54 protein-coding genes and 2 pseudogenes (2 of these 56 only partly in view) are annotated in these 55,406 nt (G+C 73.8%); 22 read left to right on the forward strand and 34 right to left on the reverse strand.

Annotated features, from left to right (window positions below; all coding sequences use genetic code 11):
- Positions 1-678, reverse strand: the beginning of a protein-coding gene (locus tag BS73_RS07350) for an APC family permease (protein WP_051939654.1). 900 nt of this gene lie to the left of the window's left edge; only the first 678 of its 1,578 coding nucleotides appear in the window; the start codon lies at positions 676-678; its stop codon lies off the left edge, out of view.
- 276 nt (positions 679-954) lie between these two features.
- Between BS73_RS07350 and BS73_RS07355 the strand changes: the two genes are divergently transcribed.
- Positions 955-2,415 (forward strand): OFA family MFS transporter, encoded by a 1,461-nt coding sequence (locus tag BS73_RS07355; protein WP_037570528.1) that lies wholly within the window; start codon positions 955-957, stop codon positions 2,413-2,415.
- Between the two features lie 9 nt (positions 2,416-2,424).
- On the opposite strand, the gene crcB (BS73_RS07360) is transcribed toward BS73_RS07355, so the two are convergent.
- From crcB (BS73_RS07360) to BS73_RS07380, 5 genes are all read right to left on the reverse strand, one after another.
- The gene (gene crcB, locus BS73_RS07360) at positions 2,425-2,793 is read right to left on the reverse strand and encodes a fluoride efflux transporter CrcB (protein ID WP_037570530.1); all 369 of its coding nucleotides are present in this window, start codon (positions 2,791-2,793) and stop codon (positions 2,425-2,427) included.
- A gap of 4 nt (positions 2,794-2,797) precedes the next feature.
- The gene (locus BS73_RS07365; RefSeq protein WP_037570531.1) at positions 2,798-3,157 is read right to left on the reverse strand and encodes a DUF190 domain-containing protein; all 360 of its coding nucleotides are present in this window, start codon (positions 3,155-3,157) and stop codon (positions 2,798-2,800) included.
- Entirely contained in the window at positions 3,154-3,726 is a 573-nt protein-coding gene (gene crcB, locus BS73_RS07370) for a fluoride efflux transporter CrcB (RefSeq protein WP_063836934.1), read from the reverse strand. The genes BS73_RS07365 and crcB (BS73_RS07370) overlap by 4 nt, the downstream gene beginning before the upstream one ends.
- Before the next feature lie 130 nt (positions 3,727-3,856).
- Positions 3,857-5,347 (reverse strand): MFS transporter, encoded by a 1,491-nt coding sequence (locus BS73_RS07375; protein ID WP_037570533.1) that lies wholly within the window; start codon positions 5,345-5,347, stop codon positions 3,857-3,859.
- Between the two features lie 125 nt (positions 5,348-5,472).
- Positions 5,473-6,243 (reverse strand): G1 family glutamic endopeptidase, encoded by a 771-nt coding sequence (locus BS73_RS07380; protein WP_051939656.1) that lies wholly within the window; start codon positions 6,241-6,243, stop codon positions 5,473-5,475.
- Between the two features lie 147 nt (positions 6,244-6,390).
- Here BS73_RS07380 and BS73_RS07385 point away from each other — a divergent pair, with 147 nt between their 5' ends.
- Complete coding sequence (locus BS73_RS07385; protein WP_051939658.1) at positions 6,391-7,443, forward strand: helix-turn-helix domain-containing protein; 1,053 nt, start codon at positions 6,391-6,393, stop codon at positions 7,441-7,443.
- A gap of 229 nt (positions 7,444-7,672) precedes the next feature.
- On the opposite strand, the gene BS73_RS07390 is transcribed toward BS73_RS07385, so the two are convergent.
- From BS73_RS07390 to egtA, 6 genes and pseudogenes are all read right to left on the reverse strand, one after another.
- Entirely contained in the window at positions 7,673-9,445 is a 1,773-nt protein-coding gene (locus BS73_RS07390; protein ID WP_037570534.1) for an ABC transporter ATP-binding protein, read from the reverse strand.
- The gene (locus BS73_RS07395) at positions 9,442-11,340 is read right to left on the reverse strand and encodes an ABC transporter transmembrane domain-containing protein (protein ID WP_037570536.1); all 1,899 of its coding nucleotides are present in this window, start codon (positions 11,338-11,340) and stop codon (positions 9,442-9,444) included. Before BS73_RS07395 ends, BS73_RS07390 begins: the two co-directional genes overlap by 4 nt.
- Before the next feature lie 225 nt (positions 11,341-11,565).
- Positions 11,566-12,567 (reverse strand): L-histidine N(alpha)-methyltransferase, encoded by a 1,002-nt coding sequence (gene egtD, locus BS73_RS39280; RefSeq protein ID WP_037578613.1) that lies wholly within the window; start codon positions 12,565-12,567, stop codon positions 11,566-11,568.
- Between the two features lie 123 nt (positions 12,568-12,690).
- Positions 12,691-13,380: pseudogene (gene egtC, locus BS73_RS39285) on the reverse strand (ergothioneine biosynthesis protein EgtC); the annotation flags it as partial.
- The gene (gene egtB, locus BS73_RS07405) at positions 13,380-14,822 is read right to left on the reverse strand and encodes an ergothioneine biosynthesis protein EgtB (RefSeq protein ID WP_084703870.1); all 1,443 of its coding nucleotides are present in this window, start codon (positions 14,820-14,822) and stop codon (positions 13,380-13,382) included. The pseudogene egtC and the gene egtB, both read right to left, overlap by 1 nt.
- 15 nt (positions 14,823-14,837) lie before the next feature.
- Positions 14,838-16,133, reverse strand: coding sequence for an ergothioneine biosynthesis glutamate--cysteine ligase EgtA (egtA, locus tag BS73_RS07410; protein WP_037570537.1), 1,296 nt, complete (start codon positions 16,131-16,133; stop codon positions 14,838-14,840).
- Positions 16,134-16,739: 606 nt separating this feature from the next.
- Here egtA and boxC point away from each other — a divergent pair.
- From boxC to BS73_RS07425, 3 genes are read left to right on the forward strand one after another with little or no spacing between them, the layout of a single operon-like run.
- A complete protein-coding gene (gene boxC, locus BS73_RS07415) occupies positions 16,740-18,464 on the forward strand; it encodes a 2,3-epoxybenzoyl-CoA dihydrolase (RefSeq protein ID WP_084703871.1) in 1,725 nt (574 codons plus the stop codon).
- Between the two features lie 4 nt (positions 18,465-18,468).
- Positions 18,469-19,911 carry a benzoyl-CoA 2,3-epoxidase subunit BoxB gene (gene boxB / locus BS73_RS07420; protein WP_037570541.1) on the forward strand — a complete coding sequence of 481 codons (1,443 nt, stop codon included), beginning with the start codon at positions 18,469-18,471 and terminating at the stop codon, positions 19,909-19,911.
- A 17-nt stretch (positions 19,912-19,928) separates the two neighbouring features.
- Positions 19,929-20,804, forward strand: a complete 876-nt coding sequence (locus BS73_RS07425) for an amidohydrolase family protein (protein WP_235215336.1) — start codon at positions 19,929-19,931, stop codon at positions 20,802-20,804.
- 24 nt (positions 20,805-20,828) lie between these two features.
- Here BS73_RS07425 and BS73_RS40295 read toward each other — a convergent pair whose 3' ends face one another.
- The 9 genes from BS73_RS40295 to BS73_RS07470 all read right to left on the reverse strand — a co-directional run bounded on the left by BS73_RS40295 (position 20,829) and on the right by BS73_RS07470 (position 28,728).
- The gene (locus tag BS73_RS40295) at positions 20,829-21,191 is read right to left on the reverse strand and encodes a ClpX C4-type zinc finger protein (protein WP_037570543.1); all 363 of its coding nucleotides are present in this window, start codon (positions 21,189-21,191) and stop codon (positions 20,829-20,831) included.
- 109 nt (positions 21,192-21,300) lie between these two features.
- Positions 21,301-21,756 (reverse strand): VOC family protein, encoded by a 456-nt coding sequence (locus tag BS73_RS07435; protein WP_037570545.1) that lies wholly within the window; start codon positions 21,754-21,756, stop codon positions 21,301-21,303.
- A 47-nt stretch (positions 21,757-21,803) separates the two neighbouring features.
- Entirely contained in the window at positions 21,804-22,472 is a 669-nt protein-coding gene (locus tag BS73_RS07440) for a cupredoxin domain-containing protein (RefSeq protein ID WP_037570547.1), read from the reverse strand.
- Positions 22,469-23,068 (reverse strand): hypothetical protein, encoded by a 600-nt coding sequence (locus tag BS73_RS34465; RefSeq protein ID WP_051939661.1) that lies wholly within the window; start codon positions 23,066-23,068, stop codon positions 22,469-22,471. The genes BS73_RS07440 and BS73_RS34465 overlap by 4 nt, the downstream gene beginning before the upstream one ends.
- A gap of 97 nt (positions 23,069-23,165) precedes the next feature.
- Positions 23,166-24,197, reverse strand: coding sequence for a cupredoxin domain-containing protein (locus BS73_RS07450; RefSeq protein WP_037570548.1), 1,032 nt, complete (start codon positions 24,195-24,197; stop codon positions 23,166-23,168).
- Between the two features lie 101 nt (positions 24,198-24,298).
- Positions 24,299-25,648 (reverse strand): copper resistance CopC/CopD family protein, encoded by a 1,350-nt coding sequence (locus BS73_RS07455; protein ID WP_084703872.1) that lies wholly within the window; start codon positions 25,646-25,648, stop codon positions 24,299-24,301.
- Positions 25,645-26,439 carry a hypothetical protein gene (locus BS73_RS38115; RefSeq protein WP_161789652.1) on the reverse strand — a complete coding sequence of 265 codons (795 nt, stop codon included), beginning with the start codon at positions 26,437-26,439 and terminating at the stop codon, positions 25,645-25,647. The genes BS73_RS07455 and BS73_RS38115 overlap by 4 nt, the downstream gene beginning before the upstream one ends.
- Before the next feature lie 268 nt (positions 26,440-26,707).
- Positions 26,708-27,574: a PaaX family transcriptional regulator gene (locus BS73_RS07465; protein WP_051939662.1), complete on the reverse strand. Its 867-nt coding sequence runs from the start codon at positions 27,572-27,574 to the stop codon at positions 26,708-26,710.
- A gap of 86 nt (positions 27,575-27,660) precedes the next feature.
- Complete coding sequence (locus BS73_RS07470) at positions 27,661-28,728, reverse strand: TIGR03617 family F420-dependent LLM class oxidoreductase (protein WP_235215337.1); 1,068 nt, start codon at positions 28,726-28,728, stop codon at positions 27,661-27,663.
- Positions 28,729-28,813: 85 nt separating this feature from the next.
- On the opposite strand from BS73_RS07470, the gene BS73_RS38655 reads away from it, so the two are divergent.
- The gene (locus BS73_RS38655) at positions 28,814-29,254 is read left to right on the forward strand and encodes a hypothetical protein (RefSeq protein WP_063836935.1); all 441 of its coding nucleotides are present in this window, start codon (positions 28,814-28,816) and stop codon (positions 29,252-29,254) included.
- Here BS73_RS38655 and BS73_RS07480 read toward each other — a convergent pair.
- The gene (locus BS73_RS07480) at positions 29,179-29,697 is read right to left on the reverse strand and encodes a pyridoxamine 5'-phosphate oxidase family protein (protein ID WP_037570551.1); all 519 of its coding nucleotides are present in this window, start codon (positions 29,695-29,697) and stop codon (positions 29,179-29,181) included. The two genes, BS73_RS38655 and BS73_RS07480, sit on opposite strands and share 76 nt — an antisense overlap.
- Positions 29,698-30,165: 468 nt before the next feature.
- On the opposite strand from BS73_RS07480, the gene BS73_RS07485 reads away from it, so the two are divergent.
- Positions 30,166-30,666, forward strand: a complete 501-nt coding sequence (locus tag BS73_RS07485; protein ID WP_037570553.1) for a hypothetical protein — start codon at positions 30,166-30,168, stop codon at positions 30,664-30,666.
- A gap of 63 nt (positions 30,667-30,729) precedes the next feature.
- On the opposite strand, the gene BS73_RS07490 is transcribed toward BS73_RS07485, so the two are convergent.
- Entirely contained in the window at positions 30,730-31,092 is a 363-nt protein-coding gene (locus BS73_RS07490; protein ID WP_051939663.1) for a PhlB family protein, read from the reverse strand.
- A gap of 160 nt (positions 31,093-31,252) precedes the next feature.
- Positions 31,253-31,975, reverse strand: a complete 723-nt coding sequence (locus BS73_RS07495) for a TetR/AcrR family transcriptional regulator (RefSeq protein WP_161789653.1) — start codon at positions 31,973-31,975, stop codon at positions 31,253-31,255.
- Between the two features lie 183 nt (positions 31,976-32,158).
- Here BS73_RS07495 and BS73_RS07500 point away from each other — a divergent pair, with 183 nt between their 5' ends.
- The 8 genes from BS73_RS07500 (at position 32,159) to BS73_RS07535 (ending at position 39,812) form a co-directional block, all read left to right on the forward strand.
- Positions 32,159-32,785: a TIGR03086 family metal-binding protein gene (locus BS73_RS07500; RefSeq protein WP_235215338.1), complete on the forward strand. Its 627-nt coding sequence runs from the start codon at positions 32,159-32,161 to the stop codon at positions 32,783-32,785.
- Between the two features lie 116 nt (positions 32,786-32,901).
- A complete protein-coding gene (locus BS73_RS07505; RefSeq protein WP_084703875.1) occupies positions 32,902-34,044 on the forward strand; it encodes a LacI family DNA-binding transcriptional regulator in 1,143 nt (380 codons plus the stop codon).
- A gap of 90 nt (positions 34,045-34,134) precedes the next feature.
- On the forward strand, positions 34,135-35,457 hold the full coding sequence (locus BS73_RS07510; protein ID WP_037570556.1) for an ABC transporter substrate-binding protein: 1,323 nt from the start codon (positions 34,135-34,137) through the stop codon (positions 35,455-35,457).
- Positions 35,457-36,470 carry a carbohydrate ABC transporter permease gene (locus tag BS73_RS07515; protein ID WP_235215339.1) on the forward strand — a complete coding sequence of 338 codons (1,014 nt, stop codon included), beginning with the start codon at positions 35,457-35,459 and terminating at the stop codon, positions 36,468-36,470. The genes BS73_RS07510 and BS73_RS07515 overlap by 1 nt, the downstream gene beginning before the upstream one ends.
- Complete coding sequence (locus BS73_RS07520) at positions 36,463-37,305, forward strand: carbohydrate ABC transporter permease (RefSeq protein WP_037578636.1); 843 nt, start codon at positions 36,463-36,465, stop codon at positions 37,303-37,305. Before BS73_RS07515 ends, BS73_RS07520 begins: the two co-directional genes overlap by 8 nt.
- 79 nt (positions 37,306-37,384) lie before the next feature.
- Positions 37,385-38,149, forward strand: a complete 765-nt coding sequence (locus tag BS73_RS07525; RefSeq protein WP_037570557.1) for a sugar phosphate isomerase/epimerase family protein — start codon at positions 37,385-37,387, stop codon at positions 38,147-38,149.
- On the forward strand, positions 38,146-39,264 hold the full coding sequence (locus BS73_RS07530) for a Gfo/Idh/MocA family protein (RefSeq protein WP_037570558.1): 1,119 nt from the start codon (positions 38,146-38,148) through the stop codon (positions 39,262-39,264). The genes BS73_RS07525 and BS73_RS07530 overlap by 4 nt, the downstream gene beginning before the upstream one ends.
- Before the next feature lie 50 nt (positions 39,265-39,314).
- Positions 39,315-39,812, forward strand: a complete 498-nt coding sequence (locus BS73_RS07535) for an adenosine-specific kinase (protein ID WP_037570560.1) — start codon at positions 39,315-39,317, stop codon at positions 39,810-39,812.
- A gap of 13 nt (positions 39,813-39,825) precedes the next feature.
- Here BS73_RS07535 and BS73_RS07540 read toward each other — a convergent pair whose 3' ends face one another.
- The 4 genes from BS73_RS07540 to ligD (BS73_RS07555) form a co-directional block, all read right to left on the reverse strand.
- Positions 39,826-40,656, reverse strand: coding sequence for a family 1 encapsulin nanocompartment shell protein (locus BS73_RS07540; protein ID WP_037570562.1), 831 nt, complete (start codon positions 40,654-40,656; stop codon positions 39,826-39,828).
- Positions 40,657-40,741: 85 nt separating this feature from the next.
- Positions 40,742-41,737, reverse strand: a complete 996-nt coding sequence (locus BS73_RS07545; RefSeq protein ID WP_037570564.1) for a Dyp-type peroxidase — start codon at positions 41,735-41,737, stop codon at positions 40,742-40,744.
- 375 nt (positions 41,738-42,112) lie between these two features.
- On the reverse strand, positions 42,113-42,304 hold the full coding sequence (locus BS73_RS07550; protein ID WP_037570565.1) for a hypothetical protein: 192 nt from the start codon (positions 42,302-42,304) through the stop codon (positions 42,113-42,115).
- Between the two features lie 99 nt (positions 42,305-42,403).
- A complete protein-coding gene (gene ligD, locus BS73_RS07555; protein ID WP_037570566.1) occupies positions 42,404-43,429 on the reverse strand; it encodes a non-homologous end-joining DNA ligase in 1,026 nt (341 codons plus the stop codon).
- 32 nt (positions 43,430-43,461) lie between these two features.
- Here ligD (BS73_RS07555) and ligD (BS73_RS07560) point away from each other — a divergent pair, with 32 nt between their 5' ends.
- Together ligD (BS73_RS07560) and BS73_RS07565 are read left to right on the forward strand one after the other, a co-directional pair.
- Positions 43,462-44,385 (forward strand): non-homologous end-joining DNA ligase, encoded by a 924-nt coding sequence (ligD, locus tag BS73_RS07560; RefSeq protein ID WP_037570567.1) that lies wholly within the window; start codon positions 43,462-43,464, stop codon positions 44,383-44,385.
- A 59-nt stretch (positions 44,386-44,444) separates the two neighbouring features.
- A complete protein-coding gene (locus tag BS73_RS07565) occupies positions 44,445-44,936 on the forward strand; it encodes a GNAT family N-acetyltransferase (protein ID WP_037570568.1) in 492 nt (163 codons plus the stop codon).
- A 38-nt stretch (positions 44,937-44,974) separates the two neighbouring features.
- Here BS73_RS07565 and BS73_RS07570 read toward each other — a convergent pair whose 3' ends face one another.
- The 5 genes and pseudogenes from BS73_RS07570 to wrbA all read right to left on the reverse strand — a co-directional run bounded on the left by BS73_RS07570 (position 44,975) and on the right by wrbA (position 48,826).
- Positions 44,975-45,439 carry a type II toxin-antitoxin system PemK/MazF family toxin gene (locus BS73_RS07570; protein ID WP_037570569.1) on the reverse strand — a complete coding sequence of 155 codons (465 nt, stop codon included), beginning with the start codon at positions 45,437-45,439 and terminating at the stop codon, positions 44,975-44,977.
- A 32-nt stretch (positions 45,440-45,471) separates the two neighbouring features.
- Positions 45,472-46,398, reverse strand: coding sequence for a carbohydrate kinase family protein (locus tag BS73_RS07575; protein WP_037570570.1), 927 nt, complete (start codon positions 46,396-46,398; stop codon positions 45,472-45,474).
- A gap of 50 nt (positions 46,399-46,448) precedes the next feature.
- Complete coding sequence (locus tag BS73_RS39300) at positions 46,449-47,276, reverse strand: aldo/keto reductase (RefSeq protein WP_037578638.1); 828 nt, start codon at positions 47,274-47,276, stop codon at positions 46,449-46,451.
- A 588-nt stretch (positions 47,277-47,864) separates the two neighbouring features.
- Positions 47,865-48,008 (reverse strand): annotated as a pseudogene (locus tag BS73_RS40300) (TetR/AcrR family transcriptional regulator); the annotation flags it as partial.
- A 209-nt stretch (positions 48,009-48,217) separates the two neighbouring features.
- Positions 48,218-48,826, reverse strand: coding sequence for an NAD(P)H:quinone oxidoreductase (gene wrbA, locus BS73_RS07585; protein WP_037570571.1), 609 nt, complete (start codon positions 48,824-48,826; stop codon positions 48,218-48,220).
- Positions 48,827-49,149: 323 nt separating this feature from the next.
- Between wrbA and BS73_RS07590 the strand changes: the two genes are divergently transcribed.
- On the forward strand, positions 49,150-50,748 hold the full coding sequence (locus tag BS73_RS07590; RefSeq protein WP_037570572.1) for a S53 family peptidase: 1,599 nt from the start codon (positions 49,150-49,152) through the stop codon (positions 50,746-50,748).
- A 94-nt stretch (positions 50,749-50,842) separates the two neighbouring features.
- On the opposite strand, the gene BS73_RS07595 is transcribed toward BS73_RS07590, so the two are convergent.
- Positions 50,843-51,304, reverse strand: a complete 462-nt coding sequence (locus BS73_RS07595; RefSeq protein ID WP_235215340.1) for an NUDIX hydrolase — start codon at positions 51,302-51,304, stop codon at positions 50,843-50,845.
- Between the two features lie 197 nt (positions 51,305-51,501).
- Here BS73_RS07595 and BS73_RS07600 point away from each other — a divergent pair, with 197 nt between their 5' ends.
- The 4 genes from BS73_RS07600 to BS73_RS35945 form a co-directional block, all read left to right on the forward strand.
- On the forward strand, positions 51,502-53,031 hold the full coding sequence (locus tag BS73_RS07600) for a DHA2 family efflux MFS transporter permease subunit (protein WP_051939665.1): 1,530 nt from the start codon (positions 51,502-51,504) through the stop codon (positions 53,029-53,031).
- 45 nt (positions 53,032-53,076) lie between these two features.
- Positions 53,077-53,910: an aldo/keto reductase gene (locus BS73_RS07605; protein WP_037570574.1), complete on the forward strand. Its 834-nt coding sequence runs from the start codon at positions 53,077-53,079 to the stop codon at positions 53,908-53,910.
- A gap of 173 nt (positions 53,911-54,083) precedes the next feature.
- Entirely contained in the window at positions 54,084-55,232 is a 1,149-nt protein-coding gene (locus BS73_RS07610; protein WP_051939666.1) for an NAD(P) transhydrogenase subunit alpha, read from the forward strand.
- Positions 55,229-55,406, forward strand: the 5' portion of a protein-coding gene (locus BS73_RS35945) for an NAD(P) transhydrogenase subunit alpha (RefSeq protein WP_084703879.1). It continues 260 nt past the right edge of the window; the window shows 178 of its 438 coding nt (coding positions 1-178); it begins with the start codon at positions 55,229-55,231; the stop codon falls past the right edge of the window. Before BS73_RS07610 ends, BS73_RS35945 begins: the two co-directional genes overlap by 4 nt.

Raw genomic sequence — 55,406 nt, forward strand, 5'->3', positions numbered from 1 at the left:
CCAGTTGCCGTGGAAGTCCAGGCCGAGCGGGTTACCCGCGGCATGCTGCACGTTCTGGGTGGAGAAGAGGAAGCCGGGCCCGTGGTGGAAGCCGTGGACGGCGAGGACGATCGCGATCCCCACCGTGCCCAGCAGCTCCACGTACGCGCCGAACTGGGCGACCCGGCCCATCACCTGAGCACCCGTCACGTTCAGCAGCGTCTGGACGGCCAGCAGGACGACGGTGACCACCAGGATGACCACGTGCGAGGTCGGGTCGGCGTCGATGCCGAACCAGTTGTGGCCCAGGGCGACCACGTAGCCGACCACCCCGGTGTCCACCGAGGCCACCGTCACCAGCAGGGCGATGCCGTAGAACCAGCCGACGAACCAGCCGTAGCGCGGTCCTACGGAGAACTTGCCGTACTGGTAGAGCGCCCCGGCGACCGGGAAGTGGCTGGCCAGCTCGCCGAAGACGAGGGCGACCAGCAGCATGCCGCCCACCGGCAGCCAGGTGAGCCAGACGTAGGCCGGCCCGCCGGTGCCGACGCCGAGGACGAAGAGGGAGTAGATCCCGACCATCGGGGAGAGGTAGGTGAAGGCCACCGAGAAGTTCGCGAACAGTCCTAGTACGCGGTTGAGTTGGGGCTGATAGCCGAGGCTTCGGAGTCTTGCGTCGTCAGAGGAGTCTTCGGTCATGGCGGGGACTGTATGGGCTGCCCGCTCGGGGAGCCAGAGGCCGCGTACGGGGGCCTTCGGTCGGGCGTTGGGTAAGAAAGGCGCATCCTCGCTGGACAGGCCGTGACCCCGGTCACAGAATTTCGACTACCTCATACGGTATGCAATCGGGCGCTCGGTCCACAGAGCCGGAGCGCCGGTCCCCGTCCCCCGCAACCACCGGTCTGCCGCTCTGCTGCGGTCCACTGCGGCCGACTGCGGTCGTCGCCCGGCAGAGGCAGTGAGAGGAGAACTTCGATGTCATCCACGTCTCCCCCGGACATCTCGTCCGGTTACAGAGAGGTCGTCGGCCCCACCGGCCGGGTCTTCCGGGTCGGCGAGACCCCCAAGCAGCTGCTGGGGTACCCGCGGGCACTGGTCATCATGGCGGCCTGGCTGGTGATGTGCCTGTCCGGGCTCGTCGAATACACCTGGGGCGCGCTCAGCGGTTCGCTGGCCGCCGCCCACCACTGGGGGCCCGCCCCCGTCTTCTGGCTGTTCTCCTGCTTCGTGATCTGCGAGTCCTTCGTGCAGATCGGCACCGGCTTCCTGCGCAACAAGGGGATACTGCCGGTCAAGTACGCGGTGATCGCCGGCGGTGTCGTCTGCGGGATCGTGGCCTACGCCATCACCGCGTACTCCACCGGCATCTGGCAGGCCTACCTCGGTTATGCCGTCTGCGGTGGCATCGGCTCCGGGATGGTGTACTCCAGTGCCATCAACATCGTCGGCAAGTGGTATCCGGAGAAGAAGGGCTGGCGCACCGGGTTCGTCAACGGCGGCTGGGCCTATGGCTCGGTCCCCTTCATCCTCGCCATCGGCGGGTTCAGCACCGGAGCCGGGGCGGGCACCCTCTCCCCCGCCTCGGTGCGGGACTTCATCCTGGTGCAGGGCGTCATCATGACCGTCGGCATCGCCCTGGCCGGGCTGCTGATGAAGGACCCGCCGAAGAACTGGTGGCCCGCCGACGTGGACCCGGTGAACTGGGCCAAGGACAAGCGGACCGCCCGCGACCTGCGCAGCAACCCGCCGGCCTTCGACCACTACACACTGCGGGAGATGTGGTCCACACCGCAGGCCAAGTGGCTCGGCATCCAGTACTCGCTCTTCATCGGCTGCTCGCTCTTCGGGGTGGCGTACTACTTCGAGTTCGGCGAGTCCATGCACCTCGGGGCAGCCGCGGTGGTCGGCGGCGTGGCCGGCTTCTCGCTCGCGGACGGGCTCTTCCGGCCGGTCTACGGCTGGGTGTCGGAGTACATCGGCCGCCGCCGGACGATGACCGGCGCCTACGCCCTCAATGTGGTGTTCCAGCTGCTGGCACTGGTGGCCGGACTGAATCACCTCGCGGTGTTCTTCGCGATCTGCGCGGTCGTTTCGGGCGGTCTCTCCGGCGCCTGCTTCCCGATGACCGCGGCCGCGGTCGCGGACTACTACGGGGAGAACAACAACGCCGTCAACTACGGTTCGGTGTACGCCTGGAAAGCGCTGGGCGGCAGCTTCGCCGGCGGCCTGGCCGCCCTGGTGATGACCGGCACGCTGTACGGCAGCGCCCATTTCCACTGGGTGCAGGGCTTCCTCTTCGGAGCGGGGTTGGGCGCTATCGCGGTGTTCGTCGTCCACTTCAAGTGCAAGGCGCCGACACTCGAGCAGCGGCAGGCCGCGGTCGCCAGGGCCGCGGCCGCGACCGGCGGCGGACGGGAGCCGGAACTGGTCGGCTGACCGCGCCGCCTAGAGCGCGGCGACGATCGCGAAGGCGGCGGCCGCCGCGGCCAGGCCGGCCACCAGACTGCCGAGGGCGTTCAGTCCCGCCTCGGCCAGGGAGCCCTGCTCCAGCAGGCTGACGGTCTCGTAGCCGAAGGTGCTGAAGGTGGTGAGGCCACCGCACACGCCGGTGCCGAGGAGGAGGCTGAGATCGCCGGGGAGGCCGTGTTCGGCCGCTCCGGCGGTCAGCCCGCCGAGGATCACCGCGCCGACCAGGTTGACCGCCAGGGTGCCGAACGGGAAGACCGACTCGTGGCGGGACTGCACGAACCTGTCGAGGAGGTACCGCAGCGGAGCCCCTATCGCGCCGCCGACGAAGACCAGCAGGACCGGCATCGGTTCAGCCCTCCTCACCGGTGAGGTGGGCCACGACCTCGACGTCGTCGAGGGTGATCAGCCCGCGCGTCATGATCTCCCGGACCTGCGGGAGGAAGTCCCTGATCCGCTGCTCCTCGTCCACGATGATCACCGCGAGCGGCAGGTCCTCGGCGAGGTCGAGCAGCCGGGTGGTGTGGATCTGCGAGCTGCCGCCGAAGCCCTCGATCCCGCGCAGCACGGCCGCGCCGGCCAGCCCGGCGTCGTGCGCCCGGCGGACGATCTCGTGGTACATCGGGTGCCGGTGGTAGCGGTCGTGCTCGCTGAGGTAGACCGTCAGGCGCAGGGCGTGGCCGGTGGGGAGCGGCTCTCGGCGCGGGCTCATCGGCGGGTTCCTTCCGATGCGCGGGGGTGGTCGGTCGTCGGGCTGCTGCCGGTGGTACAACTGCTGCCGGTGGTACCACCGCGGCCGGCGTCTCCGCCGGGGGGCACGGTCGGCGCGGAGGGCGCTGGTTCCCGCCGGCGCGGGCCGCGGCGGACCGGGAGGCGACCGGCCAGCCGGCCCAGCACCATACCGGTCCAGATCGCGGCCAGCCCGGCCACCAGGCTGCTCAGCGCGTAGGCGTCGGCCATCGAGAAGTGGCCGGTGGCGAGGAGCCCGCGGGTCTCCACCACATAGGTGGAGAAGGTGGTGAAGCCGCCGAGGAAGCCGACGCCGAGGAAGGGGCGGCGGTAGCGGGAGGGAGCCCAGACCTCCAGGACGTACACCATCAGCAGCCCTATCAGCAGGCAGCCGCCGACGTTGGCGACGAAGGTGGCCCAGGGGAAGCCGCCGGCTTCGGTCGGCAGCGCCCGGGCGATCCCGTAGCGGGCGATCGAGCCCAGTCCGCCGCCGAGTGCGATCACCGCCAGGATGTCCAGCTGCCTGCGGGCAGCGGGGCGCGGTTCGCCCATCGCTCGTCCCTCCCTACCTGTCCGGGGCGTTACGTCTCAGGCAGGGACCGTTGGCACCGTAGGGCGCGGTTTCGGCGAGCCCCTCCGCCGTCGCTGCCGCCCAGGGTACCGAACGCCACGGGGGCGCCGGTCAGTGGGCACGCCGCGCCAGCAGGGTGAACGCGGTGACCGCGCAGGCGAGCAGGAGCCCGGCGCAGAGGAGCATGGCGCTCGGCAGCCCGGCGGAGAAGTCGGGGCCGTGCACCAGCACTCCGAGCAGCGCGATCCCGAGGGTGCTGCCGATCTGCCGGCAGGTGTTGTGGACGGCGGACGCCGTACCGGAGTGTTCGGTGGGGACGCTGGAGACGGCGGCGTTGCTCATCGGCGAGCTCATCAGGCCGGCGCCGGCGCCGAGCAGGGCCATCCGCCATTCCAGGTCGGGCAGCGCCGGGTGGCCGGGGAGGGCGGCCAGCGCGAGGCAGCCGAGGGCGGTGACCAGGAGCCCGGTGCCGAGGACGGTCCGGGTGCCGAGCCTGGCGGCGAGCCGGCCGGCGACGGGGGCGAGGCCCGCCATGCAGAGGGTCATCGGCAGGAAGAGGGCGCCGGTGGCGAGGGCGGAGAGGTGGAGGTCGCGCTGGAGGTCGAGGCTGTAGAAGAAGAGGACGCCGAAGAAGGTGAAGAAGTAGCAGAACCCGGCGGCGTTGGCGGCGATGAAGCCGCGGGACCGCCAGAGCTGAAGGGGCATCAGCGGACTCGCCGGCGTGGTCGGCGCGCCGGGCTTCGGTGCACCGGTGTTCGGCGCACCGCTGTCCGGCGCACCGGTGGCGGCGGCGGACGGACGGCGGCGCTGGGAGAGGCCGAAGGCGACCAGCCCGAGGGCGGCCACGGCGTAGCAGACCAGGATCCCGGGGGCGGTCCAGCCGATGTCGCCCGCCTCGATCAGGGCGTAGACCAGCGCGGCCGGCCAGAGGACGCCGAGCACCGCGCCCAGCAGGTCGACCCGGCCGGCGTCCGCGGGCCGGCCGTGGCTGGCCGCCGGGATGGCGCGCCGGCCGAGCAGCAGCGCGACCACGGCGACCACGCAGGTGAGGGCGAACCCGGTGCGCCAGTCGGCGACCGCGATGATCACCCCGCCGATGACCGGCCCGGCCGCCAGGCCGAGGCTGGCCACTCCGGCCCAGACGCCGACCGCCCGGGCCCGGGCCGCCGGCTCGGCGTACTCGTGGACCAGGATGGCCAGGGTCTGCGGCAGCATCGAGGCCACCCCGGCGGCCTGCACGAACCGCGCGACCAGCAGGACGGGGAGGTCGGGCGCGAGCGCGCAGAGCAGCGAGCCGAGGAGGAAGACGGCGACCCCGCCGAGGAAGGCCGGGCGCCGGCCGATCCGGTTGCCGAGCGCGCCGCCGGGCAGCAGCAGGCTCGCGTAACCCAGGGTGTAGATGTCGGCCACCCACTGCAGCCCGGAGTCGGAGGCGTGCAGCTGGGCGCCGATCTGCGGCATGGTCACGTTGACCAGCGTGGAGTTGAGCATGGAGAGCATCAGGCCGAGGCACATCGCCAGGAGTACGCCGCCGGGGGGCGAGGAGGACGCGGGAGGCTCGGTCCGGCGGCGTACGGCGGTGTGGGTGCGGCGGAGGATCACATTCGGATCATATGACTGCGGGGAGGGGCAGGTTGCCGGCCCTTCCTCCGTGGACCGCGAGCCGCGTTGCGGACCCTGGATCGCGGATCGCGGATCGCGGATCGCGGATCGCGGACCCAGGTCGGTCAGTAGCGGATGTTCTGGCGGGCGGTCTGCCCTGCCCCACCGGAGTGGGCGCCCACCGCGGCGCCGCCCGGGCTGATGGTGAAGTCGCCGCCGGAGAGCGGACCGGGCACGTAACCGCCGCTGTCCAGGGCGGACGGGCCGGCGTCCGAGAACGGCCGGCCGTCCACCGTGACGCCGCTGAAGGAGAGGCTGCCGAAGCTCGGGTAGGAGGAAGTGGGCGACTCGATGACGGCCTCGGCGCTGGCGTTCTGGCCGGCGTAGGACTGGTCGGTCTTCTCGGTCCAGCCCTGGGTGTTGTCGGTCAGCGTGAGGCTGTAGTTCCCGCCGCCGTCGCTCACCACCGAGGCGGTCATGCTGTCGCCCTCGGAGACCGGGTCGTTCCAGTACACCGGCGAGGCCGGGTACATCTCGTACCAGGCGGAGAGCACCGGACGGCCGCTGGAGCAGTCGGTCTGCACGCCGGTCTGCTCCACACTGCCGGAGCCGTAGCCGTCCAGGCCGACCCACGGCGCGAAGAGGTCGTTGCTGGAGTTGCAGGTCACCTGGGGTTCGGTCCAGGAGCCGGAGATGCTGCTGAAGCTGCCCTGGGCGACGTAGCCGCCCCAGTTGCTGTCGTCGGGGTGGATGCCCGAGGAGCCGTGGGCGGTGGTCGCCGGACCGAAGGTCGCGACGGAGGTCGCGAGGGCGCTCGCGCCGGCGGTTCCGGCGGCGCAGGGCACGAGCGCGGCGGCGAGGAGGAGCGCCGACGCGGCCGAGGGGCGTATCCGCATGATGTTCCCAACTCCTGTGCTGTGGGGGCGAACGGGGGGCGTGGGGCCCCCGTCGAGTGGGGTTCATCGTGGGGTCGGGGTGGCGGACGCTCAAGGGCGGCGGAGGTTCCGAAAGTCGAAATGGCGAGAACATGCCATAATTTCGCCATGGCAGCTGAGCTCACGGGCAGTCGCGCTCCCGTCCCCCATCGCCCGCAGGCCGCCCCAGGGCTGCTCGAAGGCCTCGGCCTCGGCGCCTCCGAGCAGTTGGCGTATCTCAGACTGCTCAGCGCCCCGGACAGAACCGCCGCCGAGCTCGCCGCCGAACTCGGCTGCCCGCCCCGGGCGGCCGAGGAGCTGCTGTGCAGCCTGGCCGCCCACGGCCTCGCCGAACAGCTCCCGGCTCCGGCGTCGGCGTCCGCCCCTGCGGCGGCTCCGGTGTCGGCCCCGGCGCAGGACGGCGCCCGGCGCTGGGCCGCCACCGCGCCCAACCTCGCCGTCGAGATGCTGCTGCTCCGCCGCGAGGAGGAGCTGCTGCGCACCCGCGGCCGGATCGCCGAGCTGATGCGGCTCTACCGCCGCGCCCAACAGCCCACCGCCACCGACCTGGTGGAGGTGGTCAGCGGCCGGGAGGCGATCGCGCTGCGCTGGCGCCAGCTCCAGCAGGGCGCCCGCCGACGGCTGCTGGTCTTCGACCGCTCCCCGCATGTGGCCCTGCCGGACGCCGAGTTGGAGCGCAGCGTACTGGCCCGCGGGGTGCGGGTGCGCTCGGTCTACGAGACCGGCGGCGGCGGAGGTCCGGCCCGGCTGGCCCGGATACGGGAGCAGCTGGCGGCCGGCGAGGAGGCCCGCCTGCTGCCCGAACTCCCCTGCAAGCTGGCGGTCGTCGACGACACCTGGGCGCTGCTCCCGGTCACCGCGGGGGCGGAGCTGGCCAGCGCCCTGCTGGTCCGGCCGTCCTCACTGCTGGACGCGCTGATCGAGCTCTTCGAGGCGTACTGGCACCGGGGCGTCCGGCTGCCCGACGGCAGGGACGCCGCCGACCGGCGCGGGGAGCTGCTGGCGCTGCTCTCCGCCGGGTTCACGGACGACAGCATCGCCCGCCAACTCGGCGTCTCCGCCCGAACGGTGCAGCGCTGGGTACGCGAGCTGATGGACGAGCTGGGAGCGCGGACCCGGTTCCAGGCGGGACTGCAGGCCACCAGGGCCGGGCTGCTGTGAGCCGACCGGCCGCGGCCGATCGGTCGCGAGCGACTGGGCGCGGCCGACCGGGCGCGGCGCGGGACCCGCGGATGCGCGGCCAGCAGGGGCGGTCGCATGAGCGGCGCGGCGAACCGCCCTGCGAACCGCGCCGCGAACCGCGCGCCCAGCCGCCCACCGCACCGCGCCGCGCCGCCTCGCGCCGTCTCGCCGCGCCTCGCACCGACCGCGCCCGGGAACCCGCGGCGCCCTACTCGTCCTTCCACGACCGCCACAGCTCCGCGTAGGCCCCGCCGGAGGCGATCAGCTCGGCGTGGCTGCCGTGTTCGGCGATCCGGCCGCCGTCGACCACCGCGATCCGGTCCGCGTCGTGCGCGGTGTGCAGCCTGTGGGCGATGGCGATCACCGTGCGGCCGTGCAGCACCCGGGCCAGCGAGCGCTCCAGGCGGCGGGCCGCCCGCGGGTCCAGCAGCGAGGTGGCCTCGTCCAGGACCAGGGTGTGCGGGTCCGCGAGCACCAGCCGGGCCAGCGCCAGCTGCTGGGCCTGCGGGGGCGTCAGGGTGTGGCCGCCGGAGCCGACCTCGGTGTCCAGGCCCTCCGGCAGGGCGTCGGCCCAGTCCGCGTCCACCGCCCGCAGCGCCGCGCGCAGTTCGGCGTCGTCCGCGTCCGCGCGGGCCAGCGCGAGGTTGTCGCGCAGGGTGCCGACGAAGACGTGGTGCTCCTGGTTGACCAGCGCCACATGCGCCCGCACCCGTTCGGCCGGCATCTCGGCGAGCGCCGCCCCGCCCAGCGCGACCCGCCCCGACCTGGGCGCGTACACCCCGGCGAGCAGCCGGCCGAGGGTGGACTTGCCCGCGCCCGAGGGGCCGACCAGGGCCAGCCGCTCCCCCGGCCGGACGTCCAGGTCGATGCCGTGGAGGACGTCCGCGCTGTGGTACGCGAACCGTACCTGGTCGGCGACCAGTTCGCGGCCCCGCGGGTCGAGCCGCTCGTCGGACTCCGCGTCCGGGATCTCGCGCACCCCGACCAGCCGGGCCAGCGAGGCCTGGCCGACCTGGAGTTCGTCGTACCAGCGGATGATCGAGTCCACTGGGTCGACCAGCATCTGCGCGTACAGCACGCCGGCGGTGAGCTGGCCGAGGGTGGTCCAGCCGTGCAGGGTGTAGAGGCCGCCCAGGCCGAGGGTGGCCACCACGGCGAGGGAGTAGGGCATGTCGACGGTCGGGAAGAAGACCGAGCGCAGCCAGAGGGTGTAGCGCTCCCAGGAGGTCCAGGTGCCGATCCGCTCGTCGGTTGCCCGCACCCGGCGCTCGCCGAGGCCCAGCGCCTCCACCGTCCGGCCGGCGTCCACGGTCTCCGCGATCGCGGTGTTGACGGCGGCGTAGGAGGCGGACTCGGCGCGGTAGGACTGCGGGGCGCGGGCGAAGTACCAGCGTGAGCCGACCAGCAGCACCGGGGCGCCGATCAGCGCGCTCACCGCGATCAGCGGCGAGGTGACCAGCATCGCGGCGAAGATCACCACCACCGACACCACGGCGACGGCGAGTTCGGGCACGGCGTCACGGACCGACTTGGCCAGCCGGTCCACGTCGGTGGTGGTCCGGGAGACCAGGTCGCCGGTCCCGGCCCGCTCCAGTACGCCCGGCGGCAGGCCGACCGAGCGGACCAGGAAGTCCTCCCGCAGGTCGGCCAGGATCTTCTCGCCGAGGATCGAGCCGCGCAGCCGGGACAGACCGGTGAACAGCGACTGTACGGCGATCGCGGCCAGGAAGAGCCCGCCGGCCTGCGCGATCCGGCCGGCGGTGGTGCTGGTGGACAGGCCCTCGACCAGTCCGCCGAGCACCCACGGCCCGACCAGTCCGGCGACGGCGCCGACCGCGTGGAGGCCGACGACGGCGGAGAACGCCCGGCGGTGGCGGCGGGCCAGCAGCCGCACGTAGCTCCGCACCCCGGCCGTGGAGCCGACCGGGAGGAGGGTGGCGGTGTCCCGTTCCAACTGGGCGGGATCGGCGGGCGGTTTCACAGCGGGTCTCCGGTGAGTGCGGCGGTGTCGGCGGATGTCTCGGGGGCGCGGGCGACGTCCTGCTCCTCCGCCTCGCGGGTGACCACGGCCCGGTACGCCGGTTCGGTGTGGAGGAGCCGCCGGTGGGTGCCGGTCGCGGCCACCCGGCCGTCGCGGACGAAGAGCACCCGGTCGGCCGCGTCCAGCAGCAGCGGGCTGGTGGCGAAGGCCACCGTGGTGCGGCCGGCGCGCAGCTCGGCGAGGCCGCGGGCGACCCGGCTCTCGGTGTGGGCGTCCACCGCGCTGGTCGGCTCGTCCAGCACCAGGACCGGCGGGTCCGCGATCAACGCCCGTGCCAGCGCCACTCGTTGGCGCTGGCCGCCGGAGAGCGAGCGGCCGCGCTGGGTGATCCGGGCCCGCATCGGGTCGCCCTCCGCCTCCGGGTCCCCGTCCAGCAGGGCGTCCAGGGCGTCCTGCGCCTGGGCGGCGGCGAAGGCCTCGGCGGCCGGCACCCGGCCGGAGGAGGGTACGTCCATCAGCTCGGCCAGGGTGCCGGAGAGCAGCACCGGGTCCTTGTCGTGGACCAGCACCAGCGCCCTGGCCCGGTCGCGCGGCAGCGAATCCAGCGGTACGCCGCCCAGGCGGACCCGGGAGGCCTCGCCGCCCGGCAGATGCCCGCCGAGGCGGTCGGCGAGCAGCCCGGCGAGATCCGGGTCGCCGCAGACCACGGCGGTGAACTCGGCGGCGCGGGCGGTGATCCCGCTCTCCGGGTCGTGGAGGTCGGAGCGGGCGGCGCGCTCGGGGTCGAGCTCGACGGCGCCGGCCCCGTTAGCGCGGGCCGCGCCGGCGGCGCCGTCGGCGGCGGCGCCGGTCCCGTCGGACCTGTCGGCGGCGCCGGCCCCGTCGGCCGGTCCGGTCCCCTCGCGGCTGAGCGACAGTACCCGGACCGCCCGGGCGGCCGACACCCTGGCCACCGTCCAGGCGTGGGCGGCCTCGCCGAGCACCCGCAGGGGCAGCGCCAGGAAGGCGGTGGAGCCGTAGACCGCGATCAGGGTGCCCGCGCTCATCCGGCCGTCCGCCGCCAGCGTCGCGCCGTACCAGGTCACGGCGACCACGAAGAGCCCCGGCAGCAGCACCTGCTGGGCCTGCATCAGCGCCCAGATCCGGGCCGCCCGGACGGCGGCCGCGCGGACCAGCTGGGAGGCCCTGCGGTAGCGGGTCAGGAAGAGCTCCTCGCCGCCGATCCCGCGCAGCACCCGCAGTCCGGCGACCGTGTCGGCGGCCAACTCGCTCGCCTTGCCGCCCAGTTCGCGCTGCCGGTCGAAGCGCCGCTCGAACGGCCCGATCAGCGGCCAGACCGCGGCCGCCAGCAGCGGAACCCCGAGCAGCACGGCCAGTCCGAGCACCGGCTGCACCAGCAGCACCCCGACTCCCACGCCGAACCAGACCACCACCGAGCCGGCCAGCCGGCCCAGGGTCTCCACGTACCAGCCGATCTTCTCCACGTCTCCGGAGCTGACCGCGACGATCTCACCGGTGGCGATCCGCCGGGAGAGGCCGCCGCCCAGCTCGGAGGCCTGCCGGGCGACCAGCTGGCGGACCTGGGAGGCGGCGTGGATCCAGTTCCACACCGACTGGCGGTGCAGCAGGATCAGGGTGCCCGAGTTGACCGCGCCCAGGGCGAGCGCCCCGCCCGCCGACCACCAGAGCTCGGCGGTCCGGTGGTGGACGACGGCCTGCACGCCGAGCCCGATGAAGACCGGCACGGCCGCCTGGGCGCCCAGGCCGAGCGCGGCCCACAGCGCCGCCAGCGCTCGGCCGCGCCGCTGGCAGTGGCCGAGCCACCGCAGGAACGCGAGCCCGGTCCGGAGGTCGGGACTGCCGGGGTCGGGCAGCGGAAGTCTGATCAAGGGCATGGACGCTCCCTGCGGGGGTGGATGCGGCTGGCGGGACGGGCGGCTGATGGGTGGACGCGCAGGAAGCGTCAGTTGCTCGGCATGTCTGGCAGCGTCCCGAAATTCCGGGGCGGGTTTCAACCGAATAACGGCGTGCGGCCGGAGCCGTCCCGGAATCCGGGACGGCTCCAACGGCTTCAACGGCTCCAGGACGGCTCCGGCCGCACGGCCGCGGCCCGGCCGGCCTCAGTCGCCGATCGGCTGGGCCAGCAGCAGCGCGAACCGTTCGCCCGGGTCGGTCCACCATTCGGTGAGGGCGAGACCGGACTCGGCGAGCTCAGCCGCCAGGCCCTGCCGGCGGAACTTTGCCGAGGTCTCGGTGCGCAGGGTCTCGCCCGGCGCGAACTCGGCGCTCAGATCGAGCGCCGGTATCTTCACCGAGAGCGCGCGCCGGGCGCGGAGATGCATCTCGATCCGCTCCTCCCCGGCGTTCCAGAGCGCGAGGTGGTCGAAGTCCTCGGGGTCGAGGTCGGCGCCCAGCTCGCGGTTGAGGACGTGCAGCACGTTCTTGTTGAACTCGGCGGTCACCCCGGCCGCGTCGTCGTAGGCCCGGACCAGCACCTCCGGGTCCTTGACCAGGTCGGCGCCGAGCAGCAGGAAGTCCCCCGGGCCGAGGACGGTGCCCCGCAGCGCCGCGAAGAGCCTGGCCCGCTGGCCCCGGTCGAGGTTGCCGATGGTGCTGCCGAGGAACGCGACCAGCCGAGGGCCGGGGCCCGCACCCGCCTCCGGCGGCAGCGCGTCCTCGGTGAAGTCGGCCAGCACCGCGGCCACTTCGAGCCCGGGGTAGTCGGCGGCCACCGACTCCCCGGCGGCCCGCAGCGCCTCCTCGCTGACGTCCAGCGGGGTGTAGCGGCGCAGGGTGCCGTTCGAGCGCAGGGCGTCCAGCAGCGTACGGGTCTTGCGGGAGGAGCCGGAGCCCAGCTCGACCAGCGTCCTGGCACCGGTCCTGACCGCGGTCTCCGGGGCGTGCCGAAGCAGGATCTCCAGCTCGGCCCGGGTCGGGTAGTACTCGGGCAGCCGGGTGATCTCCTCGAAGAGCTCGCTGCCGCGGGCGTCGTAGAACCACTTGGGCGGGAGGATCCGCGGCTCCCCCGGCGCACCGCCGAAGGCCGCGCGGGCGTCGGCGCGCAACCCGCGCGCCGCGTGGTCGGCGGGGAGCCGGCCGTGGAGGCTGAAGGACGGGGCCATCACCTGGCGGGTCTCCCCCCGGGCCGGCTCGGGTTGCCGGCCGGCCTGCGGGGCCGGCTCCCCGAGCGGGGTGACCTGGATCCGCCCCGGCTCGGCGACCAGCAGGCTGTCGGCCGGTACCTCCCGCCACTCCGCGCCCTCGGTGGCCGGATCGCCGTCCGGCTCCGAGGCGACCAGCACCGAGGTGCCGTCCTCCCGGTACCAGAGGGTGTCCCGCCAACGGGTGGCGACGATCGAACGCCCGTCGGTGAGCAGCAGGTTCAGCCGCGCCTCCGGCCGGGCCGCGGCGGTCTCCCGGACCACCGCGGCGGCCGCCTCCGGGGCCGGCTCGCCTGCCCGCAGCCGGCGCGAGAGCAGCGCCCAGAGCAGCGCGGAGTCACTGCGGGCGGCCAGACCGAGCAGCTCGGCGGAGGTCAGCCCGGAGACCGGCAGACCGGTCCAGTCCGGCACCGCGCCGTTGTGGCTGAAGAGCCACCGCCCGTCGGCGAACGGCGCCGCCGCGGACTCCTCCGGCGAGGTCCCGGCGGTGGCGTCCCGGACGGCCGCGATGACGGCGCCCGAGCGCACGGTGCGGGCCAGGTCGGGGAGGTTGCCGTCGTTCCAGATGGGGACCGCGCGGCGGTAGCGGGCCGGCAGGGAGGGGGTGCGGCGGGCGTCCGCCGGGTACCAGCCGATGCCGAAGCCGTCGGCGTTGACCGTTCCGTGCTGCTGCCGCCGGGGCGCCCAGGCCTGCTCGAAGAGGCCCCCGGAGGGCCGCAGCAGCAGCTGGTCGAGCGACAGCTCGGGGCCCACGTAGGCGAGGTGACGGCACATCAGTCGGTGGTCCCTTCGGCGTCGCGGGCGGTGCGGAAGCCGCTGAAGATCTGGCGGCGGATCGGGTAGTCCCAGTTGCGGAAGGTGCCCCGGCAGGCCACCGGGTCGACGGCGAACGAGCCGCCGCGCAGCACCTTGTACTCCGGTCCGAAGAAGACCTCGGAGTACTCCTGGTAGGGGAAGGACTCGTAGCCGGGGTGGCCGCGGAAGTCGCTGGAGGTCCACTCCCACACGTCGCCGATCAGCTGGCGCGCACCGCTCGGCGCCGCGCCCGCGGGGTAGCCGCCGACGGGGGCCGGGCCCAGGTGGCGCTGGCCGAGGTTGGCGTGCTCGGGGCCGGGGTCGGCGTCGCCCCAGGGGTAGCGCCGGGAGCGGCCGGCGGCCGGGTCCCAGCGGGCGGCCTTCTCCCACTCGGCCTCGGTCGGCAGCCGCCGGCCGGCCCAGCGGGCGTAGGCGTCCGCCTCGTACCAGCAGACGTGGAGCACGGGTTCGTCCGGCGGCACCGGCTCGGTGTGGCCGAAGCGGCGGCGCAGCCACCGGTAGCCGTCCCTGGTCCAGAAGAGCGGCGCGGTAAGGCCCTCGCTCCGGACGTGCTCCCATCCGGCGGGCGTCCACCAGCGGGGGTCCTCATAGCCGCCGTCCTCGATGAACTCCTGGTACCGGCCGTTGCTGACCGGGACGGTGTCCAGGTGGAAGGCGGGGACGTGCACCGCGCGGGCCGGGCGCTCGTTGTCCAGCGCCCACGGGTCGGTGTCGGTGCCCATGGTGAACTCGCCGCCCGGGACCAGCACTTCGGCGGGCAGCCGGTCCGCGCCCGGTGGCGCGGGCCGTGGCGCGGGGGCGTCCAGCACGGCCGGGCCCCGGCGCAGCTGGTGGGTGGCGAGCATGGTCTCGTCGTGCTGCTGCTCGTGCTGGGCGAGCATGCCGAAGACGAAGGCGTGGGCGGTCAGCCGCTCGGCGTCCGGCCCCAGCTGGGCGGTGTCGAGCACGTCCAGCGCCGCTTCGCGGACCTGGACGCCGTAGCGCCGGGCGTCCGCCGCGCCGAGCAGCGGCAGTGCGGGGCGGTCGGCGCGCGGATGCCGGAAGGCGTCGTACAGCGGGTCGAGCTCCGGCCGCAGTGCGGGGCGCCGGCCGGCCGCGCGGACCAGCCAGATCTCCTCCTGGTTGGCGATGTGGGCCAGGTCCCAGACCAGTGGGGACATCAACGGCGAGTGCTGGGCGTTGAGTTCGGCCTCGTCCACGCAGTCGGTCAGCAGCGCGGTACGGCGGCGGGCGCGCTCCAGCACCTCGCGGACGACGGCGCGGAGGACCTCGGGGCCGTCCTCGGTCCGGGCGCCGGCGGCGGGCGCGGGGGCCTGGGCCTCGGCGGCGGGCGCGCCGGCGCCGGAAGCGGACACGGTGGATGCGGTGGAGGCGGCGGTGGATGCGGTGCTTCTGCTCATCTGGTTCGTCTCTCCTCAGGTGGTGAGGGCGTCGAGCCGGTCGTCGGCGGGACATCGGCCGCGCTCGGCGTAGCGCTCGGTGAACTCGCCGACCGCCTTCCGCAGCCCGCCCTCGTCCAGGGCGGACTCGGCCGCGGCCAGGCAGGCGCGGACCGCGCGGCCGATCTCCGGGTCCGCCGGGCCGAGCCGGGCCGCGCGCAGCCACACCTCGCGGTCCGGCGTCCGCGCGCCGGGCGGGCAGAGCGGTTCGGTGGCCTCGCGGGCGGCGTCGGCGGCCGTCGGATCGTCCAGCAGCGTGGCGGCGACAGCGGTGGCGGCCAGCCAGTCGTCGCCCTGCTGGGCGTCGACCATCCGCAGTTCCAGCCAGCCGCGCGGGCGGACCGGCGGGAAGAGGGTGCTGCAGTGGTAGTCCAGATCCTCGAGGGTGGCCGGCCGGCCGACCCGTCCGCTCCCGTTGCCGGCCGACACGCCGCCGCGCAGCCAGTCGCGGAAGGACAGCCCCGGCGGGGCCGTCCATTCGAGGTCCGGCGCCCGTTCCTGCCCGCGCAGGCAGAGCAGATGGGCGTCGAGGACGTAGCGGGCCCATTCGGCTCCCGGGTCCGGGTCGGTGTCGTGGGGATCGCCGCCGTCCGCGAATCGTCCGTGGCGGGCGGCGGGCAGCGTGCGCCCGGGGTCAAGCCTGGCCCAGACCGCCTGGCGGGTGGACCGCCAGCCGGTCGGCCGGCCCTGCCAGAGGGGCGAGTTGGCGAACGCCGCGACCAGCACCGGGCCTATCCGGTGGGCCAGCAGCCAGCGGTCGCGGTAGCCGGTGGTGCCGGGACCCGCGTCGCCGGCGTCGAGATTGATCTGCACCGAGGCGGTGCCGCGCATCATCATCCGGCCCCAGGGGCCGGAGCGGTCGAAGTACGCCTCCATGGCGCGGTAGCGCGGGTGGTCGAGCACCCGCGGTCCGACGGGGCGTACCGGTTCCAGGCCCTGGCCGGAGAGCTCCAGCCCGGCGTCCGCCATCAGCCGCCTCAGGACGGCGAGATCGGCGGCGGCCCGGGCCACGGCGGCGACCGGTCCGGGGGCGGGCGGCGAGCTGAGCTCCAGCTGCCCGCCGGGTTCCCGGGTGAGCCGGCCACCGCCCGGTAAACCGCGGGGCTCCAGGCCGGCCAACGCCTCGTCCACCCTCTTCGCCGGCACCGCAGCCGCCGGGTCCGCCCGGTCGTGCACCAGCCATTCCAGTTCGACGCCCACCCGTTCGGGAGGGCCGGTCTTGAAGCAGACGCCCCTCACATGGGCCTCGGCATCTTCCTCACGGAGTGTCATGGTCCTTGCCTCCTCCCCGGGGCCGCGCCCCGAGTCGGCCGGTCGGCCGGGTCGAACAACCGGCCAACGAATTCCCCGCTTTTCCCGTTCCATGCCTTCGGCCGACCCCCTGGCGCGTACCCGCCACCTCCGGAACGACCGTTCTGGACACCTCCTCCACCGTCGGCTCGAACGCTCCGAGAGGCACGCTAACCGGCACCACTGACAATCCCGTGAACGACACCGGACGAGCGGCCCGGCGAGCGCCCCGCAGCGGCCCCGCGACGGCCCTGCGGCGGCCCCGCGGGCCGGCCCTGCCGCAGCCCGGCCGCGGCCCCGCCGAAGCCGCGCGAACGACACCGGACGAGCGGCCCAGCGAGCGCCCCGCGACGGCCCCGCGGCAGCCCAGCCGCAGCCGGCCGCGGCCCCGCCGAAGCCGCGTGAACGGCACCGGGCGAGCGGCCCTCGGCGGCCCCGCGACGGCCCGGCGACGGCCCCGCGGCAGCCCCGCGGCGGCCCCGCGGCGGCCCTGCCGCAGCCCGGCCGCGGCGCCGCCGGACTCGACGCTCCCCAGGCCACGCTCTACAGACTCTTGACGTCCGGCGCGCCCGGTGTAGAAGTTGAAGCATGGCCATGGCCGATCCCCCGCCCCCCGCCCCCGTCGACTTCGACCGCACCCCGGAGAGCTACCGGCACTGGCGGCTGGTGATCGAACCACCGCTCGCCCGGCTGGAGTTGGACGTCGACGAGGACGCCGCACTCTTCCCCGGGCAGCGCCTCAAGCTCAACTCCTACGACCTCGGCGTGGACGTCGAACTGCACGACGCCGTACAGCGGATCCGCTTCACCCACCCCGAGGTGCGGGCGGTCGTGATCACCAGCGCCAAGCCCGGGGTCTTCTGCGCCGGGGCGCACATCGGCACGCTGGCCGCCGCACCCCACGAGTGGAAGACCAACTTCTGCCGGTTCACCAACGAGACCCGTAACGCCATCGAGGAGGCCGCCGCCGACTCCGGTCTGCGCTTCCTCGCCGCCGTCAACGGCTCCTGCGCGGGCGGCGGCTACGAACTCGCCCTCGCCTGCGAGGAGATCCTGCTGGTGGACGACGGCTCCTCGGCCGTCGCCCTGCCCGAGGTACCGCTGCTCGGCGTGCTGCCCGGCACCGGCGGGCTGACCCGGCTGACCGACAAGCGCGGAGTCCGCCGCGACCTCGCCGACGTCCTCGCCACCCGTCCGGACGGCGTCCGGGGGCGGACCGCCGTCGACTGGCGGCTGGTGGACGCGGCCGTGCCGCGCCGGGACTTCGAGCGGGTGGTGGGCGAGCGCGCCAGGGCGCTGGCCGAGGCCGCGGACTCCGGCGCGCGCCCCACCGCCGGGATCGAACTCCCGCCCCTGGACCGCAAGACCGCGGACGACCGGATCGAGTACCGCTACGTCCGCGCCGGCCTCGACCGGGGGCGCCGGCTCGTCGAACTCACCCTGCTGGGGCCGCCGACGGCGGGCGCCGGAGCCACCGAAGCCGCCGAAGCCGCCCAAGGCGCCCAAGGCGCCGAAAGCACCGAGGCCGGCGACCCGTACTGGCTGCTGACCCTCGCCCGCGAGCTGGACGACGCGATCCTCCGCCTCCGCTTCAACGAGCCCGAGCTCGGCACCTGGGTGATCCGCACCGAGGGCGACCCGGACGCGGTCCTCGCCCACGAGTCCCGTCTCCTCGCGGCGGCCGCCGCGGGCGACCGCGTCGCCCGCGAGACCCTCCACCTCTACAAGCGCACCCTGAAGCGCCTGGATGTGACGGGGCGCAGCCTGATCGCCCTGATCGAGCCGGGCTCCTGCTGCGCCGGCCTCCTTCTGGAGCCGGCCCTGGCCTGCGACCGCCAGTACCTCCTGGACACCTCGGACGACCCCGGGGCCGGCCCGCCCGCCCGGATCACCCTCTCCGCGGCGGACTTCGGCCAGCTCCCGATGGGCAACGGCCTCACCCGCCTCCGGTCCCGCTTCCTCGGCGATCCGGCGCACGTGGAGGCCCTCCGCTCCGAGTACCTCGGCCGCCCGCTCGGCCCCGCCGAGGCCCGCGCCCTGGGCCTGGTCACCGACGCCCCCGACGACCTCGACTGGGCGGACGAGATCCGCCTCGTCCTCGAGGCCCGGGCGGCGCTCTCCCCGGACGCCCTCACCGCGATGGAGGCCAACCTCCGCTTCGCCGGCCCGGAGACCACCGAGACGAAGATCTTCGGCCGGCTGACCGCCTGGCAGAACTGGATCTTCACCCGCCCGAACGCCTCCGGCCCCGACGGCGCCCTCCGCAGCTACGGCAGCGGCCACCGCCCCGGCTACCGACGCAAGAGGACTTGACGACATGTCGACTCAGCCTGCCACCAGCCCGATCGACTACGACTCCCGGATCCCCAACAACGTCGGCCTCGCCGAGGACCGCCGCCTGCAACGCGCCCTGGAGAGCTGGCAGCCGCAGTTCCTCGACTGGTGGCTGACGATGGGCCCGGCGCTGGGCGGCGCCCTCGACAGCACCGCGTACCTCCGCACGGCCGTCGCCGTCGGCCGGGCCGGCTGGGCCCACTTCGACCACGTACGGCTGCCCGACTACCGCTGGGGCATCTTCCTCGCCGAGCGCGAGCCGGACCGCCGGATCGGCTTCGGCGAGCACCGCGGCGAACCCGTCTGGCAGCAGATCCCCGGCGAGTACCGGGCCGAGCTGCAACGGCTGGTGGTGATCCAGGGCGACACCGAGCCGGCCTCCGTGGAGCAGCAGCGGCTGCTCGGACTGACCGCGCCCAGCCTCTACGACCTGCGCAACCTCTTCCAGGTCAACGTCGAGGAGGGCCGCCATCTGTGGGCCATGGTCTATCTGCTGCACGCCTACTTCGGCCGGGAGGGCCGGGAGGAGGCGCAGGCCCTGCTGCACCGCAACTCCGGCTCCCCGGACGCCCCCCGGATCCTCGGCGCCTTCAACGAGGAGACCGCCGACTGGCTGGCCTTCTTCATGTTCACGTACTTCACCGACCGGGACGGCAAGTACCAGCTCGGCACGCTCAAGGAGAGCGCCTTCGACCCGCTCTCCCGCACGGCCGAGTTCATGCTGAAGGAGGAGGCCCACCACATGTTCGTCGGCGTCACCGGCGTCGACCGGGTGGTCCGCCGCAGCGCCGAACTGACCCGCGAGCACGACACCCTGGACATCGCCGACGCCGGCGGCATCCCGCTGCCGGTTGTGCAGAAGTACCTCAACTTCCACTACTCGGTCTCCCTCGACCTCTTCGGCGGCGAGACCTCCACCAACGCCGCCAACTACTACACCGCCGGGCTGAAGGGCCGCTGGCAGGAGAGCCGCCGCCGGGACGGCCACCGCCTCTCCGAGGACGCCGTTCAGGTCGACGTCCCCGCCGAGGACGGGAGTTGGCAGCAGCGCGAGGTCCCCGCCCTGACCGCGCTCAACCTGGACCTCCGCGACTCCTACATCGCGGACTGCCGGACCGGCGTCAAGCGCTGGAACCGCATCCTGGCCGCCGAGGGTGTGGACCACCGCCTCTACCTCCCGCACCCCGGCTTCAACCGCCGGGTCGGCGCCGCCGCCGGGCACCACATCACCCCGGACGGCGAGATCACCGACGCCGAGACCTGGGCCGCGGCCCGCGACCGCTGGCTGCCCACGCCCGCCGACCTGGCCTTCGTCAGGTCACTGATGCGCCCGGTGTACCAGCCCGGCAGAATCGCCCCCTGGCTGGCCCCGCCCGCCGGCGGCATCAACGGCAAGCCCCTGGACTACGAGTACGTCCGGCTCTAGGCGGAGGTGGTGACCGCGTGACCGACCGGATCGAACGCCCCGTACGGATCGAACGGACCCTCGTAGACTGCCACCTCCACGTCCCCCGCCTCGACACCCTGAAGCCCGCCTGGCTGGACTGGGCCGACCAGCTCAACCCCCGCTGGCGCTCGGTCTACGACGAGGCCGGCGTGCCGGTCCCGGCCAGGCTCTCCGCCCACCTCGACGCGGAGGGCGTCGACCGCGCGCTGCTCTTCTGCGAGTACAGCCCGCGCGCCACCGGCATCCAGCCGATCGAGGACCTGCTGCCGCTGGTCGAGCACGACCCGGTGCGCTACCGCCTGGTCGCCAACGTCAACCCGCACCTCCACCACCCGGTCGAGGCCGAGTTGGAGCGCCAACTCGCCCTGGGAGCCGTGGCGTTGAAGATCCACCCGGTGCATGCCGGCTTCTCCCCCGACGAACCGGAGATGTACGCCGCCTACCGGCTGTGCGCGGAGCGCGGGGTGCCGGTGATCATCCACTCCGGCACCTCCAGTTTCCCCGGCTCGCGCAACCGCTTCGGCGACCCGCAGCTGATGCTGGACGTGCTGGAGGACTTCCCCGACGTGGACTTCGTCTTCGCGCACGGCGGCCGCGGCTGGTGGTACGACACGGCGGCCTTCCTGGCCCTCAACAAGCCCAACGTCTGGCTGGACCTGGCCGGTCTGCCGCCGCGCCGCCTGCCGGAGTACTACGCCCGCTTCGACCTGCGGCGGCTCGCCGGACGCTGGCTCTTCGGCACCGACTGGCCGGGCGTCCCCAGCACCGCCCGCAACGCCGCCGCACTGGCCGAACTGGGCCTGTCCGAGGAAGCGCTGACCGCCGTCCTCTCCGCCAACGCCGCCAAGGTCTTCCCCGGCCTGGACATCTGACGGAGGGTCTGCCGGAGCCCCGGCTCACTCCTCTCCGGAGAACCGCTCCCAGGCGGACTGGCGGGTGATCCCCAGCGACTCGCCGATCCGCGTCCAGGTGACCCCGCGCCGGCGCAGCTCCCCCACCCAGGAGCGCAGATCGGCCTCGGCCCGCTCGATGTGCGCGGCGACGTTCGGGATGTGCTTGAGCATCTCCTCGTCGGAGAGCGACTCCCAGAGGGTGCGCGGCCGGGGCTCGGCGGCGGGCCTGCCCAGGCTCTCCGCGACGATCGACGCCGACAGGTCCACGCACTGGTCGCAGATGTTCACCCCGGGCCCGGCGACCATCTTGGCCACCAGCGTGTCGGACTTGCCGCAGAACGAGCAGTGGGCGAGCTCGGACGCCATAAAGGACTCCTAGGATCGTCAGGGTGGCCCTGACACCCTAGAGCGTCAGGGACTTCCTGACAACCAACGACAACCCATGACAACCCATGACGACGGATGACGACCGATCTCAGACCACGCAGAACTCGTTCCCCTCCGGATCCTGAAGCAGCACCGCGTAGTGGCCCATCCCCGGCTCCTCCGTCGTCCGCAGCACCCTCGCCCCCGCCGCCACCAGCCGCGCCGTCTTCTCCCGCACCCGCTCGGTCCGCAGCGGCAGCGGGACCCCCCGCCCGCCGCCCACCTTCAGGTCCAGGTGCAGCCGGTTCTTCCCCGGCTTCGGCTCCGGGACCTGCTGGAACCAGATCCGCGGACCCCGCCCCTCCGGATCCACCACCGACTCCGGCAGCTCCCCCGCCCCCGGCGGCAGCTCCTCCTCCGGAACACCCATCTCCGACCAGTACTCCCGCCAACTGGCATGCCCGTCCGGCGGCGGCTCCGGTATGTACCCCAGCGCCTCCGCCCAGAACTCCACCAGCCGGCGCGGATCCGCGCAGTCCACCACCAACTGCAGTGCCATCTCCATGCGGGCAGCATCTCAGAGGGGTCTGACAACGGGCCCGGCCGCAGCCCTCACTCGCGGGCGGCGGCGGAACGGGAGGCGACGAGGAGCAGGCAGAGCACCGCCACGGCCACCACCACCCCGGTGAGCAGCAGCAGGGGGTTGAGCCGACCGGTGGTGCCGGTCGCCGCCGTCGGCGCGGCCTCCTGGGCCGGGGCCTGCGCGGGGGCGACGGCGGCGGTGGGCGACACGGCGGGCGCGGGGGCGGCGGCCGCCGCGGAGGAGGATCCGGCGGCCCTCGGGTGTCCGGCGTGGGTGGCCGGGGCGGCGGCCCTGGCACTGACCCGCGCCGGCGCGGCCGGGGCCGTGGTGGCCGGGGCGAGGACGGTCAGCACGGCGGTCATGTCCGGGTGCACCGAGCAGTAGTACTGGTATGTGCCCGGGGTGGTGAAGGTGTAGGTCCAGGACTGGCCCTTCTGGAACTGCGGCGAGTGGACGGAGGCCGGGGCGCTGGTGGTGGTGACGTCGTGCGGGGCGGGGTCCTGGTTGGTCCAGGTGACGGTGTCCCCGGCGTGGATCGTCAGCGAGCGCGGCGCGAAGGCGTAGCCCGTCATCTCCACGGCGTAGGACCGGCCGCCGGAGGCCGCGTGGGCGGGCTGGGCGGAGGCGGTCGGCAGCAGCACCGGGAGGAGCAGGCCGAGCAGGAGGGCGAACGGCAGTCCTCGTCCGAGCCGGCTCATATCAGGTCCGCCGCGAGGATCAGCCGCAGCCGGTCGGCCGGCACGGTACGGGGCAGCGTGAAGCCGCAGGCCTCGCGCAGGGAGCGGTAGTCGAGCTCCCCGGTGGCGTACACGATCACCCGCTCGGCGCTCTGCTCGGTGACCCGGATCCGCAGGCCGCCCGGCTGCTCGGCCCCGCGGACCAGCCAGGCCCCGTCGGCGTCGAGCAGCCGCCCCCGCCCCCGCCCCTGCTTGCGCTCGTGCTCGTGCTCGCGGACCGTCATCCGATGCGAGCTGAAGCCCAGGTACGGGTGCCGGCCGGCGGACAGGCCGCCGCGGCCGAGCAGCGGTCGGCGGGCGAACGGCCGGTCGGTGGTGAGGTCGGCCGCGTCGGCCTCGACGTGCAGCGTCCAGTCCTCGGGCTGCTCCGCCGTGTGGAGGATCGCTCGGGCGCTGCGGAAGCGGGCCCGGAGCGTGGTGAACGGCCCCATCCGGGCGTCGAGTTCGAGGATGCAGCGGTCCCCGGCAGCGGTGAACGCGCCGTGCTGCTGCGGGAGTGCGCCGGTGGTGGCCGCAGGGGCGGGCCCTGTCCCGGCCGGGACGGTCTGAGCGGTCATGGCGGAGATGCCTCGCTTGTCGAAAGGAAGCGGGTGGGCGGTACGGAGCAGGGGGCGGGCCGATCGCGGCCGGCCCGCCCCCGGCCGGCCTCAGGAGCTAGCAGTTGCCGGTCACGTAGTCCTCGGTGGGCTTGAGCAGCATCTCGGCCCAGACGGTGTGGGTCTTCACCCACTGGTCCACATTGAGCAGGTCGGTCACCTGCTGGCCCACGGACTCGTCCAGGTGCGCCGAGTTGAGGTGCTGGATGGCGACCTCAAGCGTCTGTGTCAGCACCGACTGCGCGCCGGCGACGGTCGGGGTGAGCACGGTCTCCAGCCAGACGGTGTGGGTCTTGACCCACTGGTCGAGGTTGAGCAGATCGGTGACCTGCTGCCCGGGCGACTCCTCTAGGTGCGCGGAGTCGATGTGCTGGAGGATCGGCAGCAGCGTGGAGTTGAGGTCCACGCAGGAGGCGGAGCTCCCGCCGCCCGAGGTCGGCGAGGCCGAGGCGGTCGGCATCCCGCTCATCCCGCCGCCCGGGGCCGTGGGTGAGGCCGAGGCGGTGGGGGCGGCGGTCGGGGCACTGCTCGGAGTCGGCGCCGTGGTCGGCGTCGGGCTCGGCTGGGCGGCGGCGGGGAGGACGGTGACCTTCGCCTTCATGTCCGGGTGGACGGCGCAGTAGTAGCTGTAGGTGCCGGCGGTGGTGAAGGTGTACGACCAGGACTGGCCCTTCTGCAGCTGCGGGGAGCTCAGCTGCTTGGGCCCGGAGGTGGTGGTGACCGTGTGCGGGGCGGTGTCCTCGTTGGTCCAGGTGACGGTGTCGCCGACGTGGACGCTCAGCGAGGCCGGGGAGAAGGCATAACCCTTGATGGCCACCTGGACATGCTTGCTGCTGGAGTTCGCAGCGGCTCCGGCGGCCGCGGGCGCCATCGCCGCGGAGTCGGCGGCCAGTGCGGCCGCCCCTCCCGCCGGCTGCGCCGCAGAGCGCGCCGCGGGGGCGGTGGCCGGCGCCGCGGAGACGGAGGTGGACTGGGCCAGCAGCCCCAGAGCGGCCACCGCCGCCACTGCCGAGGCCACCCCGGTGGCCAGGAGCACCCGGTCGGTGCCCCGCTTGTGAGTGGCGGCTCGGCCCTGTTCGGTGTCACGCATACGAGTGGTTCCCCTGTCTGGGATACGGGCTGGGCGGACGTGATCTGTGGAGCAGTGGAGCGGTCGTGCGGTGGAGCGGTCGTGCGGTGGTGATTCGCCGGTCAGCGCCCCGGATCGGAGCCGACCAGCACACTCGCCGCGGTCAGCACGAGCAGCACGATGCCCGTCTCGGCCGCGACCGAGTAGACGAAGGGCCGTACCGCGGCCGCGTGCCCGCGCAGCAGTACGGCGATGTCGAGCCGGTGCCGGGTCCACACACTGCTCCGCTGGGCGGCCGGCAGCACCACCGCGAGCAGCGCGATCTTCACCAGCAGCAGCCGGCCGTACCCGGTGTCCACCAGCGCGGACACCGAGCCGAGCAGCTGCCAGGAGAGGATCGCCCCGGCGACGGCGATGCCGGCCACCGAGGCCATCGCGAGCCGCGAGTAGCGCGGCACCACGAAGGCCAGCTCCTCGGACCGCCGCCCGGGCAGCACCCCGACCAGCAGTACCGCGAGCCCGCCGAGCCACAGCGAGACCCCGGCGAGGTGGACGAAGTCCGCGATCGCCCCCCAACTGCGGTGCGGCACCTCGGCGCTGTGCCCGGCCATCCCGGTCGTGCGGAGGAGGCCGAAGCCGATCGCGGTACCGGCCAGCCGCCAGCCGGGTGAGCGGGCCGCCTGTTCCCCGCGCTGCAGGAGCGCCGCCAGCGGCACGCCGGCCAGCAGCCAGAGCAGTGCGCGGGCCGCCAGCACGGTGCCGACATGGGTGTCCAGCGCGGCGGAGTAGGAGGAGGGCGCGAACAGCGCCGCCCCGAGCGGCTTCTGGGCCGCGTACGCCCCCTGGAGCCCGACCACCGCGACGGAGGTGAGCAGCCCCGCCACCCAGGCGGTGCCGACCAGTCCCCGTGTCCGGCGGTCGCCGCCACCCTGTGGCCAGAGTGCCGCCAGAAAGGCTCCACCGCCGACGAAGAGCGTCAGGCCGAGGTAGCCGATCAGGCGGGCCGCTGTGAGAGCGTCCCGCACGGCGATGTCGGCGGCCGGAACGGCGGCAGGAGCCGGGGCGGCGGGGGAGGCCGGGACCTGGGCCGGCTTCGCCGCACTGCAGAAGGCCACAGTGCCCGATTCCACATGCCCGTCGTCGGCCGAGACGGACCGCCAGGACAGCCGCCAAACCCCCTGCGCGGCAGGCAGATCTGTCTTCGGCAGCCCTGCGACCACCTCCGTCGCGTCCGCGTCGGCGGCACGCAGGGACAGCCGCGTAGCACCGATCGAGATCCTGGTCTGCGAGACGTCGACCCCCTCACTGAAGACCAGGGTGATCTGCCTCGGCAGCTCCTTGAGCTTCGCGCCGGCAGCCGGCGTGGAGCGCAGCAGCTCGGCATGGGCCGAGGCGGCCGGGGCGGAGGGCAGTAGCCAGCAGAGCCAGAGCAGCAGGGCGCCGGACAACGCGGCGAGGATCCGCCTGCTCATTTCGCCTCCCCCGGACCGGAGTTCGCGGACATCACGGCGGCCGACGGCGAGCCGCAGGCGACCACCTGCACCGTGCCGTCGACCAGTCGCCCGGCGGAGCCCACCACCGAGCCGAGCAGCCCGGAGACGGCGGTCACCGAGGAAGGCGGGGAAGCCGTCACTGTGGGCGTCGGAGCCGGGATCGGAGCCGGCGTCGGAGCCGCCGTCGCCGTGGGCGCGGACAGCGCCGACAGCAGGCCGGTGACGGGCTGTGCCGCCGTCCCCACCACGGGGCCGACCACCCGCAGTCCGTTGTCGCAGGCCCCCGGGGAGCCCGTGGGGGACGGGGCCGGTGACGCCGGCTCGGTCGGCGACCCGGACCCTGACCCGGAACCCGACCCGGATCCCGCACCCGGCCCCGAGCCCGGTTGGCCCGCGATCGGCGCCGGAGCCCCGCTCAGCACCCCCGAGCCGCCGCCCCCGCCGACCCCTCCCACCGTTCCGCCGCCGACCGTTCCGAGCCCGCCGACACCTCCGCCGACCACCCCGCCGGCTCCGCCGATCGCGCCCGTCCCCGCCCCCGAAGAGTCCGACGGCGAGGTCTGCAGCGGAACCGTCGGCGCCGCCGTGGGCGCCGCTGTGGGCGCCACCGTGGGCATCGGCGGCTGGGCCGCCGAAGCGCCGCTCGCCGCCGCCCCGCCCCCGATCCCGGAGGCGTAGCCGAGCACCACCACCACGGTCCCGGCGATCGCCGCAGCGACCACCGCGTCCCGATGGTCCCGGGGCCAAGCGCTCCTGGCGAATACGGGCATGAAGGGCCTCCTGGCGACTGGCGTCTCTCTTCACCTTGGGCCCATGAGTTCAGCGCCTCACCGATTCCCTTGGATATCACTTGAGTTAACCGAACATTGATTAGCCCGCGTGGGAGCCGGACCAGAGCGTGAGACGCCGAACTCCGCAAGAATTCGTGAAGGCGCGGCGGAATTCCTCCAGATCTCCTCTACGCCAGCGCCTCGCCGCACAATTCCGCCCCACCGGAAAACGGCCTTGTTCGAGAATATGCGCGCTTCCTCGGCGGCCTCAGCGCTCGGAGGTCAGTGCGGCCCAGTGGGACTGGGCAGCCTCGGCCCAGGTCTCGTGGAGGCGGTGGAAGAGGCCGGCGGCGCGGGCGCCGACCCAGGGGACGGGCAGCAGCTCCGGCGGAAGGCCCGGGTCGAGGAAGGGGAAACGGCGCCAGGCGTGCACCAGTTCGGTCTGGGCGCGGAGCGCCGCCTGCCCCGAGCGGGGCGCGGCGGCGCTGCCGAAGCCCCCGATGAACTCCTCGTACCGGCGTTCCAGCAGGTCCAGGTCCCAGGCCCGGCGGGCCAGCTCGGCGGGCGGAGGGCCGAGCGCCCCGCCGCCGCCGGTGAAGGACAGCGCGCCTTGCGCCAGGCCGAGTTGACGGAGTATCAGGTCGGCTTCGGGCTCCCGGTCCGGGTCGGGGCAGATCCAGACCCCGGGCTGCGGAGTGCCGTAGCCGGCCCAGTTGAGCCGGGTGCGCAGCCGGCGGCGCAGTTCGCGGCGGGCCTCCGGTACGGAGACCAGCAGCACGGACCACCGCCCGTCCCAGGCGCCGGCCGGGCCGCCGCGTACCCCGCCGAAGGAGTAGATCCGCTCCGCGCCGTCGGCGAGGAGGCGCACCGCCTCGGGGGTGAGCCGCCAGCGGACCCGGCGGCCGACCCGCTCGGAGTCCAGCAGCCCGGCCGCCGCGGTACGGGCCAGCGCCTGGCGGGCGGACTTCTCCTCCACGCCCAGCTCACCGAGGGCGCCGACCAGCGCCCGCGTCCAGACCGGGAGTTCGGCGCGGGGCAGGACGAACTCGCCGAGCAGGGTGAGGAGGATCCCGCGCGCCCCGGAGGGCCCGGCGGCCGCGGGCCGCTCCCCCGCCGCGGACTGCTCTCCCGCCACGGACTGCTCTCCCGCCGAAAACGGGTCCTCCGCCGAGGGCGGGTCCCCGGCCCCCGATGGCCGCGCCGGCCCCGGCGACCTGCCCATCAGCCGCGGATCGCGGCGGTGGCGGCCATGGCCGACGCCGGGTCCCCGGCGCCCTCGGGGGCGTGCAGCGAGAGCCTGTCCACCACTCCCCCGTAGCGCGCCCGCGCCTGCGCCGCGACCTCCTCCGGCGATCCGGAGACCGCGAACGCGTCCAGCACCCGGTCGTCGATCAACTCGCCCATCTCGGCCCAGCGTCCGCGCAGCGAGAGCGGGTGCAGCCGCTCGGAGAGCTCGCCCCAGCCGTGGAGGTCCAGGACCGGGCGGTAGGCGGGAGTGGAGGCGTAGAAGGCGATCCGCTCGCGCACCGCCCTGCGTGCGGCGGCCAGTTCGGACTCGGTCCGGCCCACCGCGGCCAGCAGGTTGCCCACCGTCTGGAACGGCCGCTGCCCGGTCCACGGCTCGCCGGCCGCCTCCGCCTCGGCCCGGGCCGCCCGCACCCCGGGGAGCACCTTCTCGGTCAGATACCGGACGGTGGTGAAGGGGTGGCCTATGAAGCCGTCCGCCACCGCGCCCGCGGCGGCGGTCATCCGCGGCCCCACCCCCGCCAGCAGAATCGGCGGCGGACCGCCGGGCACCGGCTCCGGGGCGAAGACCGGCGTCATCACGGTGTGGGTGTAGAACTCCCCGCGGAAGCGCAGCCGTTCGCCGGTCTGCCAGCTGCTCCAGATGGCCCGCAGGGCGGCGACGTACTCCCGCATCCGGGCCACCGGACGGTCCCAGGGCATGTCGAAGCGCCGGGTGACATGCGTCTTCACCTGGGTGCCGAGCCCGACCACCGCCCGCCCGCCGGAGGCCTGGTGGACCCCCCAGGCGGCGTAGGCCAGGCTCATCGGGGTCCGCGCGAAGGCGATCGCCACGCCGGTGGCCAGCTCGATCCGCTCGGTCGCGTCCGCGGCCCGGGCGAGTTGGACGAAGGGGTCCTGGGCGGTCTCGGAGACCACCAGCCGGTCCAGACCCAGCCGCTCCGCGCGGCGGGCGTCGGCCAGGACGTCCTGCGGCCGGCCGGAGGAGTTGCCGTCCAGGAGAAGCCCGTCGTGCCCCGCGCTCCCTGCGCTCCCTGTGCTCACGGGGATCACCCTAGGGCTTGCCACGGCGGCCGGGCACCGCACAGGCTGGCAGCAGCAGCCGGCCGATGGCGGAGGGGGAGCCCCCATGGGCATCGAGGAACGCGTCTTCGGCGAACCGTACGAGAGGGCGGACGGCTCTACGGTGATCACGGTCGCCGGGCTGAGCCGGACGGGCGGGGCCGAGGCCACGCCGCTCGGCGTGTTCGTGGTCCGGAACGGGAAGGCCGAGTGGTCCCCGGTCGTGGACGGCACCAAGATCGCCGTCCTGGGCGTGCTGACCGGCCTGGTGGCCGCCACTCTGGCCTGCGTGGCGCTGATCCGGCGGCCGCCGTGGCCGGACGTCCGGATCCGGCACGACAGCTCGCGGGCCGCTCTCCCGCCGGGGCGGGCCAGGCCGGCCCGGCCCCCGCGCCCGGCCTCGGGCCTGGCGACCGCGCCCCGTCCGGGCCGTCAGAACCGCCAGCGGGTGGCCCCGAAGGGTTCCTCGGTGGCGACCCCGTACACGGTGTGGAAGTCGAACCGGTAGACATACCAGGGCGGCGGCCCGGCGCTGGGGGCGTTGAACGGCGCGGTGAAGGCCTCGCCCTCGACCCGGGCGGGCCAGCCGCCGGCCTGGTACCCGGCGGCGACCCGCTCCAGCGTCCGACGGTCCGTCACCCGGCAGGCGGTGCCCTCCAGTACGAGGTCGATGCCGGGCAGCCGGGCGGAGATCGTGCACTTCGGGTTCGCGGCCAGATCGCGCGCCTTGCGGGCGGCCGGACCGCTGGTGAAGTAGATCTCGCCGGCCAGCCACTGGGCGCCGATCCCGGCCGCGTGCGGGGTGCCGTCCGGCCGGCTGGTCCCGAGGAACTGGGTATAGGCCGGGCTCGGCACCAGGGCCAGGGCCTCCTCCGCCCGGCTCCACTCCAGTACGGCGCTGCCATAGCGGTCGTCGAGGTTCCGCACCTCGACCGGTTTCTTCTCGGTCATACCCCAGTAGACCCCCGGCGCCCGCCCGACTCATCGCGGCTCGCGAACCCGGCGCCCAGGCCCGTCACCGGGCACGCCGACGGGAAGTCCACCGGGTAGCCGCCGTGCGACCGGCTCCGAGCGACAAGGCCGACGCCGGCGGCCGCCAGGGCCTTTCGCGCCAGTCGGCAAGTCCGGGCGTGGCCGCCCCGCCGCAAGGAGCCGCGCGGCGCGGGCGGGATCGGCCAGCACCGCCCCGGGGGCCGGCCCCCGGGGCGGGGTCGTCGAGGGTGACGACCACCCGCGCGCCCCAGGTCCGCGATGTCCACCAGCACCTGATCCCAGTGCCGGTACCGCCCGTCGTGCGCCTCGCCCTCTCCTCACAGCCGCCGGGCTCCCCCGAACGGGCTAGTCCCGGGCGCGTGCCCGGTGCGGGACCGGTAGCAAAAGGAGCGGACCCGGTCCCGACCAGCTACGGGAGAACACGCCATGAGCACCTCGGCCGGCGCCGGTGCGCGCCCGACGGAACAGAACAAGCTGACGGCCGCCCGGCACCGGGGCGGGACCGCCCGGCCGCAGGTCTCGGTGGGCGCGATGTGGTGGGCCGGCTTCGCCGCCGCGGGGTTCGCCACCCTGCTGGCGCTGGGGCTGATCATGCTGGTCCGCGGCTTCATCGGACTGCCGATCTACCAGGACTCGGCGGGCCAGGGGGACTCCGGGGTCGGCCCGATCTCGCTGGGCTTCATCATCGCCATGCTGATCACCACGCTGCTGATGACCGTGCTGGTGAAGGCGGTCGACGAGCCGATGAAGATCTACACCGCCGTGGTCGCGCTCGCCGAGCTCGCGTTCATCGTGGTGCTGTTCACCGTCGGCGGCCGGACGCCCTCGCAGATCTTCGGCGAGCTGTTCACCTCGCTGGTCTTCGCCGCGATGTTCCTCTGGTTCGCCCACTGGATCGTCCGCTGCGGAGTCGGCTGGGCCCGCTGAGGGCCCCTCGCGAACCCTCCGCCCTCGGGCACCTCCGACCGCGGTTCGGTCACGGTCCGCGCTTCAGTCGCGGACCGCGAAGTACGTCGTACCGGGCTCGCTGACCAGGACCCGCACCCGGGAGCCCACCGCGATCTCGCCGGGCAGCACGTCGACCACCGTGCCACGGGCCACGAAGCCCTCGTCCATCGCCACCGTGCAGCGCTGGGTGTGGGTGTCCCGGCCGCCGATCGCGCCGAGCAGCCGGCGCACCGTGCCGACGCCCGCACTGATCTGCCGCACCAGGCCGGAGGCGCCGCAGACCGGGCAGAGCAGCCGGCCCGCCTCCGCCGCGGAACCGCACCAGCGGCAGCTGAGGTAGTGCAGCGGAGCCGCCGAAGGCACCGTCGCCGCTGTCCCGAGCGGCTCGATCACCGTCGCTGTCATCGCAGTTGACCTCCCCTCAGGCCCGCCTGGGCCCTGGCCCGTCATTGGACCGGAACGAATGTATGACACTCAGTTCCTCATGTAAAGGCACTGAGTACCACCGACTACCACCGAGTGCCACCAGGGACCGCCGCGTACCGCCGCGTACCGCCGATCCGGATCACCCCTCGCCCGGCTCCTCCTCCAGCGCCGCCTCGATCCCCCGCACCACCCGCCACATCGGCACCCCGCGGCGGGCCACGAGCACCACCAGGTCGTCCTCCGCGGCCCCCTGGGCCTGGCCCGGGTCGGCGCCGGGCTCGGCCCAGGCCGCGACCACCAGCTCCAGCGCGTGGTCGGTGGCCGCCTCGATGTCCGTCTCCCCGCCGGAGCGCAGCCAGGAGCGCAGGGCGTGGTTGTGCGCGGCGACCACCGCGGCGGCCACCACCTCCCCGCGCAGCGAGCCGTCCGGGCGGCCGGCCCAGCGGCTGCGCAGGTAGCGGGCGAAGGTGTGCTCGTACCGCCAGACCACCGAGAGCTCGTAGCTGCGCAGGCCCGGAACGGTGCGGGTGAGCTGGTAGCGCTGCACCGAGAACTCCCGGTCCCGGGCGTACATCCGCATCACCAGCCGGGCGGCGGCGCAGACCCGGCGGACCGGGTCCACCCCTCCGGCCTCGTCCTCGGCCGGCTCGGCGAGGAAGGCCGTGATCTCCTCCAGGCAGCGCTCGTGGTCCGGGAAGACCACCCCCTCCTTGCTCGGGAAGTACCGGAAGAAGGAGCGCCTGCCCACACCGGCCAGGGCGACGATGTCGTCGATGGTGGTCTGCTCGTAGCCGCGGTCCAGGAAGAGCTGGAAGGCGGCGGCGATCAGGGCGTCGCGCATCGCGGGTTTGGTCTCGGCCATGGCGGGAAATCTAGCACCCGGTGCCATATGTTCGGGGTACTCGGTACCCCGTTGTCCGCGCGCCCCTCGCGCCCCCCGCCGAGCAGGGGCGGAAGAGACTTTCGCGGAGGGCGATGAGTGCGCGGAGCCGGCGCGGTCTCACCTTCAGGAGAGCTGCCATCCGTTCCATGCTGAGGAGCGACCGTGCCCACCAACATTCCGGACCTCGGACCGGCCGCCCGCCGGCTCGCCGACCTTCTGGGCGAGTTGACGGACGATCACTTCGACCGGCCGACGCCCTGCGAGAAGTACACCGTCGGCGACCTGGTCGACCACGTCGGCGGCCTGGCGCTGGCCTTCACCGCCGCGGCCACCGAGCGCGACCGCGGGGCCGGCCCCGGCGTCGGCCCCGGTCGTGACCGCCCGCCGACGCCCTCCGCCTCCGCCCTGCCGCCCGACTGGCGGAAGGAGTTCCCGCGCCGGCTGGCCGCGCTGGCCGAGGCCTGGACCGACCCCGCCGCCTGGGACGGCTTCACCCGGGTCGGCGGGGTCGACCTGCCCGGCGGCGTGGCCGGCCGGGTCGCGCTGAACGAGCTGGTCATCCACACCTGGGACCTGACCGTCGCCACCGGCGTGCCGTACTCCCCCCGGTACGCCGCCACCCTGGGCGAGCTGGACGTCTGCGCCGACGTGCTGGCGCACGCGCTGCCCGCCGAGCAGCGCCCGCCCTCCGGCGGCCCCTTCGGCCCGCCGGTCCCCGTCCGGGCCGACGCGCCGCTCCTCTCCCGGGTGCTCGCGCTCAGCGGCCGGGACCCGGAATGGGCGCCCTGAGCCCGCCGGGAGCGCCCTGAGCCCGCCCGCCGGGGGCGCCCCGAGCCCGCCGGGGCGCTCATGAGCAGCGAGGGCGCCGTTGACTGTGAACCGGTTCAGTGCTTCGCTGACCGTCCGTGACCGAGAATCGACCCACCATCGCGGACATCGCGGCAGCAGCGGGGGTGTCCAAGGGCGCGGTGTCCTACGCGCTGAACGGCAAGCCCGGGGTCTCGGCGGCGACCAGGGAACGGATTCTGGCCATCGCGCGGAGCCTGGGCTGGCATCCCAACCGGGCCGCCCGGGCGCTCTCCGCCGGACGGGCCGGTGCCGTCGGGCTGCTGGTCGACCGGCCCGCCTGGGTGCTCGGCGTGGAGCCGTTCTTCATGCAGCTGATCTCCGGTCTGGAGGCCGAACTCGCCCGCAGCGGGACCGCCCTCCTGATGCAGGCGATCGACGGGGGCGAGGGCGACCGGGAGGCCGAGGAGGCCGCCTACCGGGCCTGGTGGGGCGAGCGCCGGGTGGACGGGGCGATCATCGTCGATCTGGGTCCTGACGACTACCGGCTCAACCTGGCCGCCGAGCTCGGCATGCCGGCGGTCGCGATCGGCAGCCCGGGCCGCCCGCTGCCGCCCGGCGTCTCGGCGGTGTCGGTGGACGACGGGGCCGGGGCGCGCGAGACGCTGGAGTACCTGGTGGCCCTGGGGCACCGGAGGATCGCCCGGGTCGCCGGCCCCACCCGCTTCCTCCACACGGAACTCCGCACCACCGCGGTCCGCTCGGCGACCCGCGAGCTCGGCGTCCCCGAGCCGTGCACGGAGTACACCGACTACACCGGCGAGGGCGGCGCCCACGCCACCCGCCGGCTGCTCTCCGGGCCGGTCCGGCCGACCGCGATCGTCTACGACAACGACGTGATGGCGGTGGCCGCGCTGGGCGTGGCGCACGAGATGGGCTTCCGGGTGCCGGCCGACCTCTCCCTGGTGGCCTGGGACGACAGCGCGCTCTGCCGGCTGCCGCATCCGGCCCTGAGCGCGATCGACCGCCGGGTCCCGGAGTACGGGGAGCGCGCGGCGGCCGAGCTGATCCGGCTGATCGGCGGCGGTCCGGGATTCGGCCGGGAGGTGCGGCTGGAGCCCCCGCCCCGGCTGGTGCCGCGGGGCAGCACGGCGCCGCTTGCCGAACCCGGGCGACCTGGCGGGCCACCTGCCGGGGGGCATCGCGAGCGGCCGGCCGGCCCGGTGTCGGCGGGAGCGCCGGATCCGGTGGAAGGCGAATAACGGTCGGGTAACGCGTTGTCCCCGGCATTGTCGCTGAACCGGTTGAGTGCTTCTATCACCGCGACCGTTCCGCTCCCCCCAGGAGGCGATGTGAGAACTCGCATACCGGCCGTGGCCGTCGGCCTCGCTCTGCTCAGCACAGGTCTGGTCGCATGCGGTGGCGGCTCCTCCGGAGGAGGGAGCGCGCACCCCAAGACCCTCACCTACTGGGCCAGCAACCAGGGCACCAGCATCCAGAACGACCAGCAGATCCTCACCCCGGAGCTGAAGAAGTTCACCCAGCAGACCGGGATCAAGGTCAACCTGGAGGTCATCCCCTGGCCCGACCTGCTGAACCGGATCCTCACCGCGACCAGTAGCGGCAACGGCCCGGACGTCCTCAACATCGGCAACACCTGGTCCGCCTCGCTGGCCGCCACCGGCGCCTTCCAGCCCTTCGACCAGGCGACCCTGGCGAAGATCGGCGGCAAGGACAAGTTCGTCCCGTCCACCCTGACGGCGACCGGCGCCTCCGGCCAGACGCCCGACTTCGTACCGCTCTACGGCCTCGCCTACGGGCTCTTCTACAACAAGAAGATGTTCGCCCAGGCCGGCATCGCCTCCCCGCCCACCACCTGGGAGCAGCTGGTCGCGGACGCCAAGAGGCTGACCAACCCGGCCAAGGGGCAGTACGGGGTCACCGTCGAGGGCGCCAGCTACACCGAGAACGCCCACTTCGCCTTCATGTTCGGCAAGCAGCACGGGGCCTCGGTCTTCGACGGCTCCAAGCCGGCCTTCGACTCGGCCCAGATGGTCGCCGGGGTGAAGCAGTACCTGGACCTGATGTCCTCGGACAAGGTGGTCAACCCGGCGGACGCCGAGTACTCCACCGACCCGCAGGTCTTCAGCGAGTTCGCCAACAACAAGGCCGCCATGGTGATGTTCCAGGGCAACGCCGAGAACTCGCTCACCCAGGACGGAATGGTCAGCGGCAAGGACTACGGCGTCGTGCCGATCCCGTTCCCCAGCCCGATGCCGGCCGGCGGCCAGAAGGTCAACAGCCACATCGCCGGGATCAACATCGGCGTCTTCAAGAACAGCGGCAACGAGGACGGCGCGCTCAAGCTGGTGAAGTTCCTGACCAGCCAGGCCGAGCAGACCGCGCTCAACGCCAAGTACCACACCCTGCCGGTGGTCACCGCCGCCTACAGCGACAAGGCGTTCCAGACCCCCGACATCAAGGTCTTCCAGCAGGTGCTCGCGCAGACCGCGCAGACCATGCCGATGATCGCGCAGGAGTCGCAGTTCGAGACCACGGTGGGCACCGCCCTGAAGTCCCTGATGGCGGACGCCGCCACCGGCAAGACGGTCAGTGACGCGGACATCAAGGCCAAGCTCTCCGCCGCCAACCAGCAGATGGCAACCGGCGGATGATGAGCGGACTGCGTACCCCGACCGCCCCGGCGGCTCCCTCCGGGGCCGCCGGGTCCCGGCGGAACGGCGGCGGCCGGCCGCGGCGGCGGATCAGCGCGCGGCTCTTCCCGTACCTCCTGCTGATCCCCGCGGTGCTCGCCGAGCTGCTGGTGCACATCATCCCGATGGTGACCGGCGTCTGGGTGAGCCTGCGCGAACTGACCCAGTTCTTCATCCGCAACTGGTCCCAGGCGCCGTTCGCCGGGCTCGCCAACTACCGGGTGGCGGTGGACTTCTCCGCTCCGGTGGGCAACGCCCTGCTGCACTCCTTCCTGATCACCGCGGCGGTCAGCGCGCTGGCGGTGGCCGGCGCCTGGCTGCTCGGCACCCTGGCGGCGCTCTCGCTCAGCGGCCCGACCTTCCGCGGCCGCGGCACCCTGCGCTCGCTCTTCCTGGTGCCGTACGCGCTGCCGATGTTCACCGCCGTGATGACCTGGTCCTTCATGCTGCAGCACAGCACGGGGATGGTGAACCATGTGCTGGTCGACGACCTCCACCTGTTCTCCAAGGCGCCGTTCTGGCTGGTCGGCGGGAACAGCTTCTGGTCGCTGCTGATCGTGATGGTCTGGCGGACCTGGCCGTTCGCCTTCCTGACCCTCACCGCCGGACTCCAGTCCATCCCCGGCGACCTCTACGAGGCGGCGGCGATCGACGGGGCCGGCCCCTTCCAGCGGTTCCGGGCGGTGACCCTGCCGATGCTGCGGCCGGTGAACGGCGTGCTGGTGCTGGTCCTCTTCCTGTGGTCGTTCAACGACTTCACCACCCCGTACGTGCTCTTCGGGGCGACCGCGCCGGCCCAGGCCGACCTGATCTCACTGCACATCTACAACGCCTCCTTCATCACCTGGAACTTCGGCCTCGGGTCCGCGATGTCCGTACTGATGCTGGTATTCCTGCTGGTGGTCACGCTGATCTACCTCGGCCTGACCCGGATCGGCTCCTCCGGCCGGGAGGGAGGTGGCCGCCGTGCGTGACCCGGCCTGGGTGCGGTGGGGGCGGAGGACCGTCCTCACCCTCCTCACCCTGTTCACCGTGGTGCCGGTGTACGTGATGCTGGTGTCCTCGGTGAAACCGCTCAAGGACGTGCAGTCCGCGTTCACCTGGCTGCCCACCCACATCACCCTCTCCCCGTTCGTGGAGATGTGGCAGACCGTCCCGCTCGCCCAGTACTTCGTGAACAGCGCCATCGTCGCGGTCTGCTCGACGGTGCTCTCGGTGGCCTTCGCGATCCTGGCGGCGTACGCGGTGAGCCGGTACCGGTTCGTCGGCCGCGGCGGGTTCCTCACCGCGGCGCTCTCCACCCAGATGTTCCCGGGGATCCTCTTCCTGCTGCCGCTCTTCCTGATCTACGTCAACATCGACCGGGCCACCGGGCTCAACCTCTACGGCTCCCGGACCGGCCTCGTCATCACCTATCTGACCTTCTCGCTGCCGTTCGCGATCTGGCTGCTGGCCGGCTACTTCGACACCATCCCCCGGGACCTGGACGAGGCCGCGCTGGTCGACGGCTCGGGCCCGCTGGGCGCGCTGATCAGGGTGATCCTGCCGGCCGCCATGCCGGGGGTGATCGCGGTGGCGGTCTACAGCTTCATGACCGCCTGGGGCGAGGTGCTCTTCGCCTCGGTTCTGACGACCGATCAGACCCGTACCCTCGCCGTCGGCCTGAGGGCCTACGCGAGCCAGGCGAACGTCTACTGGAACCAGGTGATGGCCGCCTCGCTGGTGGTCAGCATCCCGGTGGTGGTCGGCTTCCTGCTCCTCCAGCGCGCGCTGGTGCAGGGGTTGACCGCGGGCGCGGTCAAGACCTGACCGCGCCCCCTTTGCTCCACACCGAGAACGTACCGGGAACGTACCGGGTACGACCGAGTAAGACAGTCGAGGAGGCTGTATGCCCGCCGGACAGCTGCTGTCCGTCCAGCTGTGGTCGCTGCGCGAGCTGTGTGAGAAGGACCGGGACGAGGCCCTGCGCCGCGTCGCCGCCTTCGGCTACACCGCCGTGGAGCCCTTCAGGCCCGCCGAGGACCCGGAGGGATTCCGGGCCCTGGCCGACGAGTTGGGCCTGGCCGTGCCCAGCGTCCACGCCGGGGCGATGATCCGGGAGGCCGAGCGCGAGGAGATGTTCGAGGCCGCCAAGGTGCTCGGCGCGGAGCTCGCCGTGGTCCCGGCCGGGATCCCGCACGAGGACTTCTCCTCCCCCGAGGCCCTGGACCGGGCCGCCGAACTGCTCAACTCCATCGCCGAGGCGGCCCGCCCGCACGGCCTCCGGATCGGCTACCACAACCACTGGTGGGAGTTCGAGGGGAAGGTACCGGGCCCCGACGGCGAGCCGCAGTTCGGCCTGGAGGCGCTGGCCGACCGGCTCGACCCGGAGGTCGTCCTGGAGATCGACACCTACTGGGCGGCGGTCGGCGGCGCCGACGTGCCGGCCCTCCTCGGCCGGCTCGGCGACCGGGTGGCCGCCGTGCACGTCAAGGACGGTCCGCTGGTCAAGGGCGAGCCGCACACCGCCCTCGGCGAGGGCCGGATGCCGCTGGACGAGATCCTCGCGGCCACCCCGGCGGACGCCCTGCGGGTGGTCGAACTGGACGACTGCGCGGGCGGGTTGACCGGCATGCTGAACGCGGTCGAGGCGAGCCGGCGGTACTTCGGATGAGCGCCGCGCAGCGGAGCGGCCCGGTCGGCGTCGCGCTGATCGGCGCCGGAGTGATCAGCGCCCAGTACCTCAAGACCCTCTCCACCTTCCCGGACGTCCGCCTCCTCGGCATCGCCGACCTGGACGCCGCCCGCGCCCGGGAGGCCGCCGAGCCGTACGGGATACCGGTGGCCGGCGGGGTCGACGAGGTGCTCGCGGTGCCCGAGGTCGAGGTGGTGGTCAACCTGACCGTGCCGGCCGCGCACACCGCGGTGGCCCGGCAGGTGCTGGCCGCGGGGAAGCACGTCTACGGCGAGAAGCCGCTCGCCCTGGACGCCGAGGACGGCGCCAAGCTGCTGGCCGAGGCCGCGCAGGCGGGGCTCCGCGTCGGCTCCGCACCGGACACCTTCCTCGGCGCCGGCCTGCAGTCCGCCGCACGGGCGATCCGCTCCGGCGCGATCGGGGAACCGCTCTCCGCGACCACCGCGGTGACCAACGCGGGGCCGGAACGCTGGCACCACAGCCCGGAGTTCCTGTTCGCCGCGGGCGCCGGTCCGCTCTTCGACCTCGGCCCGTACTACCTCACCGCGCTGGCCGCGCTCTTCGGCTCGCCGGTGACCAGGGTCGCGGCGACGGCCCGTCGGGCCAGGGCCGAGCGGGTGATCGGCTCCGGCCCGCGGGCCGGCAGCACCTTCCCGGTGGAGGTGCCCACCGACGTCACCGCGCTGCTGGAGTTCGCCGGCGGGCAGGGGGCCTCCTCCCGGTTCAGCTTCGACGCGCCGGTCAAGCGCACCCTGATCGAGATCACCGGCACCGAGGCCGAACTCCGGGTCCCCGACCCGAACTTCTTCGACGGCGTGCTGCTGCGCCGGGCGGTCGGCGAGACCGAGTGGACCGAGCTGCCGGTCACCGGGCCGACGTCCGGACGCGGCCTGGGCGTCCTCGACCTGGCGCGGGCGCTGCGCGCCGGCGTCCCCGCCCGGGCCTCCGGCGAGCTGGCCCTGCATGTCGTGGACGCCATGTGCGCCATCGACCGCTCGGCGGCCGAGGGCACCTTCCAGCAGGTCGCCTCCACCTGCCCCACCCCCGAGCCCCTCCCCGAGGAGTGGGACCCCGAGGCCGCCACGCTGGCCTGACGACGCGTCAACCCCGCCCGCAGCCGGCGGGCGGGGCTAGCGTGGCGGACATGACGGACATCATCCCGAGCATCACCGCCGTCCCCTTCGAGAAGCCGGACGAGCTCAACGTCATCATCGGGCAGTCGCACTTCATCAAGACCGTCGAGGACCTCTACGAGGCGCTCGCCGGGAGCAGCCCGGGGCTGCGGTTCGGGCTGGCCTTCAACGAGGCGTCCGGGAAGCGCCTGGTACGGCGGGCCGGCAACGACAAGGACCTGGTCGCCGTGGCGGTCCACAACGCCACCGCCATCGGTGCCGGCCACGTCTTCGTCATCGCCCTCGCCGACGGCTTCCCGGTCAACGTCCTCAACGCGGTCAAGTCCGTCCCCGAGGTCTGCCGGGTCTACTGCGCCACCGCCAACCCGCTCCAGGTCCTGGTCGCCGAGTCGCCGCAGGGGCGGGGCGTCGTCGGCGTCATCGACGGCGAACCGCCCGTCGCCGAGGAGACCGAACAGGACGTCGCCGAGCGGCAGCGGCTGCTGCGCGACATCGGCTACAAGTCCTGAGGCGCCGGCCCGGTCACACCGCGAGCACCTGCGACTCCAGCACGACCACCGCCTCCGAGGTGTAGGCGAGGAAGGTCAGCGACTCCTGGAAGTAGAGGGCCACCGAGTCGTCGTCGTGGGAGGAGTAGCCGATGGAGAGGTCCTGCCCCAGGTGGAGTTCGAAGTCGCCGCCGCGGGTGGAGAGGAGGTAGCCGCCGGTGATCGCCGGTGCCCAGATGATCTGGCCGTCGTCGCCGAGCACCCGGGAGATGTGGGTGCGGATCGGGTAGCCGTGGTCCGAGGTCTCGTTGACCGCGGTGTACGGCTCCGCGCCGAGGAGCAGCGCGTACGGGCCGTCCACGCCGGCCAGCCGCAGGGTGGTCAGCGCCTGGCTGACGGTGTTCGGCAGCTCCCGGACGTCGGCCGGCAGCGACAGCGGCGGGTTGGAGGAGAAGACATGGACGCCCTCGATGTCGGCCGCCGGGTAGCCCTCGAAGACGGCCCGGTCCTCGGCGTAGGCCACCCGCCGGGCGGCGTCCTTGACGGGCTGCCAGTCGGAGTCCTTGGCGCCGCGCTGGACGTCGTCCACGGCCGAGCGGCTGACCGTGAACGGCACCCGCAGCTCGACGACGTGCTGCGCCTCCCTCGACCTGGCCAGGACGCCGTCGGCGGGCGGGGCGATCTCCCGCAGGTGCCCGGTGCCCACGGCGGCCAGCTCGGACCCGTCCGGTCCGGTCACGTCCACCACCCGGCGCCCGGCGAGGTGCTGGGCGAAGGTCCGGCGGGCCTCCTGCTCGATCTCGGCCCAGGCGGCGGTGGAGATCGGGGCGAGTTCCCGGTGGAGGTTGTCCGTGCTCACGGCCATGGGGGGCTCCTCTCGGTGGTGGAGTGCGGTGGTGGAGCGGGGCGGTGGTGGAGGGGGCGGTGGTGGAGGGGGCGTGGCGGCGGGGTCAGCCGCGGAGGCTGCCGATGGCGAGCGAACCGTCCTCGCCGAGGGCGGCGGCGTCGGCGCCGGGCACCGGCGGGTCCTCCAGGAAGTCGGCCGGCGGCACGGCGAAGAGGCAGCCGGTGACCGCGGTGGAGAAGTCCAGGATCCGGTCGTAGCGGCCGGGGGGCTCGCCGAGGAACATCCGGCGGAGCATCTCCTCGGTGACGCCGGGGTCCGCCGCGTAGCCGATGAAGTAGGTGCCGAACTCGCCGGCGCCGATCGAGCCGAAGGGCATGTTGTCGCGGAGGATGTCCCGCTCGGTGCCGTCCGGGTCGGTGATGGTGTTCAGGGCGACGTGCGAGTCGGCCGGCTTGACGTCGTCGGGGAGCTCGATGTCGTCCAGCTTGGTGCGGCCGATGATCCGCTCCTGCTGCTCGACCGGGAGCCGGTCCCAGGCGGCCAGGTCGTGGAGGTACTTCTGGACGATCACGTAGCTGCCGCCGGCGAAGTCCGGGTCCTCGTCGCCGACCAGCGCGGCGGCCACGGCGTCCGGGCCCTCGGGGTTCTCCGTGCCGTCCACGAAGCCGAGGAGGTCGCGCTCGTCGAAGAACTTGAAGCCGTGCACCTCGTCGACGACGGTGGCGGCGCCGGCCAGCCGGTCGGTGATCCGGTGGGCGAGCTCGAAGCACAGGTCCATCCGCTCGGCGCGGATGTGGAGGAGGAGGTCGCCGGGGGTGGCCGGGGCGCGGTGCGGGGTGCCGCGCAGCTCCCGGAACGGGTGGAGGCCGGCCGGCCGCGGGGCACCGGGGAAGAGCCGGTCCCAGGCGGCGGAGCCGATGCCGGTGACGCAGGCCAGGTTGCCGTGCGGGATCCGGAAGCCGACCGAGCGGCGGAGCGCCGCGAGGTCCGGCAGCAGCTCGCGGACGACCGGTTCGCCGCCGGGGGCGATGGTCAGGGTGAGGAAGACCGCACTGCGGGTGAGGGGGGTGACCACGGGCTGCGGCTGATTGCTCGTCACCCGCCAAGCGTCTCCGGGCGGTCGGGCGGGGGCCAACGCCGGATCGCCCATCCGGGCGTGCGGGCCGGCTGTGGACCCGGTGCCCCAGCACCGGGAAGCAGCTGGGACACCGGGGCACAGGAGTCGGCAGGGCCCACACCCCCGCAGGGACCCTGCCGACTGAGTCGAGCTTCCCGCATCCGGGTCAACAGGGAATCAACGCGGGAACGCGGGAACGCGGGAACGCAGGCACGCGGGTATGGGGCGGCGGGCCGGCGGAAGGACGGCCGGCACCCGGCACCCGGCGCCCCCGGGCCCCGATCCCAGGGCACGCGGTGCCACGGCACGCGGTGCCCCCAGGCCCGCGGTACCCCCGGGCCCGCAGCCCGCGCGAGGTCACTCGGCCGGGGTCTCCTCGGAGTCCTCGCCGACGGAGACGCCGTGGTCGCGGGCGATCCTGCGGGCCTCCGCCATCTCCTCGGAGGCGAGGTCGAACGCCTCGGCGTCCTCCGCCTCGACCGCCGCCTCCTGCGCCTCCCGCGCCTTGCGTACCCGCTCGCGCAGGGCCTCCTCGTGCAACGTGCCCATCTAGTCCTCTTCCACTCCGCTAATTCTCGTAGGCCCCATTCAACGCCATAGAACACACGCGCACCGAACGGACCCGGGACGGCTCACCTCGCCTGCCGGTCAGTACGGCGGCGGTTCGTCTTGGTGTACCCCCCGCAGACCTTTCCACACCGGGTGCCGCAGCCGGCCCGCCGCCGTCCGCTCGGCGTACTCGACCTCGCAGAGGAGCACCGGCCGCGCCCACTGCGGCTCGCTGTCCGGGCCGAGCTCCTCCGGCGCCGGCGGGTCGGCGAACGGTGGGGCCGCGCTGCGCACCCGGCGCAGCGCCTCGCCGAGCGCCCTCCGCTCGGCGGCGGCCAGCCCGCTGCCGACGGCGCCCGCGTAGCGCAGCCCGGCGCCGCCCGGGACCGGCTCGCCGACCAGCACGCTGCGCGGGGCTCCGGACTCGCCCGCGCCCCGGTGGGTCAGCCAGCCGCCGATCCGCAGCTCGGCCGATCTGCGGTGCTTGACCTTGATCCACTCCCGGGAGCGCTCCCCCGGCCGGTACGGGCTGTCCAGGCGTTTGGCGATGACGCCCTCAAGGCCCCGTTCCGCGGTCCAGCGCAGGGCGGTGCGGCCCGCCCCGGCCCAGTCGCCCTGCCACACCGGGGGCAGCAGCAGCCGGCCGCCGGACTGCGCGGCCCAGTCGCCGGCCAGCGACTCCAGGGCGGCCCGACGCTCCCGGAGCGGTCGCGGCATCAGGTTCTCGCCGTCCAGCGCCAGGAGGTCGAAGAGGAGGAGGGTGACCGGGGCGCGGTCCGCCGCCCGCCGCGCGCGGGCCCGGTCGCGCACCCCCATCCGGTCCTGGAGGCGTTCGAAGGAGGGGCGGCCGTCCTCGGCGAAGGCGACCACCTCGCCGTCCAGCAGCGCGGGGCGGCGGCACACCCGGGGCAGCGCCGCCACCAGCTCCGGGTAGCGCTCCCCGGCGTCCGCCCCGCTGCGGCCGGAGAGCCGGACGCCGCCGTCGCCGTCGAGCGCGGCCAGCAGCCGCATGCCGTCCCATTTCACCTCGAAGGCGTACTCCCCAGAATCACCGGCTCCGTCCGCCCTCACCGGCGCCTTCCCGGGCACGGCCAACATGGGAGTGACCGGGGAGACCTGCGGCATGATCGGTTTCCTTTGCGGGGATTCGTCAAGTTATGCCCGATTCGCAAAGTAAACCGGTGCAGGTGGACGGCCGCACCCTGCGCCTCTCCCACCTGGACAAGGTGCTCTGGCCGGACACCGGCTGGACCAAGGGCCAGGCGCTGGACTACTACGCCCGGGTGGCCGGGACGATGGTGCCGCATCTGGCCGCTCGCCCGGCCTCCTTCGTGCGCTTCCCGGAGGGCCTGGACGGCGAGCGGTTCTACGCCAAGAACCCGCCGCCCGGGCTGCCCGGCTGGGTGCGCCGGGTCGACGTCCCGTCCAGGTCCGACGAGGGCGGCAGCGGCCGGCCCTACGTGGCGATCGACGACCGCGCCTCGCTGATCGCCATGGCCCAGCTGTACGCGCTGGAGGTGCACGTCCCGCAGTGGACCGCGGAGACCGGGCCGGACCGGCACGACCGCCTCGTCGTCGACCTCGACCCCGGCGAGGGCCGGAACCTGGTCGACTGCTGCGCGGTGGCGCTGCTGGTGCGGGAGCGGCTGGCCGAGGACGGGCTGGAGTGCTGGGCCAAGACCTCCGGCGGAAAGGGCCTCCACCTCTATGTGCCGCTGCGCGCGGCGGCCTCCCCCGCCGAGCCGGTCACCGAGTACGCCCGCCGGGTCGCGGCCGGTCTCGCGGACGAGCACCCGAACCTGATCGTCCATCGGATGACCCGCTCGCTCCGCGCCGACCGGGTGTTCATCGACTGGTCGCAGAACAACTCGGCCAAGACCACCGCCGCCCCCTACACCCTGCGGGCGCGCGGCGGCCCGTCCGTCTCCACCCCGGTGGACTGGGAGGAGGTGGCCGGTTGCGTCTCCCCCGAGGACCTGGCCTTCACCCCGGACCAGGTGCTGGACCGGATCTTCGACCGCGGCGACCTGCTGGCCCCGCTGCTCGATCCGGAGCGGGCGGCCGATCCGCCGGTGGACTGAGCCGTTCGCGCTCAGCGCAGGCGCCGTCCACTGTCAGTGGTCCGCGCGAGGATGGCCCCATGCTGTTGCGCGATGTGTCGTGGGACGACGTCGACGTGTACGTACGGATGCGCTGCGATCCGGAGATGATGGCCGAGTTGGGCGGGCCGCTGCCCCGGGAGGGGATAGCGGAGAAGGTGGCGGCCGATGTGCTGGACGCGGCCTCCGGCAAGTCGCTGATCAAGATGATCGTGCCGGACGAGGCCGATCCGGGCGGCGTCGCCGGCTCGGTGGTGCTGTGGCGGAACGACCGCGGGGACGCCGAGATCGGCTGGATGGTGCTGCCCCGGTTCCAGAACCGGGGCCTCGGCAGACGGGCCGTGCGGCAGCTGCTGGACGAGGCCGCGGCCGGCGGCACCGAGTGGGGCCCGGTGCACGCCTTCCCCGGGGCGACCAACGTCCCCTCCAACGGCATCTGCCGCGCCCTCGGCTTCCGTTTCCTGGAGGAGTGCGAGGTGGACTTCGCCGGGCGGCGGCTGCGGGCCAACCACTGGGTGCTGGACTCCCTCTGACGGCCGGTCGGGCCGTGGGAGGGCGGGCCCCGGCCTCCTCAGACCCCCCAGCCGTAGCGCTCGATGAGCGCTGCGGCGACCCGGGTGAAGCGGTCCGCGTCCAGCGCGCAGGCCTCCCGGCGCATGCCGTCCGGGTGGACGCGCAGCACCCGGTCCAGCACCACCCAGGAGTCCCGGGCCTCGCGGTCCCAGGGGCCGTCGCCGATCGCCAGCCAGTCGCGCGAGCCGTCATGCCGCTTGCTGGTCAACTGGACGGCCAGCAGCGTGCCGTGCCGCTCGCGGGCGACGATCAGCACCGGCCGGTCCTTGCCGCGCCCGTCGTTCTCCTCGTAGGGCACCCAGGTCCAGACGATCTCGCCGGGGTCCGGGTCCCCGTCGTGGTCGGGCGCGTACGCCATCCGGACCGGGCCGACGCCGGTCGGCTCGACCTCGGTGGTGGCGTCCGCGCCGGAGCGGCCGGGCGAGTCGGTGAACTGCTGGTCGGTGTCGGAGAAGTACGTCATCCGGCACACCCTAGCGGGCCCGGGCGGGGGCGCTACGCGCGCTCGCCGAAGGAGGCGACCTCCGCCGAGGTCGGCGGATTGGCCCCGGCGCGGGAGCAGGTGACGGCGGCGGCGCGGGCCGCGAAGTCGAGCACCGCGGGCCAGTCGACCCCGCCGAGGCCGGGGCCCGTGCCGGGTCCGGAGGCCGCGCCGGCCTCGGCGAGCCGGTGCAGCAGGGCGGCGTTGACGGTGTCGCCCGCGCCGATGGTGTCCACCACGTCCACCTTGTGCCCGGGCACGTGGTACTCCCGGTACTCCCCGGCCTCCTGGACGTGGACCGACAGGCCGTCACCTCCCCTGGTGACGACGACCGCTGACGGGCCGTCGGCCAGCCAGTCGCGCGGGGTGCCGCCCAGCCACTCGGCGTCCTCGGCGGAGAGCTTGAGCAGCCGGACGTCCGGCAGCCAGCCGCGGAACCGGGCCCGGTAGGCGTCCGGGTCGGGGATCAGCCCGGCCCTGATGTTCGGGTCCAGGGCGGTGAAGAGGCCGCGCGCGGACTCCCGGCGCAGCATCCGCTCGTAGGCGGTCGCACCCGGCTCCAGCACCAGCGAGCAGGTGCCGAAGGAGACCGCGCGGGCCGCCTCCGGGAGCGCTTCCGGGAGCCGGAAGAGCCGGTCGGCGGTGCCCTCGGTGTAGAAGGTGTAGCCGGCCGACCCGTCCGCGCCGAGCGAGGCCACGGCCAGGGTGGTGGGCTCGGGCCCGCGCTGGACCAGACCGGTGTCCACGCCGTTCGTCCGCAGCTCGGCCAGCAGCGACTCGCCGAAGGCGTCGGTGGAGACGCGGGAGCAGAACGCGGTGGCGCTGCCCAGCCGGGCCAGCGCCACCGCGGTGTTGTAGGGCCCGCCGCCGCGGCGGGGGTACAGCGCCTGACCTCCCTCGGGGACGAGGTCGATCAGGGCCTCTCCGGCGACGACGATCACGGGCGTGTTCCCTCCTGCGGCTGCTCCCCTGCCGCGGGCAATCTACCCGGTCAGCCCAGCCAGTTCATGGTCGCGGGGTCGGAGCCGAAGCGCTCGCCGCGCTCCAGGGCGGAGAGGGCGCGCAGGTCCTCGTCGTCCAGGGCGAAGCCGAAGACGTCGAAGTTCTCCTTGATCCGGGACGGGGTCACCGACTTGGGGATGACCACATTGCCCAGCTGGAGGTGCCAGCGCAGGACGATCTGCGCCGGGCTGCGGCCGTGCTTGGCGGCCAGCTCGGCCAGCACCGGGTCCTCCAGCAGGCCCTTGCCCTGCCCCAGCGGGCTCCAGGCCTCGGTGGCGATGCCGAGCGAGGCGTTCTTCGCCCGCATCTCGCCCTGCTGCAGGTAGGGGTGGAGCTCGATCTGGTTGACGGCCGGGACGACCGAGGTCTCGGCGGTCAGCCGGTCCAGGGTCTCGACGGTGAAGTTGGAGACGCCGATGGTCTTGGCGCGGCCGGAGGCGAGGATCTCCTCCATCGCCTTCCAGCTGTCCACATAGAGGTCGCGGGACGGCACCGGCCAGTGGATCAGGTAGAGGTCGACATAGTCGAGGCCGAGCCGCTGCAGGCTGGCGTCGAAGGCGGCCAGCGCCTCGTCCCGGCCCTGGTCGGAGTTCCACAGCTTGGTGGTGACGAAGAGCTCCTCGCGGGCGATCCCGGAGGACTTCAGAGCGCGGCCGACGCCCTCCTCGTTGCCGTATATGCGGGCGGTGTCGATGCTCCGGTAGCCCACCTCGAGGGCGGTGGAGACGGCGGCCTCGGCCGCGTCGTCCTCGACCTGCCAGACGCCGAAGCCGAGCTGGGGCATCGTGCGGCCGTCATTGAGCGTGACGAAATCCATGGTTCGGTCAGTCCGTTTCGCTGGGCTTGTGTTGACTGGGCTTGAATCCGCGGGGCAGTACGTGGTGGGCCGGGTGCGGCGGTCAGTCCCCGGCAGAGCCGGCCGGGGCGACCGGGCCCGCTGTTCCGGCTGGGCCCGCTGTTCCGGCCGGCCCCCGGCGCCGGCCAGCAGGCCGGTGAGGACGGCGTCCGCGCCGGGGCGGAGCAGCCGCTTGCCGTCCGGGACGTCCTCCAGGCCGCAGACCAGCGCCATGCAGATGTCCGCGGCCTGCTTCGGTCGCACGGCGCCCTCGGCGCCGCCGCCCCGGACGCCCCGCTCCTGGAAGGCCTCCCGGAAGAGGCCGGAGAGGATGCGGCGGAGGTCGTCGCCGAAGTCGTTGCAGATGTCGCCGAAGAGCCTGGCCTTGTCGTTCAGCAGCTCGGCGGCGTGCGGGGACTCCCCCATCAGCGCCAGCACCAGCTCCATCTTGGCCTCGAGGACCCCGCGGATCCGCTCCTCCGCGGTCCGGCCGGGGACCTCCGCGGCGGTCCTGGCCTTGGCCAGGGCGTCGTCGTGGAGGCGCTGGGCGAGCCGCCGGAAGGCGTCGTCCTTGTTCTTCACGTACTGGTACACGGCGGAGCGGGAGACGCCCATCTCGGTGGCGATGTCGTCCATGGTGGTCCGCCGCACGCCGTACCGGTTCAGGCAGGCGTAGGTCGCGTCCAGCACGTCGTTCAGCCGGTCACCGCCCATGGTTCACCTCCCTCTCCGTCCTTCCGCCCCGTCACTCTACATACTGACGTTCTCTGCACGCAATGTCAGTCTGTCGAACCCAGGCGGCCGCCCCCGCCCCCGCCGCCGGCCCTCCGCCGTCCGCACACGCGCCGGGGCCGCCGCATCCCCCCGGTCTGGGGAGGCGCGGCGGCCCCGGATGGCGGTCGCCCGGCCGAGGACCGGTGGCGTCAGCCCTCCTCCAGCCGGCCGGAGATGTCGGCCAGGTGGCGGCCCTGGTAGTGGGCGGCCTCCAGATGCGCCCCGTCCGGGGTCTCGCCGTGGCCGCTGGGCCAGGAGGTGCCGTACGGGTTGCCGCCGGCGGCGAACAGCAGCGGGTCGGTGTAGCCGGGCGGGACGATGATGCAGCCCCAGTGGTAGAAGACGTTGTTGAGCGACAGCAGGGTGGACTCCTGCCCACCGTGGTCGTTCATCGCGGAGGTGAAGCTGGTGGCCGGCTTGTTGTGGAAGACGCCCGCCTGCCACAGCCCGCCCGCGGTGTCGATGTACTGCTTGAGCTGGGCACTGGTGTTGCCGAACCGGGTCGGCGTGCCGAAGGCGTACGCGGTGGCCCACTCCAGGTCGTCCAGAGTGGCGACCTCCACACTGTCCTTGGTGGCGTCGACATGGGCGCGCCACGCCGGATTGGCGTCGATCGCGGTGTCGGGGGCGAGCTCGGGCACCCTGCGCAGCCGGACCTCCGCGCCCCGGCTGGTCACGCCGTCGGCCAGCGCCTTGGCGAGTGCGTGAACATTGCCGGTGGCGCTGTAGTAGATGACGGCCACCCGGACGTGTGACATTGCTGAACTCCTCGGATCGGCGCTCTGGCCCGCTCGGCGATCTGGTCGGAACCGGCTCTCGCTGGGAGAGATCGTGCCGTGTGCGACGGCCGACCCGCCGACGACGCGCCGAGAGGCGGGGGTGAGGGGGCACGAATGACCGAGCGCGCGGGGTCCACGGCGGTGGCGCTCGGGCCCGCCACCGAACACATCTGCCCCGGCAGTCCCCGCCTGCTATGTGATGATCCGTCATACATGCCTCATTGGTAGCTGATTGCCGATTTTCCGGTGTTTTTCGTGCACAGGCCCTCGCCACCCCGGCGGGCGGCGCGATACTGCTGCGCATGAACGCCCGATCCGTCGCCCTGCGCGGCAGCACCCGCTCCACCGCACCGGAAACCCGGCACCTCGGAGCCCTCGACGGCTCCACCCGGGTAGAGGCGTCGCTCTATCTGCGGCGCCGTGCCGAGATCCCCGCCGACCTGGTGAACGGCCCGAGCACGGTCACCCAGGGGCAACTGGCCGAGCGCTACGGCGCCGACCCGGCCGATGTCCAGCTCGTCCGCGACACCCTCGCCCGCTACGGCCTGGAGGTCACCGAGGCGGACCACGGCGCCCGCCGGCTGAAGGTGAGCGGCCGGGCCGAGCAGCACGCGGAGGCCTTCGGCGTCCAGCTGAACCGGGCCAGCAGCCCCGACCCCCTCTCCGGCCGCCAGGTCGAGCACCGCCACCGGGAGGGCGAGTTGCGGCTGCCGGCCGAGCTTGACGGGGTCGTCACCGCCGTCCTCGGCCTGGACGACCGCCCGCAGACCCGCCCGTACCTCCGCCGCCTCGCCCCGGAGGCCGGCCCGGGCGGCGGGGCCGCGGCCGAGAAGGCGGCCCACACCTCGTACACCCCGCCGCAGCTCGGAGAGCTCTACGGGTTCCCGGCGGGCACCGACGGCAGCGGTCACAACCTGGCCGTCATCGAGCTCGGCGGCGGCTTCGACACCGCCGACCTGGACGCCTACTTCTCCGCGCTCCGGATCCCCACCCCGAAGATCAGCGCGGTGGGCGTGGACGGCGGCTCCAACGTGCCCGGCCAGGACCCGCAGGGCGCCGACGGGGAGGTCCTGCTGGACATCGAGGTGGCCGGGGCGCTCGCTCCCGGCGCGACCCAGGTGGTGTACTTCGCGCCCAACACCGACCAGGGCTTCGTCGACGCGGTGAGCACCGCCGTCCACGCCCAGCCCACCCCGACCGCGGTCAGCATCAGCTGGGGCGGCCCGGAGAACCAGTGGACCGCGCAGGCCCGCAACGCCCTGGACCAGGCCTTCGCCGAGGCGGCCGCGCTGGGCGTGACGGTCACCGCCGCGGCAGGCGACTCCGGCAGCTCGGACAGCACCAAGGACGGCAAGCCGCACACCGACTTCCCGGCCGCCAGCCCGCACGTGCTGGCCTGCGGCGGCACCCGGCTGGTCGCCGACTCGGCGATCGGCAGCATCAGCAGCGAGCAGGTGTGGAACGACGGCAGCACCGGTGGAGCCACCGGAGGCGGTGTCAGCGCCGTATTCGCGCAGCCGAGTTGGCAGGCGAACGCGGGAGTCCCGAAGGCTCCGGCGAAGGGCGGCGGCCGGGGCGTCCCGGACGTGGCCGGCGACGCCTCGCCCACCACCGGTTACCAGGTGCGGGTGGACGGCCAGGACACGGTGATCGGCGGGACCAGCGCGGTCGCCCCGCTCTGGGCCGCCCTGGTCTGCCGCCTGTCGCAGGCGCTGGGCAAGCCGCTCGGGCTGCTCCAGCCGCTGCTGTACGCCGGCGCCCAGGCCGGGCAGACGGCTCCCGGCTTCCACGACATCACCGCCGGGAACAACGGCGCGTACTCCGCGGCGCCCGGCTGGGACCCCTGCACCGGCCTGGGCTCCCCGAACGGAACCGCCCTGCTGGCCGCCCTGCGCGGCTGACCAGGCCGCTCCGCGGACCGCACGGCGGGCCGGCGGGCGCACGCCAGGCCGGTCGCACGGCCGGCCGGTCGCACGCCAGGCCGGCCCGCCGTGGTTACACCGCGCCGCTGCGGGTGAGGAGCGGGATCACCTGGCCGCGGACGGCCGGGGCCAGCAGAGTGCTGTCGGCCTCGGCCTCCGGGCCGGTCAGCGGGAGCCAGCGCAGGGCGGCCAACTCGGCCGCGGGCTCCGGGAGCTGATCGCCGCTCAGCTCGGCGGTGTAGACGGTCAGCCGCATCGGACCGCCCTCCAGCGCGGCGACGTCCTCCAGGACGCCGAGCGGCCGGGTGATCGTCGGACGGCAGCCGAGCTCCTCGTCCAGCTCGCGCAGCAGGGTCTCCTCGGGGTCCTCGCCGGGCTCCGGCTTCCCCCCGGGGAGCTGGAACATCTCGGGGGCTATCCGCTTGCTGACCACCAGCAGCCGCCCCCGCTCGACGATCGCCGCCGCGACCACCGCCAGCACCTCACCCGCCACCCCGGCCCCGATCATCGCACCCTCGACCGCTTCTCCACGCACCTGCTGCACCGTACGCACCATGTCCCCCACGAGCCACCCTAGCGGGCGGATATGACAGGGCGTCATGCCAACCCACGACCGTAAGCGGTCACGGAAGGAGACGCCCCTGACGGCCGGCGACGGCCGATCGATATTCTGCCGTCATGGCCGCGGCGAGGACGAAACCCAGGGTGAACCAACGGTTCGTAGTTCCGACGATGTTCGTCCTGACCCTCTTCCTGGTGGTGATGGACTCCTCGATCACCACGGTGGCGCTGCCCTCGATCGCCCGGCAGTTCGCCGTGCCCACCGCGGCCATCGACGGCGTCGTGGTGGTCTACCCGGTCTGTGTGGGCATGGTCATCCCGGCCTCCGGCTGGCTCGGCGACCGCTTCGGCGCCAAGCGGGTGCTGCTGATCGCCATGGCGCTGTTCACCGCCTCCTCAGCGCTGTGCGGCACCGCGGACTCGGTCGGCGCCCTGGTCGGCTACCGGGCGCTGCAGGGCCTTTCCGGCGGGATGCTCACCCCGGTCGCCAACGCCCTCCTCTTCCGCACCTTCACCACCCAGGAGCGGGTGCGGGTCTCCCGCTTCATGTCGATACCCCAGCAGATGGCCCCCGCGGTCGCCCCGCTGATCGGCGGCTGGCTGGTGGACGGCTTCTCCTGGCGCTGGGTCTTCTACGTCAACCTGCCGGTCGGGGTCTGCACGGTGCTCTTCGGCGCGCTCTGCCTCCGCGAGCAGCGGCACGAGGGGGCCGGCCGGTTCGACCTGCCCGGCCTGCTGCTGGCGGCGGCCGGGATGGGCACCCTGATGTACGGCCTGAGCGAGGGCGCGCAGGCGGGCTGGGCCACGCCGCGGATCCTGGGCGCGCTCTGCGCGGGCGCGCTGCTGCTGGCCGGGACGGTCTGGTTCGAGCTGCGGACCGCCGAGCCGATGCTGCGGCTGCGGTTCTTCGCCCGGCGGCTCTTCCGGGACGCCAGCGTGGTCAACCTCTTCGGCCTCCTCTCCTTCCAGGGCGCCATGTACATCGCCCCGCTCTTCCTCCAGGAGGCCCGCGGCCTCTCCGCGGCCGCGTCCGGGTCGAGCACCTTCACCGAGGCGATCGGCGTGATGCTGATGGTGCAGCTGGTGAGCCGGATCTACGGGCGGATGGGTCCGCGCCGGCTGATCTCCGGCGGCCTGCTGCTGGTCGCGGCCACCCTGGCGGTGATGACCGGTTGCGACGCCCACACCGGCCTGTGGGCCTTCCGGGGCTACATGTTCCTTCTCGGCGTCGGCATGGGCGCGGTCTTCATGCCGGCCATGGTCGCCACCTTCGCCACCGTGGAGCAGGCCGACGTGGCCCGCGCCTCCACCCTGAACATGGTCCTCCGGCAGACCTCCCAGGCCCTGGCCCCGGCCCTGGTCGCCACCGTGCTGGCGGCCGGCACCGTGCACGGCGGCGGCTCGGCCGGTGCGAACGCCGTCCCGGCCATCGGCGCCTACCGGGCGGCCTACGCCGTCCTCGCCGTGATCGCCCTGGCCGTCGCCGCCTACACCGCCCTGCTGATGCGGGACGGCTCGCCCCGCGGCCCGCGAGGCGGCCTGCGGGGCGGCGGCCACGGCGGCGGCACATCGACGAGGGGACGCACCCTCCTCGGCCGCATCCCCCGGCTGCCCGCGGCACGCCCCCCGGCGGCGTCCGGCCGCGACACCGGGGCCGGCCCGGCGGCCGCACACCGAGCCGGGCGGCCGGCACTCCCTTAGGGTGGGGACGACCGAAGGCACTGACATCGCAGGAAGGCGCAGCCCGTGAGCACCGTCCCCGCCATCAAGCTCAACAACGGCGTAGCCATGCCGCAGCTCGGCTTCGGCGTGTACCTGGTACCGCCGGACGAGGCGCAGACCGCGGTGGAGTCCGCTTTCGAGGCGGGTTACCGGCACATCGACACGGCGGCGCTCTACCAGAACGAGGAGGGCGTCGGCCGGGCCATCGCCGCCTCCGGGATCCCCCGCGAGGAGGTCTTCGTCACCACCAAGCTGTGGAACGACGACCAGGGCTACGAGTCGACCCTGCGGGCCTTCGACACCAGCATGGCCAAGCTCGGCCTGGACGTCCTCGACCTCTACCTGATCCACTGGCCGCTGGCCGACCGGGAGGACTTCCTGCCGACCTGGCGGGCCTTCGAGAAGCTGTACGCGGAGGGCCGGATCCGGGCGATCGGCGTCTCCAACTTCCAGCCGCGCCACCTCCGGCGGCTCGGCGAGGAGTTCGAGGTCGTCCCGGCGGTCAACCAGATCGAGCTGCACCCCTTCCTCCAGCAGTCCGAACTGCGCGCCTTCGACCGCGAGCACGGCATCGCCACCGAGGCGTGGAGCCCGCTGGGCCGCACCAACGGGGCGCTGGCCGACGAGGACATCCGCCAGCTCGCCGGGAAGTACGACAAGTCGCCGGCGCAGATCGTCCTCCGCTGGCACATGCAGCTGGGCAACATCGCGATCCCCAAGTCGGTGACCCCGTCCCGGATCCGGGAGAACATCGACGTCTTCGACTTCGAGCTGACCCAGACCGACATGGATCTGATCAGCACCCTGGACCGCGGCGAGCGGGTCGGCCCGGACCCGGACGTGCTGGACGGCCGCTGAGCCGGCTGGATCCGGCGAGCCCGGCGAACGCGGATCCGCCGAACCCGCCGGGCCGCGAACCCCCCAGTCCGGCCTCGACTGTGATGTGACGCAGCGTCAGTCACCCGCCGTCCGTTGATACTTCGGCCTCCCGTGGGCTGGACGGGGCGACGGGCCGCTCCGACCATAAGGGCATGGACGCCACGGTCGGAGTCGTCAAGGAGCGCGCGCCCGGCGAAAGGCGCGTCGCACTGGTCCCCCAGGCGGTCCCCGGACTGCTCACGGCGGACGCGGGCGCCGGTGCGACGGTACTGGTGGAGAGCGGGGCGGGGGACGGCGCCTGGTTACCCGACGAGGAGTACCGGGAGGCCGGCGCCGAGATCACGTCCGACCCGGCCGACCTGGTGGCCCGCGCCGACGTGCTGCTCTGCGTGCGGGCCGACGGCCTGGAGGCGCTGCCTCCGCTGCGCGGCGGCCAGCTGCTGATCGGCCTCCTCGACCCGGCCCGGCACCAGCGGCAGGCCGCGGAGTGGGCGGAGCGCGGGGTACTCGCGCTCAGCCTCGACCGGCTGCCCCGGCAGCTCTCCCGTGCGCAGTCGATGGACGCGCTGACCTCGCAGTCCAGCGTGGCCGGCTACAAGGCCGCGGTGCTGGCCGCGCACGCCTTCGACCGCTTCTTCCCGATGCTCACCACCGCGGCCGGCACCACCAGGCCGGCCGCGGTCCTGGTGCTGGGCACCGGGATCGCCGGCCTGCAGGCCATCGCCACCGCCCGCCGGCTGGGGGCGGTGGTCACCGCCTACGACGTCCGCGCGGCGGCCCGGGCTGAGGCGGAATCGCTCGGCGCCCGCTTCCTCGACCTCGGCGCCGCGGCCGCCTCCGCGGCCGGATCCGGCGGCTACGCGCGAGAGTTGACCGCCGAGGAACTGGCCGCGCAGCAGCGTGCCCTGGACGAGCGGACGGCCTCCTTCGACGTGGTGATCACCACCGCCCAGGTGCCGGGGCGCACGCCCCCGGTGCTGGTCACCGAGCGGGCACTGGCCGCCATGCGGCCCGGCTCCGTCCTGGTCGACCTGGCCGCGAGCGAGTACGGCGGCAATGTGGAGCTCTCCGAGCCGGAGCGGACGATCGTGCTGCCGAACGGCGTCACGGTGATCGGCGCGGGCTCGCTGCCCTCGGCCGCGGCCACCGCGGCCTCCACCGCGTACGCCCGCAACCTCACCGCGCTTCTGCGCCATCTCACGGGGCCTGAGGGCAAGTTGACGGTCGACCCGGCCGACGAGATCACCGGCGCGCTGCTGCTCCCGCCCGCGCCCGTCACAGAAGGAGGGCCGAGGCCGTGACACTCTCCCTGCTCACCGCGGTCTACATCTTCGTGCTCAGCGTGCTGGTCGGCTTCGAGGTGATCAGCAAGGTGCCGGCCACCCTCCACACCCCGCTGATGTCCGGCGCCAACTCGATCCACGGGGTGGTGGTGATCGGCGCGATGCTGATCGCCGCCCAGGCGCACGACGCCG

The sequence above is a fragment of the Phaeacidiphilus oryzae TH49 genome (genome assembly GCF_000744815.1).
GTDB classification, from domain to species: Bacteria; Actinomycetota; Actinomycetes; order Streptomycetales; family Streptomycetaceae; genus Phaeacidiphilus; species Phaeacidiphilus oryzae.

Bases quoted from the DNA above. Each gene is read 5' to 3' on its own strand.
- BS73_RS07355 (WP_037570528.1), top strand. From the start codon at position 955: ATGTCATCCACGTCTCCCCCGGACATCTCGTCCGGTTACAGAGAGGTC.
- crcB (WP_037570530.1), bottom strand. From the start codon at position 2,793: ATGCCGGTCCTGCTGGTCTTCGTCGGCGGCGCGATAGGGGCTCCGCTG.
- BS73_RS07365 (WP_037570531.1), bottom strand. From the start codon at position 3,157: ATGAGCCCGCGCCGAGAGCCGCTCCCCACCGGCCACGCCCTGCGCCTG.
- crcB (WP_063836934.1), bottom strand. From the start codon at position 3,726: ATGGGCGAACCGCGCCCCGCTGCCCGCAGGCAGCTGGACATCCTGGCG.
- BS73_RS07380 (WP_051939656.1), bottom strand. From the start codon at position 6,243: ATGCGGATACGCCCCTCGGCCGCGTCGGCGCTCCTCCTCGCCGCCGCG.
- BS73_RS07385 (WP_051939658.1), top strand. From the start codon at position 6,391: ATGGCAGCTGAGCTCACGGGCAGTCGCGCTCCCGTCCCCCATCGCCCG.
- BS73_RS07395 (WP_037570536.1), bottom strand. From the start codon at position 11,340: ATGCCCTTGATCAGACTTCCGCTGCCCGACCCCGGCAGTCCCGACCTC.
- egtD (WP_037578613.1), bottom strand. From the start codon at position 12,567: ATGGCCCCGTCCTTCAGCCTCCACGGCCGGCTCCCCGCCGACCACGCG.
- egtB (WP_084703870.1), bottom strand. From the start codon at position 14,822: ATGAGCAGAAGCACCGCATCCACCGCCGCCTCCACCGCATCCACCGTG.
- egtA (WP_037570537.1), bottom strand. From the start codon at position 16,133: ATGACACTCCGTGAGGAAGATGCCGAGGCCCATGTGAGGGGCGTCTGC.
- boxC (WP_084703871.1), top strand. From the start codon at position 16,740: ATGGCCATGGCCGATCCCCCGCCCCCCGCCCCCGTCGACTTCGACCGC.
- boxB (WP_037570541.1), top strand. From the start codon at position 18,469: ATGTCGACTCAGCCTGCCACCAGCCCGATCGACTACGACTCCCGGATC.
- BS73_RS40295 (WP_037570543.1), bottom strand. From the start codon at position 21,191: ATGGCGTCCGAGCTCGCCCACTGCTCGTTCTGCGGCAAGTCCGACACG.
- BS73_RS07435 (WP_037570545.1), bottom strand. From the start codon at position 21,756: ATGGAGATGGCACTGCAGTTGGTGGTGGACTGCGCGGATCCGCGCCGG.
- BS73_RS07440 (WP_037570547.1), bottom strand. From the start codon at position 22,472: ATGAGCCGGCTCGGACGAGGACTGCCGTTCGCCCTCCTGCTCGGCCTG.
- BS73_RS34465 (WP_051939661.1), bottom strand. From the start codon at position 23,068: ATGACCGCTCAGACCGTCCCGGCCGGGACAGGGCCCGCCCCTGCGGCC.
- BS73_RS07450 (WP_037570548.1), bottom strand. From the start codon at position 24,197: ATGCGTGACACCGAACAGGGCCGAGCCGCCACTCACAAGCGGGGCACC.
- BS73_RS07455 (WP_084703872.1), bottom strand. From the start codon at position 25,648: ATGAGCAGGCGGATCCTCGCCGCGTTGTCCGGCGCCCTGCTGCTCTGG.
- BS73_RS38115 (WP_161789652.1), bottom strand. From the start codon at position 26,439: ATGCCCGTATTCGCCAGGAGCGCTTGGCCCCGGGACCATCGGGACGCG.
- BS73_RS38655 (WP_063836935.1), top strand. From the start codon at position 28,814: ATGGGCATCGAGGAACGCGTCTTCGGCGAACCGTACGAGAGGGCGGAC.
- BS73_RS07480 (WP_037570551.1), bottom strand. From the start codon at position 29,697: ATGACCGAGAAGAAACCGGTCGAGGTGCGGAACCTCGACGACCGCTAT.
- BS73_RS07485 (WP_037570553.1), top strand. From the start codon at position 30,166: ATGAGCACCTCGGCCGGCGCCGGTGCGCGCCCGACGGAACAGAACAAG.
- BS73_RS07490 (WP_051939663.1), bottom strand. From the start codon at position 31,092: ATGACAGCGACGGTGATCGAGCCGCTCGGGACAGCGGCGACGGTGCCT.
- BS73_RS07495 (WP_161789653.1), bottom strand. From the start codon at position 31,975: ATGGCCGAGACCAAACCCGCGATGCGCGACGCCCTGATCGCCGCCGCC.
- BS73_RS07515 (WP_235215339.1), top strand. From the start codon at position 35,457: ATGAGCGGACTGCGTACCCCGACCGCCCCGGCGGCTCCCTCCGGGGCC.
- BS73_RS07525 (WP_037570557.1), top strand. From the start codon at position 37,385: ATGCCCGCCGGACAGCTGCTGTCCGTCCAGCTGTGGTCGCTGCGCGAG.
- BS73_RS07530 (WP_037570558.1), top strand. From the start codon at position 38,146: ATGAGCGCCGCGCAGCGGAGCGGCCCGGTCGGCGTCGCGCTGATCGGC.
- BS73_RS07535 (WP_037570560.1), top strand. From the start codon at position 39,315: ATGACGGACATCATCCCGAGCATCACCGCCGTCCCCTTCGAGAAGCCG.
- BS73_RS07540 (WP_037570562.1), bottom strand. From the start codon at position 40,656: ATGGCCGTGAGCACGGACAACCTCCACCGGGAACTCGCCCCGATCTCC.
- BS73_RS07550 (WP_037570565.1), bottom strand. From the start codon at position 42,304: ATGGGCACGTTGCACGAGGAGGCCCTGCGCGAGCGGGTACGCAAGGCG.
- ligD (WP_037570566.1), bottom strand. From the start codon at position 43,429: ATGCCGCAGGTCTCCCCGGTCACTCCCATGTTGGCCGTGCCCGGGAAG.
- ligD (WP_037570567.1), top strand. From the start codon at position 43,462: ATGCCCGATTCGCAAAGTAAACCGGTGCAGGTGGACGGCCGCACCCTG.
- BS73_RS07565 (WP_037570568.1), top strand. From the start codon at position 44,445: ATGCTGTTGCGCGATGTGTCGTGGGACGACGTCGACGTGTACGTACGG.
- BS73_RS07570 (WP_037570569.1), bottom strand. From the start codon at position 45,439: ATGACGTACTTCTCCGACACCGACCAGCAGTTCACCGACTCGCCCGGC.
- BS73_RS39300 (WP_037578638.1), bottom strand. From the start codon at position 47,276: ATGGATTTCGTCACGCTCAATGACGGCCGCACGATGCCCCAGCTCGGC.
- wrbA (WP_037570571.1), bottom strand. From the start codon at position 48,826: ATGTCACACGTCCGGGTGGCCGTCATCTACTACAGCGCCACCGGCAAT.
- BS73_RS07590 (WP_037570572.1), top strand. From the start codon at position 49,150: ATGAACGCCCGATCCGTCGCCCTGCGCGGCAGCACCCGCTCCACCGCA.
- BS73_RS07600 (WP_051939665.1), top strand. From the start codon at position 51,502: ATGTTCGTCCTGACCCTCTTCCTGGTGGTGATGGACTCCTCGATCACC.
- BS73_RS07610 (WP_051939666.1), top strand. From the start codon at position 54,084: ATGGACGCCACGGTCGGAGTCGTCAAGGAGCGCGCGCCCGGCGAAAGG.